General features: G+C 65.9%; 54 protein-coding genes (1 of these 54 cut by a window edge). 22 read left to right on the plus strand and 32 right to left on the minus strand.

Going from position 1 to position 57,038, the window contains the following annotated elements; all coding sequences use genetic code 11:
• Positions 1-9 precede the first annotated feature (9 nt).
• On the plus strand, positions 10-1,425 hold the full coding sequence (locus V6X63_RS09470; protein WP_367967972.1) for an FAD-binding oxidoreductase: 1,416 nt from the start codon (positions 10-12) through the stop codon (positions 1,423-1,425).
• A 3-nt stretch (positions 1,426-1,428) separates the two neighbouring features.
• Here V6X63_RS09470 and V6X63_RS09475 read toward each other — a convergent pair whose 3' ends face one another.
• Genes V6X63_RS09475 through V6X63_RS09485 form a run of 3 tightly spaced genes read right to left on the minus strand, consistent with a single transcriptional unit; the run spans position 1,429 to position 3,066 of the window.
• Positions 1,429-1,665: a hypothetical protein gene (locus V6X63_RS09475; RefSeq protein ID WP_367967973.1), complete on the minus strand. Its 237-nt coding sequence runs from the start codon at positions 1,663-1,665 to the stop codon at positions 1,429-1,431.
• Positions 1,662-2,156, minus strand: a complete 495-nt coding sequence (locus tag V6X63_RS09480) for an MOSC domain-containing protein (RefSeq protein ID WP_367978733.1) — start codon at positions 2,154-2,156, stop codon at positions 1,662-1,664. The genes V6X63_RS09475 and V6X63_RS09480 overlap by 4 nt, the downstream gene beginning before the upstream one ends.
• Positions 2,157-2,163: 7 nt before the next feature.
• Positions 2,164-3,066, minus strand: coding sequence for a methylenetetrahydrofolate reductase (locus V6X63_RS09485; RefSeq protein WP_367978734.1), 903 nt, complete (start codon positions 3,064-3,066; stop codon positions 2,164-2,166).
• Positions 3,067-3,203: 137 nt separating this feature from the next.
• Between V6X63_RS09485 and V6X63_RS09490 the strand changes: the two genes are divergently transcribed.
• The 5 genes from V6X63_RS09490 to dinB are packed head-to-tail and all read left to right on the plus strand — an operon-like array spanning position 3,204 to position 8,774.
• Complete coding sequence (locus V6X63_RS09490; protein ID WP_367978735.1) at positions 3,204-3,785, plus strand: YajG family lipoprotein; 582 nt, start codon at positions 3,204-3,206, stop codon at positions 3,783-3,785.
• 10 nt (positions 3,786-3,795) lie between these two features.
• Positions 3,796-4,569 carry a trehalose-phosphatase gene (otsB, locus tag V6X63_RS09495; RefSeq protein WP_367967980.1) on the plus strand — a complete coding sequence of 258 codons (774 nt, stop codon included), beginning with the start codon at positions 3,796-3,798 and terminating at the stop codon, positions 4,567-4,569.
• Positions 4,527-6,338, plus strand: a complete 1,812-nt coding sequence (locus V6X63_RS09500; RefSeq protein WP_367978736.1) for a glycoside hydrolase family 15 protein — start codon at positions 4,527-4,529, stop codon at positions 6,336-6,338. The genes otsB and V6X63_RS09500 overlap by 43 nt, the downstream gene beginning before the upstream one ends.
• A complete protein-coding gene (locus V6X63_RS09505; RefSeq protein WP_367967982.1) occupies positions 6,335-7,711 on the plus strand; it encodes an alpha,alpha-trehalose-phosphate synthase (UDP-forming) in 1,377 nt (458 codons plus the stop codon). Before V6X63_RS09500 ends, V6X63_RS09505 begins: the two co-directional genes overlap by 4 nt.
• 19 nt (positions 7,712-7,730) lie before the next feature.
• Complete coding sequence (dinB, locus tag V6X63_RS09510; protein WP_367978737.1) at positions 7,731-8,774, plus strand: DNA polymerase IV; 1,044 nt, start codon at positions 7,731-7,733, stop codon at positions 8,772-8,774.
• Between the two features lie 8 nt (positions 8,775-8,782).
• Here dinB and choX read toward each other — a convergent pair whose 3' ends face one another.
• Positions 8,783-9,733 (minus strand): choline ABC transporter substrate-binding protein, encoded by a 951-nt coding sequence (gene choX, locus V6X63_RS09515; protein WP_367978738.1) that lies wholly within the window; start codon positions 9,731-9,733, stop codon positions 8,783-8,785.
• 115 nt (positions 9,734-9,848) lie between these two features.
• Here choX and betI point away from each other — a divergent pair, with 115 nt between their 5' ends.
• The 4 genes from betI to V6X63_RS09535 all read left to right on the plus strand — a co-directional run bounded on the left by betI (position 9,849) and on the right by V6X63_RS09535 (position 16,410).
• Complete coding sequence (gene betI / locus V6X63_RS09520) at positions 9,849-10,457, plus strand: transcriptional regulator BetI (protein WP_367978739.1); 609 nt, start codon at positions 9,849-9,851, stop codon at positions 10,455-10,457.
• Positions 10,441-11,904 carry a betaine-aldehyde dehydrogenase gene (betB, locus tag V6X63_RS09525; protein WP_367978740.1) on the plus strand — a complete coding sequence of 488 codons (1,464 nt, stop codon included), beginning with the start codon at positions 10,441-10,443 and terminating at the stop codon, positions 11,902-11,904. The genes betI and betB overlap by 17 nt, the downstream gene beginning before the upstream one ends.
• A gap of 12 nt (positions 11,905-11,916) precedes the next feature.
• Positions 11,917-13,578 carry a choline dehydrogenase gene (gene betA, locus V6X63_RS09530; protein ID WP_367967990.1) on the plus strand — a complete coding sequence of 554 codons (1,662 nt, stop codon included), beginning with the start codon at positions 11,917-11,919 and terminating at the stop codon, positions 13,576-13,578.
• 114 nt (positions 13,579-13,692) lie between these two features.
• On the plus strand, positions 13,693-16,410 hold the full coding sequence (locus V6X63_RS09535) for a bifunctional acetate--CoA ligase family protein/GNAT family N-acetyltransferase (RefSeq protein WP_367967991.1): 2,718 nt from the start codon (positions 13,693-13,695) through the stop codon (positions 16,408-16,410).
• Between the two features lie 21 nt (positions 16,411-16,431).
• Here the strand turns inward: V6X63_RS09535 and V6X63_RS09540 are convergent, their stop codons facing one another.
• From V6X63_RS09540 to V6X63_RS09585, 10 genes are all read right to left on the minus strand, one after another.
• Positions 16,432-16,728: a metal-sensitive transcriptional regulator gene (locus tag V6X63_RS09540; RefSeq protein ID WP_367967993.1), complete on the minus strand. Its 297-nt coding sequence runs from the start codon at positions 16,726-16,728 to the stop codon at positions 16,432-16,434.
• A complete protein-coding gene (locus V6X63_RS09545; RefSeq protein WP_367967995.1) occupies positions 16,691-19,204 on the minus strand; it encodes a heavy metal translocating P-type ATPase in 2,514 nt (837 codons plus the stop codon). Before V6X63_RS09545 ends, V6X63_RS09540 begins: the two co-directional genes overlap by 38 nt.
• 142 nt (positions 19,205-19,346) lie before the next feature.
• Positions 19,347-21,092: an ABC transporter substrate-binding protein gene (locus V6X63_RS09550; RefSeq protein ID WP_367978741.1), complete on the minus strand. Its 1,746-nt coding sequence runs from the start codon at positions 21,090-21,092 to the stop codon at positions 19,347-19,349.
• A gap of 116 nt (positions 21,093-21,208) precedes the next feature.
• The gene (locus V6X63_RS09555) at positions 21,209-21,505 is read right to left on the minus strand and encodes a DUF2160 domain-containing protein (RefSeq protein ID WP_367967998.1); all 297 of its coding nucleotides are present in this window, start codon (positions 21,503-21,505) and stop codon (positions 21,209-21,211) included.
• Between the two features lie 16 nt (positions 21,506-21,521).
• Entirely contained in the window at positions 21,522-22,325 is an 804-nt protein-coding gene (locus tag V6X63_RS09560) for a carbohydrate ABC transporter permease (RefSeq protein ID WP_456154539.1), read from the minus strand.
• 3 nt (positions 22,326-22,328) lie between these two features.
• Entirely contained in the window at positions 22,329-23,195 is an 867-nt protein-coding gene (locus tag V6X63_RS09565; RefSeq protein ID WP_367968000.1) for a carbohydrate ABC transporter permease, read from the minus strand.
• Between the two features lie 11 nt (positions 23,196-23,206).
• Entirely contained in the window at positions 23,207-24,277 is a 1,071-nt protein-coding gene (locus V6X63_RS09570; protein WP_367968001.1) for an ABC transporter ATP-binding protein, read from the minus strand.
• Positions 24,278-24,290: 13 nt separating this feature from the next.
• Positions 24,291-25,364, minus strand: a complete 1,074-nt coding sequence (locus V6X63_RS09575) for an ABC transporter ATP-binding protein (protein ID WP_367968002.1) — start codon at positions 25,362-25,364, stop codon at positions 24,291-24,293.
• Positions 25,364-26,902 (minus strand): glycerol-3-phosphate dehydrogenase, encoded by a 1,539-nt coding sequence (gene glpD, locus V6X63_RS09580; protein ID WP_367968003.1) that lies wholly within the window; start codon positions 26,900-26,902, stop codon positions 25,364-25,366. Before glpD ends, V6X63_RS09575 begins: the two co-directional genes overlap by 1 nt.
• Before the next feature lie 110 nt (positions 26,903-27,012).
• Positions 27,013-27,801 carry a DeoR/GlpR family DNA-binding transcription regulator gene (locus V6X63_RS09585; RefSeq protein WP_456154540.1) on the minus strand — a complete coding sequence of 263 codons (789 nt, stop codon included), beginning with the start codon at positions 27,799-27,801 and terminating at the stop codon, positions 27,013-27,015.
• A gap of 110 nt (positions 27,802-27,911) precedes the next feature.
• Between V6X63_RS09585 and glpK the strand changes: the two genes are divergently transcribed.
• The 3 genes from glpK to V6X63_RS09600 are packed head-to-tail and all read left to right on the plus strand — an operon-like array spanning position 27,912 to position 30,394.
• Positions 27,912-29,405: a glycerol kinase GlpK gene (gene glpK / locus V6X63_RS09590; RefSeq protein ID WP_367968004.1), complete on the plus strand. Its 1,494-nt coding sequence runs from the start codon at positions 27,912-27,914 to the stop codon at positions 29,403-29,405.
• Positions 29,406-29,438: 33 nt separating this feature from the next.
• Complete coding sequence (locus V6X63_RS09595) at positions 29,439-29,882, plus strand: VOC family protein (protein ID WP_367968006.1); 444 nt, start codon at positions 29,439-29,441, stop codon at positions 29,880-29,882.
• Positions 29,882-30,394, plus strand: a complete 513-nt coding sequence (locus V6X63_RS09600; RefSeq protein WP_367968007.1) for a TspO/MBR family protein — start codon at positions 29,882-29,884, stop codon at positions 30,392-30,394. The genes V6X63_RS09595 and V6X63_RS09600 overlap by 1 nt, the downstream gene beginning before the upstream one ends.
• 30 nt (positions 30,395-30,424) lie before the next feature.
• On the opposite strand, the gene V6X63_RS09605 is transcribed toward V6X63_RS09600, so the two are convergent.
• From V6X63_RS09605 to V6X63_RS09655, 11 genes are all read right to left on the minus strand, one after another.
• Positions 30,425-31,384 (minus strand): LysR family transcriptional regulator, encoded by a 960-nt coding sequence (locus V6X63_RS09605; protein WP_367968008.1) that lies wholly within the window; start codon positions 31,382-31,384, stop codon positions 30,425-30,427.
• Between the two features lie 85 nt (positions 31,385-31,469).
• Positions 31,470-31,796 (minus strand): AzlD domain-containing protein, encoded by a 327-nt coding sequence (locus V6X63_RS09610; RefSeq protein ID WP_367968009.1) that lies wholly within the window; start codon positions 31,794-31,796, stop codon positions 31,470-31,472.
• A complete protein-coding gene (locus V6X63_RS09615; protein WP_367968010.1) occupies positions 31,783-32,475 on the minus strand; it encodes an AzlC family ABC transporter permease in 693 nt (230 codons plus the stop codon). The genes V6X63_RS09610 and V6X63_RS09615 overlap by 14 nt, the downstream gene beginning before the upstream one ends.
• A 13-nt stretch (positions 32,476-32,488) precedes the next feature.
• Positions 32,489-33,088, minus strand: coding sequence for a glutathione S-transferase family protein (locus V6X63_RS09620; protein ID WP_367968011.1), 600 nt, complete (start codon positions 33,086-33,088; stop codon positions 32,489-32,491).
• A 9-nt stretch (positions 33,089-33,097) separates the two neighbouring features.
• Positions 33,098-36,238 (minus strand): efflux RND transporter permease subunit, encoded by a 3,141-nt coding sequence (locus V6X63_RS09625; protein ID WP_367968012.1) that lies wholly within the window; start codon positions 36,236-36,238, stop codon positions 33,098-33,100.
• Positions 36,239-36,243: 5 nt separating this feature from the next.
• Positions 36,244-37,365 carry an efflux RND transporter periplasmic adaptor subunit gene (locus tag V6X63_RS09630; RefSeq protein WP_367968014.1) on the minus strand — a complete coding sequence of 374 codons (1,122 nt, stop codon included), beginning with the start codon at positions 37,363-37,365 and terminating at the stop codon, positions 36,244-36,246.
• A gap of 88 nt (positions 37,366-37,453) precedes the next feature.
• Positions 37,454-38,107: a GTP cyclohydrolase II gene (gene ribA, locus V6X63_RS09635; protein ID WP_367978742.1), complete on the minus strand. Its 654-nt coding sequence runs from the start codon at positions 38,105-38,107 to the stop codon at positions 37,454-37,456.
• 12 nt (positions 38,108-38,119) lie between these two features.
• On the minus strand, positions 38,120-39,079 hold the full coding sequence (locus tag V6X63_RS09640; protein WP_367968017.1) for a glutathione S-transferase family protein: 960 nt from the start codon (positions 39,077-39,079) through the stop codon (positions 38,120-38,122).
• A 4-nt stretch (positions 39,080-39,083) separates the two neighbouring features.
• Positions 39,084-39,692 carry an NAD(P)H:quinone oxidoreductase gene (wrbA, locus tag V6X63_RS09645; protein ID WP_367968019.1) on the minus strand — a complete coding sequence of 203 codons (609 nt, stop codon included), beginning with the start codon at positions 39,690-39,692 and terminating at the stop codon, positions 39,084-39,086.
• Between the two features lie 55 nt (positions 39,693-39,747).
• The gene (locus tag V6X63_RS09650) at positions 39,748-41,043 is read right to left on the minus strand and encodes a glycosyltransferase (RefSeq protein WP_367978743.1); all 1,296 of its coding nucleotides are present in this window, start codon (positions 41,041-41,043) and stop codon (positions 39,748-39,750) included.
• The gene (locus V6X63_RS09655; protein WP_367968021.1) at positions 41,040-43,361 is read right to left on the minus strand and encodes a glycoside hydrolase family 15 protein; all 2,322 of its coding nucleotides are present in this window, start codon (positions 43,359-43,361) and stop codon (positions 41,040-41,042) included. Before V6X63_RS09655 ends, V6X63_RS09650 begins: the two co-directional genes overlap by 4 nt.
• Positions 43,362-43,469: 108 nt before the next feature.
• Here V6X63_RS09655 and folE point away from each other — a divergent pair, with 108 nt between their 5' ends.
• From folE to V6X63_RS09670, 3 genes are read left to right on the plus strand one after another with little or no spacing between them, the layout of a single operon-like run.
• Positions 43,470-44,033, plus strand: coding sequence for a GTP cyclohydrolase I FolE (gene folE, locus V6X63_RS09660; RefSeq protein ID WP_367968104.1), 564 nt, complete (start codon positions 43,470-43,472; stop codon positions 44,031-44,033).
• Entirely contained in the window at positions 44,030-44,407 is a 378-nt protein-coding gene (folX, locus tag V6X63_RS09665) for a dihydroneopterin triphosphate 2'-epimerase (protein WP_367978744.1), read from the plus strand. Before folE ends, folX begins: the two co-directional genes overlap by 4 nt.
• Positions 44,408-44,437: 30 nt before the next feature.
• Complete coding sequence (locus V6X63_RS09670; RefSeq protein ID WP_367978745.1) at positions 44,438-45,082, plus strand: LysE family translocator; 645 nt, start codon at positions 44,438-44,440, stop codon at positions 45,080-45,082.
• Between the two features lie 22 nt (positions 45,083-45,104).
• Here the strand turns inward: V6X63_RS09670 and V6X63_RS09675 are convergent, their stop codons facing one another.
• Positions 45,105-45,947 carry a universal stress protein gene (locus V6X63_RS09675; protein WP_367978746.1) on the minus strand — a complete coding sequence of 281 codons (843 nt, stop codon included), beginning with the start codon at positions 45,945-45,947 and terminating at the stop codon, positions 45,105-45,107.
• A 184-nt stretch (positions 45,948-46,131) separates the two neighbouring features.
• Between V6X63_RS09675 and V6X63_RS09680 the strand changes: the two genes are divergently transcribed.
• Genes V6X63_RS09680 through V6X63_RS09695 form a run of 4 tightly spaced genes read left to right on the plus strand, consistent with a single transcriptional unit; the run spans position 46,132 to position 52,164 of the window.
• Positions 46,132-47,229, plus strand: a complete 1,098-nt coding sequence (locus V6X63_RS09680) for an efflux RND transporter periplasmic adaptor subunit (protein WP_367978747.1) — start codon at positions 46,132-46,134, stop codon at positions 47,227-47,229.
• The gene (locus tag V6X63_RS09685; protein WP_367978748.1) at positions 47,226-50,279 is read left to right on the plus strand and encodes an efflux RND transporter permease subunit; all 3,054 of its coding nucleotides are present in this window, start codon (positions 47,226-47,228) and stop codon (positions 50,277-50,279) included. The genes V6X63_RS09680 and V6X63_RS09685 overlap by 4 nt, the downstream gene beginning before the upstream one ends.
• 2 nt (positions 50,280-50,281) lie before the next feature.
• Positions 50,282-51,373 carry an ATP-binding cassette domain-containing protein gene (locus V6X63_RS09690; RefSeq protein WP_367978749.1) on the plus strand — a complete coding sequence of 364 codons (1,092 nt, stop codon included), beginning with the start codon at positions 50,282-50,284 and terminating at the stop codon, positions 51,371-51,373.
• Positions 51,373-52,164 (plus strand): ABC transporter permease, encoded by a 792-nt coding sequence (locus V6X63_RS09695; RefSeq protein ID WP_367978750.1) that lies wholly within the window; start codon positions 51,373-51,375, stop codon positions 52,162-52,164. Before V6X63_RS09690 ends, V6X63_RS09695 begins: the two co-directional genes overlap by 1 nt.
• A gap of 7 nt (positions 52,165-52,171) precedes the next feature.
• Here V6X63_RS09695 and V6X63_RS09700 read toward each other — a convergent pair whose 3' ends face one another.
• Positions 52,172-52,720 (minus strand): adenine phosphoribosyltransferase, encoded by a 549-nt coding sequence (locus V6X63_RS09700; protein WP_367978751.1) that lies wholly within the window; start codon positions 52,718-52,720, stop codon positions 52,172-52,174.
• Between the two features lie 88 nt (positions 52,721-52,808).
• Here V6X63_RS09700 and V6X63_RS09705 point away from each other — a divergent pair, with 88 nt between their 5' ends.
• Positions 52,809-53,108 (plus strand): hypothetical protein, encoded by a 300-nt coding sequence (locus V6X63_RS09705; RefSeq protein ID WP_367978752.1) that lies wholly within the window; start codon positions 52,809-52,811, stop codon positions 53,106-53,108.
• 16 nt (positions 53,109-53,124) lie between these two features.
• On the opposite strand, the gene V6X63_RS09710 is transcribed toward V6X63_RS09705, so the two are convergent.
• The 4 genes from V6X63_RS09710 to V6X63_RS09725 are packed head-to-tail and all read right to left on the minus strand — an operon-like array spanning position 53,125 to position 54,583.
• A complete protein-coding gene (locus V6X63_RS09710; protein WP_367978753.1) occupies positions 53,125-53,529 on the minus strand; it encodes a cysteine-rich CWC family protein in 405 nt (134 codons plus the stop codon).
• Positions 53,522-53,794, minus strand: a complete 273-nt coding sequence (locus tag V6X63_RS09715; protein WP_367978754.1) for a DUF1289 domain-containing protein — start codon at positions 53,792-53,794, stop codon at positions 53,522-53,524. Before V6X63_RS09715 ends, V6X63_RS09710 begins: the two co-directional genes overlap by 8 nt.
• A 58-nt stretch (positions 53,795-53,852) precedes the next feature.
• Positions 53,853-54,248 carry a HigA family addiction module antitoxin gene (locus V6X63_RS09720; RefSeq protein ID WP_367978755.1) on the minus strand — a complete coding sequence of 132 codons (396 nt, stop codon included), beginning with the start codon at positions 54,246-54,248 and terminating at the stop codon, positions 53,853-53,855.
• Complete coding sequence (locus V6X63_RS09725) at positions 54,245-54,583, minus strand: hypothetical protein (protein ID WP_367978756.1); 339 nt, start codon at positions 54,581-54,583, stop codon at positions 54,245-54,247. The genes V6X63_RS09720 and V6X63_RS09725 overlap by 4 nt, the downstream gene beginning before the upstream one ends.
• A 638-nt stretch (positions 54,584-55,221) precedes the next feature.
• On the opposite strand from V6X63_RS09725, the gene V6X63_RS09730 reads away from it, so the two are divergent.
• Positions 55,222-55,563, plus strand: a complete 342-nt coding sequence (locus V6X63_RS09730) for a TraR/DksA family transcriptional regulator (protein WP_367978757.1) — start codon at positions 55,222-55,224, stop codon at positions 55,561-55,563.
• A 67-nt stretch (positions 55,564-55,630) separates the two neighbouring features.
• Here the strand turns inward: V6X63_RS09730 and ilvA are convergent, their stop codons facing one another.
• Positions 55,631-57,038: the 3' portion of a threonine ammonia-lyase, biosynthetic gene (gene ilvA / locus V6X63_RS09735; protein WP_367978758.1), read on the minus strand. Its footprint extends 104 nt past the window's final position; the window shows 1,408 of its 1,512 coding nt (coding positions 105-1,512); the start codon falls outside the window, past its right edge — the gene reads right to left on this strand; the stop codon is at positions 55,631-55,633.

A 57,038-nucleotide genomic window follows, 5' to 3' on the forward strand; every position in this document is an offset into this window, starting at 1 on the left:
ATTGAGGGTATGGACTTTCTCGACGCACTGAGGCAACAGCTGGGCCCGGATGCGATCATTCCGCCCGGCGAGCCCATGGCTTCGTACCTCACGGAGCGGCGCGGGCTTTTCGCCGATCGCCCGGTCCTCGCGGTGGTGCGCCCCGCGGACAGTGCCGGCGTAGCCGCTGCGGTTCGAAGCAGCGCGGAGCACGGCATTGCCGTGATCCCGCAGGGCGGTAATACCGGCCTCTGCGGCGGAGCCGCGGCGGGCACCGGTGACAGGGCCATCATCCTGTCGCTGGAACGCCTCAACCGGATCCGGGCCGTGGATGCAGACAACTTCAGCGTCACCGCCGAAGCCGGATGCCGGCTGAGTGCCGTCCAGGCGGCCGCCGCCGCAGTGGACAGACTCTTCCCGCTGAGTTACGCGGCCGAGGGCGAGTGCCAGATCGGCGGCAACCTGGCCACCAACGCCGGGGGCATGAATGTGCTGCGCTATGGCAACGCCCGCGACCTGACCCTGGGCCTTGAGGTGGTCCTGGCCGACGGGCGCATCTGGAACGGTCTGCGCGCCCTGCGCAAGGACAACAGTGGGTACGACCTGAAGGACCTGTTCATCGGCGCGGAGGGTACCCTCGGCATCATCACCGCCGCGACCCTCAAGCTCTTTCCAGCGGTCCGCGAGCGGGCCACCGCCATTGTCGGCCTCGAGAGCGCCGAGTCGGCGGTCGCGCTGTTCGGCATGCTACGGGCCGAGAGCGGCGACAGTGTCACCAGCTGCGAACTCATGGGCCGGCAACCGCTCGCCTTCGCGATCGACTATGCCGACGGCTGTGCTGAACCGCTGCCCGCCAGATACCCCTGGTACCTGCTCATCGAGCTGACCAGTAGCGCCCGGGAAGCCGGGCTGGGGCGCCGGCTGGAGCGGGCACTGTCTGCTGCCCCGGCGGGGACCGGAGACTACCGGATCGCCGATGACGCTGATGAGGCGGCGGCATTCTGGCGCCTGCGCAACGGCATTCCCGCCGCCCAGAAGGGTGCCGGCGCCAGCATCAAGAACGATATCTCGGTACCGGTGGCGGACATGCCGGCCTTCATGGATGCCGCCGCCAGGATCGTCCGGGCCGCCTGCCCGGGTGTCCGGGTCTGCGCCTTCGGTCACATCGGCGATGGCAATATCCATTTCAACCTGACCCGGCCCGAGACGATGACCGACGCGGACTTCCTCGCCGAATGGGACCCGCTCACGGCAAAGGTCCACGACACGGTCATGGCGTACAACGGGTCGTTCGCCGCGGAGCACGGGGTGGGTCAGCTCAAGCCCGGCGAGGTATCGCGGCTCAAGGACCCGGTGGAGCAGGATCTGATGCGGCGACTGAAATCGGCGCTGGATCCGACCAACCACCTCAACCCCAACAAGGTGGTGCCGCCGGCCGGGGACTAAGGCTCAGGCGCCGGACTGGCGGCGGCGGAACAGCCGCGCGGCATAGAAGCTGCCGATCGCCGGGGCGAAGGTAAGCGCCGTCGTCAGCCAGATCACGGCGTTGCCCGGGTCGAGCAGGACGCCGATCGCGGCCGGCCCGATTTTCATCCAGAGCGCGCCGACACCAATCAGCACGATATTCAGGGCCACGGCCAGAAACACCCAGCCCAGCCGGCGGAAGAAACGCGGGAGATCACTCATGCTGATGCATCCTCCAGCTCGGCGGCGACGGCATCGCCCAGGGCAATCCGCCCGGGGTCGACGACCCGCGCCGTAATGCCGCCATGGCCACGCATGGCATTGTATCCGCCCGGCCCGAGCGATTCCTCCATGAACGAGCAGGGATCGCAGACGCCGGTTCCCTCGAGCAGCACCTCTCCGACCCGGAAGCGCTCGCCGCGCAGGGCATACAGGTTGATGCCACTGACCAGCAGATTGCGGCGCATGACCGCCGGATCCAGCCCGGCCCGCCCCAGCAGGGCCGCCACCGCCGGCAGATGCTCGGCCTGGATGAGCGTCACCGCCCGCTTGCCGCTGCGGCCGGCATAGCGATCGCCCACCAGTCCGGTCGCGTTCAGCTCGGCCTGATCCGGCGTCTCCAGTGCCGCGCGACGTGCCGGTCGCAGGCCGATCCACTCCAGACGGCCGGCGCGTGGATACTGGCTCATGAGCATTCTGAGCGTGGTCGTCATGCCGGCATCATACCGCGCGCTGATCGGCGCCGTGCAGTGCAGCCAGGTCAGCGGCCAGATCAATGGTGGTCTCGGCGGCGATCGGACCGATCGGGGCGAGATTGACACCCAGACGCGGCTCCGCCCGGCCATGAGCGCGCTGATGCCCGATGATTTCGGTCCAGGCCCGACGGATCTGGGCCAGCGATCGTTCCGGTACGGCATCATCGATGGCGGTAAGCCACTGCTCCAGCGCATCGGAGAGGCTGACGCCCAGCCAGAGCAGGAATCGCAGGTTGCGTACCGATCTGATCGGGCAGAAAGCGAGCAGGATTTCCGCGGGCGCACCGCCCTCCCCGGCCAGCGCATCCAGCATCCCCGTGAACCCCTCGGGTTCATAGAGGATCTGGGTGGTGAAGAAATCCGCGCCAGCTCCGACCTTGGCGGCCACTCGCCGCGCCTCGTCCTCACGGGAGGGGATGCAGATGTTGCCGATCCGCAGCGCCGGTATCCCGGCACGGTCGCGCATGAGCCGGTTGGCCTCAGGAACTGACGGCCCCGGATAACGCGCCGAGTGGCGACCGCCGCCCACCAGCACGAACTGCCGGATGCCGCAGGTCTCCCACGTCTCGCGTGCCCAGTCGATCAACGCCTGATCGCTGTCATGATGGACGACGACATGGTTGATCATGCACTCCAGGCCGAGCCGCTCATGGATGATCCGGGCGAGATCGCGCGGCGCCATGCGCGGTGCGAAGGGTTTGCGCCGCTCACCCTTGCTGCTGCGGGATGGCTCCTCATGGATTTCGGGGATATTGACGGCATCCAGCGGCGTACCCGCCTGGACGGCCGCCACCTTTTCCACCACGGCATCCACCGCCGCCTCTCCCTTGTGCAGCTCCGGCGGAACGGCCTCCAGAACGGTTTTCACGGTTGTCTTTCCCTGATCAAAGCGACTCGCAAACGGTTCGGCAGTCTCCGGCGCCCCCTTACCGCCGTCAAGTGCCGATGCGCCCGCCGAGGGTCCGGGGATGTTAATCTTCTGCCATTCCAATCGAGGACTGAACCATGAAAAGACTCCAGCAGATCCTGTTGCTGACCGGACTGACGTTTCTACTCGCCGCCTGCAGCCAGGGAACGCAGAACCTGCGACTGGCACCGCAACCGGCGGAGACCGGTGAGGTCACCGGTGGCGGCCTGCCGGTCTCCCTGCAGGTGGTGGACATGCGCACCGACCGCGACCTCGGCATGCTCGAGAATCCCGATGGCAGCATCGTGCGCCTGCTGCCTGCTGATGACGTCAACTACGCCATCCAGCTGGCCGCCGCCGAGACACTGCGTGACTACGGCTTCGAGCCCGCTCTGTGGGACGGACAGGCGGAGCCGCGGCTGGAGATCCGCATTCAGGTGCTGATCCACGACGTCACCGCCGGCGTGCCCTACAAGCTCGATACGGAAATCGCCCTGCAGGGCGTCGCCTGGATGAACGGCGAGCGGTTCACGGGCCGGGCGCAGACCACACTGACGCGGCAGCGGGCGCTGCCACCGGGCGAGAAGGCCAACGCCGAGGCCATCGATACGGCCATCACCCGAGCGCTTGGTCAGCTCCTCAACGAGGAGATGGCCAACTTCCTGGCCGGGCGCGGCTGACCGGGGTGGCATGAGCGGAACGAGCGCGGCAAGCATGCGGGGCCTGCCGACCCCCGATGTCGGTTGGGCCCTCTTCCTCGATTTCGACGGCACCCTGGTGGAGATCGCCGAGCATCCGGATGCCGTCACGGTACCGGATGCCCTGCCGGGCCTGCTGACGGCGCTGGTCGAGCGGCTGAGTGGTGCGGTGGCGATCGTCTCCGGCCGTGATCTGGCCGGCCTCGACGCCCTGCTCGACGGCGCATTGCCCGCCATGGCGGGTATCCATGGCCTGGAGCGCCGTGATGGTCAGGGCCGGCTCTATCGGCCTGTGGATCACAGCGAACGCTTCAGCGAGGTGCGGGCCGCGCTGCGCCATTTCGTCGAGACGCATCCGGGCACTTCCATGGAGGACAAGGGCAACGCGCTGACCCTGCACTACCGAGGCGCGCCAGCAGTGGCCGAAGAGGCCGCCGCGGTGATGCACAGACACTGTGAAGCCCTCGGCGACGAGTTCCGGGTCCAGCCCGGCAAACGGGTTCTCGAGCTGCGCCCCTCCAGCCATCACAAAGGCACCGTCGTCCAGGCCTTCATGGCCGAGCCACCGTTCCGGGGACGCACACCGGTGTTCATCGGCGATGACGTGACCGATGAAGACGCTTTTCGGGCCGTCAACGATCTGGGCGGCCATTCCATACGCGTCGGCACCGACCGCCCGACGGCGGCGCAATACGAGATCGAGTCTGTCAACGAGGCATTACAATGGCTGACCGGCCTGGCGAGGCGACTGACACCCCCGAGCTGAACCTGGAACTGGGCGTGATCGGCAATTGCCAGATCGCGGCACTGATCGATGCGGGCGGGGCGCTGGTCTGGTCCTGCCTGCCCCGCTTCGACGCCCAACCGGCCTTCTCCCGGCTGGTGGACACCGAAGACCGGGGCCATTTCAGCATTGAACTGATCGACCACTGCGACACGCGCCAGTACTACCGGCACAATACCGCGATCCTCTGCACGGAGCTCAGCGACCTGCATGGCGCGGTGCTCCGGATTACCGACTTCTGCCCGCGCTTTCGACAGTATGGCCGCTACTACCGGCCGGTCATGATGATCCGCCGCCTCGAGGTGCTGCGTGGCAATCCGGTCATCCGCACCCGACTGCGGCCCACCAGCGGCTGGGATGGCCAGCAGCCGGCCACCACCCGCGGCAGCAACCACGTCCGTTTCATCCGCGAGGAGCAGGTGCTGCGGGTGACCACCGATGCACCGCTGACCCATGTCCTGGAGGAAACGCCGTTCGTCGTGGATGGCACGATGACCTTCGTGCTGGGTCCGGATGAGAGCGTCAAGGAATCCGTCGATGCCATGGGCCGGCGCTTTCTCGAGAATACCGAGACCCACTGGCGGGAGTGGGCGCGCTCCCTGGCGATTCCCTTCGAATGGCAGCGTGAGGTGATCCGGGCGGCGATCACCCTCAAGCTCTCCGCATACGAAGACACCGGCGCGGTAATCGCGGCCTTCACCACCTCCATCCCGGAAGCCGCCGACAGCGGGCGCAACTGGGACTACCGCTACTGCTGGCTGCGGGATGCGTATTTCACCGTCCACGCCCTCAATCGGCTGGGCGCGACGCGCACCATGGAAGGTTTCCTGCGATACATCATCAACCTGGTGGCGGCGAGCGGCGATCATCGTCTGCAGCCGCTCTACGGCATCGGCGGCGAGCGCCGCATTGACGAGACCCGGGCCGATGCCTTCAACGGCTACCGCGGCATGGGGCCGGTGCGGGTGGGGAACGCCGCCTATCACCAGGATCAGCACGATGTCTACGGTACCGTGGTGCTGGCCGCCACCCAGGCGTTCTTTGACGAGCGCCTCGAGCGGCCGGGCGACAAGGCGCTCTACCATCGGCTCTGCGCACTGGGCGAAGAAGCCGCGCGGCTCTATGACCAGCCGGATGCCGGGATCTGGGAGTATCGAGGCCGGGCGCGGGTCCACACCTACTCGGCGATGATGTGCTGGGCGGCCTGCGACCGACTGCGGCGCATCGCCGAGCGGCTCGGCCTGGATGCCGATGCGGCACGCTGGCAGGGCGAGGCCGACCGCATGCACGAAACCATCTGTCGAGAGGCCTGGTGCGAGCGACATGGCGCCTTCGCGGAGACCTTCGGCGGTGACACGCTGGATGCGAGCCTGCTGTTGATGCATGAACTCGGCTTCATCGCCCCCGACGACCCGCGCTTCATTGGCACCGTCGAGGCCATCGAGGATCAGCTGCGTCGCGGCGACCACCTGTTCCGCTATGCCGCCGAGGATGACTTCGGTCTGCCGGAGAACGCCTTCAACATCTGCACCTTCTGGTTCATCGACGCGCTGCAGGCCATCGGCCGCGGCGAGGAGGCGCGGCGGCTTTTCTGCAATATGCTCGGACACCGCACGAAACTCGGGCTGCTGTCCGAGGATCTGAATACGGAGAACGGTGAACTGTGGGGTAATTTCCCGCAGACCTACAGCATGGTCGGGCTGATCCACTCGGCCATGCGGCTGAGCCGCAGCTGGGAGGAGAGCCTTTGAGCCGGCTGGTGGTGGCCTCCAATCGGGTCCCGACCCCCAGGGCGGGACAGCCCCAGGCGGGCGGCCTGGCCGTGGCGCTATCCGATGCGCTGACCCGGCGTGGCGGGCTCTGGTTCGGCTGGAACGGGCAACTGAGCGCCGGTCCGGTGACGCGCCCGCGCGTGGTCCGGCACGAGGGCATCGACTACGCCACCCTGCCCCTGGCCAAGGAAGACTACGATGACTTCTACCTCGGCTATGCCAATGCCGTGATCTGGCCGGTGTTCCACTTCAACCTGGGCGCCATGGACTACCAGCGTCGCTACTCCGAGAGCTACGCCCGGGTCAACGCGCTGTTCGCCGATGCGCTGGCCCCGCTGCTCGAGCATGACGATATTCTCTGGATCCATGACTACCACCTCATGCCACTCGCCCGGGAGTTGCGCGACCGGGGCGTGCGCAACCGCATCGGCTTTTTCCTGCATATCCCGTTCCCGGATTACGACGTCCTGCGGGCGATGCCGGGCCATCGCCGGCTGCTCGAGGATCTGTGCCGGTTCGATCTGCTGGGCTTCCAGACCGAGAACGACCGGCACGCCTTCGAGGAGTCGGCCAGCCGCGCCATCGGCGCGCTGGTGTTCTCGCCGGGCCATCTCCGCCACCGGAGCCGGCATTTCCGCACCGGCGTCTACCCGGTGGGCGTGGCGGTGGACGAGCTGGCGGGCCTCAGTCGCCGCACCATGACGACGCCAAGGGTGCGCCGGCTGCTGGACGGCCTCGGTGAGCGCGACCTGATGATCGGTGTCGACCGGCTGGACTACTCCAAGGGCCTGGAACAGCGCTTCCGGGCCTTCGAGACACTGCTCGACGACTACCCGCACCGACGCGGTCATACCGTGCTGATGCAGATCGCCAGCCCCTCGCGGGGAGACATCGCCGAATATGCCGAGCTGCGACAGCGCCTCGAGGGGTTGAGCGGGCATATCAACGGAACCTATGCCGATCTGGACTGGGCCCCCATCCACTATCTGAACAAGACCTTCGCCCGGGGCTCCATCGTGGGGCTCTACCGGGCCGCGCGGGTGGGCCTGGTGACGCCGCTGCGCGACGGCATGAACCTGGTGGCGAAGGAATTCGTCGCCAGCCAGGATCCCGACAACCCGGGCGTACTGGTGCTCTCCGAGCTGGCCGGCGCGGCGGCCGAGCTCACCGACGCCGTACTGGTCAATCCCTACGACATCGACGCCATCGCCGATGGTCTCAATCAGGCCCTGGCCATGCCGCTGCCCGAGCGACGTCGGCGCCACCATCGAATGATGGCCACGCTGCGGGACCGGGATATCGGGGCGTGGGAGCAGCGCTTCCTGGACGATCTCGGCGCAGCCCCCGGCTGAGGTCGTCGTCGGCACCGCCATGCGGATCATCATGCATGTCGACATGGACGCATTCTTCGCGTCCGTGGAACTCAAGCGACGTCCCGATCTGGCCGGTCGTCCGGTCATCGTCGGCGGGCGGGGCGACCCCACCCGGCGCGGCGTTGTCTCCACCGCGACCTATGAAGCGCGGGTCTTCGGCATTCACTCCGGCATGCCGCTGCGCACGGCAGCCAGGCTCTGTCCCGATGCGGTCTTCCTGCCGGTGGATTTCGCCGCCTACCGCGAGGCCTCCGCTCAGGTCTTCGAGCACCTGGCGGCGGTGACTGGACGACTGCAGCCCGTGGGGCTGGACGAGGCCTATCTGGATATCAGTGATCGGCGCGAGGATGCGCTGGACATCGGCCGACGGCTGAAGGCCGACATCCTCGCCGCGACCGACCTGGTGGCCTCGGTGGGGATCGGTCCGAATCGGCTGCTGGCCAAGATCGCCTCCGATCTGGAAAAGCCCGACGGGCTGACATGGCTTCGAATGGCCGATGTCGCCGATCGCGTCTGGCCGCTGCCGGTGCGCACCCTGCATGGCGTGGGACCGCGGACCGGTGAGCGCCTCGCGATGCTCGGCGTGGAGACGGTGGGCGACCTGGCGGCCCTGCCGGCGGATCGACTGCAGGGGGCATTCAGCGAACGCCATGCCCGGTCACTGCAGCGGGCCGCCCATGGCGAGGATGACCGCCCCGTGCAGACCGAGCGGGTGCGCAAGTCCATCGGCCGCGAACGCACCTTCCAGCAGGACTGCCGCAGCAGCGGTCGACTGGCCTACGAAGCCCGCCAGATGCTGGACGGAGTCCATGCCAGGCTCACGGAACGCGGCCTCGCCGCCCGGACGGTGACCGTCAAGCTCCGCTACCGCGACTTCACCACCCATACACGCTCCCGGAGCCTTCCGGCGCCCACGGATCGCATCGCGACCCTGGCCGACGCCGTACAGGAATGCCTGTTCGCGCACCGGCTGCACCGCGCCGTGCGCCTGCTCGGCGTACAGCTCTCGGGGCTGGCCCCGACCGCCGCGGCCGGGGCCTGAGGCGGAGCTCAGAGCCCCAGGTCGTTGCGCACCGCCGTCAGTGCATCACCGTCGCCATCCGCCATGGTCACCCCGTCGAGCCAGCGCGACAGCAGGGCCGGCTGCTCCTCGATCAGCGCCTGACCGGCCTCGAGCGGAGTCATGTCGTCGTTGATGACGTAACCCCCAGCCTGGCTCTGTTCCTCGACGCTGTAGGCATACTGATCGAGCAGGCGGCCGACGTTGGTGCAGCGCTCGGTATAGCCCTCGGTGGCGACGGTGTAGACCGTGGCGCCGCCCTGGTTGGGGCCGAAATAGTCATCGCCGCCGGTGAGGTAACGCATGTCGATGTTGATGTTCATCGGGTGCGGCGCCCAGCCCAGGAACACCACCCAGTCCTCGCGGGGGACCGAGCGCTGGACCTGCGTGAGCATGCCGGCCTCGGAGGATTCCATGAGTTCCCAGTCGTCGAGGCTGAAGGCGCCATCGTCAATCATCGCCTGAATCGCGGCGTTGCCGTCATTGCCGGCCTCGATTCCGTAGATGCGGCTGTCGAACTCGTCGCTGTACTCATCCAGGTTGGCAAAGTCGCGCACGCCCGCCTGCCAGACATACTCCGGCACCGCCAGCGTGTACTTGGCCCCCTCCAGATTGGCCGTGACCCGCTCGATCTCGTCATCATCGAGATAGGGCCGGATCATGCTCTCCTGCGTGGGCAGCCAGAGGCCGAGGAAGAGATCCCGCTGGCCTTCGGCCACCGACTGGAAGGCGATCGGCACCGAGGCGGTGGTGAGCTCGGTCTCGTAGCCCATGGTATCGAGCAGGTACTGCATGACTTCGGACTTGATGGTCACGCCGGTCCAGTTGACGTTGGCGAGGCCCACCGACTGGCAGCTCTCGGGCTCGCTCGCCATGGCGGTCATGCCGGTGAGCGAGAGGAGGGCCGCGCCAGCGGCCGTGCTCATAGTGCGGATGTTCATGCATCCTCCAAAGGTTGCTTACACAATGCTGTGCAGAATCACCTCAGCATGATTTTGATTGAGCAGTCAATTAATAAAAACTAGACTGGGCCTCACCAGATCGGGAGACAGGGCCATGCCAAAGAAAGGAATGGAGGCCATCCGACAGCGCCAGCTCATCGAGGCAACGCTGCAGGTCATCCACGACCAGGGCCTGCAGGCCACGACCCTGAGCCGGGTCGGCCAGCGCGCCGGCATCTCGCCCGGGCTGGTGGCCCATTATTTCGGCGACAAGGGCCACCTGCTCGCGGCCACCTACCTCCACCTGGTGCGCTCGCTCGAGGAGGAATACCGCAAGGCCCGTCGGGGTACCGCGCCGGGTCTGCCCCGGGTCCGGGCCATCATCGACGCCAACTTCGCCGCCAGTCAGTCCGATGAGGTCACGGTCAGCAGCTGGCTGTCGTTCTATGCCCAGGTCAACCACGTCCCGGCCCTCGCCCGCATCCAGCGGGTGGTCACACGGCGCCTGCGCAGCAACCTGACCCACGCCTTATCGACCCTGATGCCCCGGGGCAATGCCCTGCATGTCGCCGAGGGGCTGGGCGTGATGATCGACGGGCTCTGGCTCCGCGCGAGCCTGCGCACGGGGGGGCTCGATGTGGATGCCGCGCGGGCGATGGCCCATGACTACCTGGACTCGCAACTGCAGATGCTGACCGGAGGCCGCTATGACCAATCCGCCTGAGCGCCTGCTGTGGATCGACAACACCGAAGTCGACAGCAGCACGCGGCAGCGATTCAGCACCGTCAATCCGGCCACCGGCGAGACACTCGCCCGGGTGGCCGAGGCCGAGGCCGCGGATGTCGACCGGGCGGTCCGCAGCGCCCGGGCGGCACAGCCGGGCTGGGCGGCACTGTCGGGCGTGGAGCGGGGCCGCCTCCTTGCCCGGGCCGCCACCGCGGTGCGCGGTCACCGCGACGAGCTGGCCCGTCTGGAATGCCTGGACGGCGGCAAGCCCATCGCCGAGACGCCTGAGGCCGACGTGGATTCCGCGGCGGACTGCCTGGAATACTTCGCCGGACAGGCGGCGTCGCTGCAGGGCGAGTACCAGGAGGTGGCCGGCGGCTTTTTCTACACCCGGCCGGAGCCGCTGGGCGTCTGCGGCGGGATCGGCGCCTGGAATTACCCACTCCAGATCGCCGCGTGGAAGGCGGCGCCGGCGCTGGCCGCCGGCAATACCATGGTTTTCAAGCCCGCCGAGCTGACACCCCTGTCGGGACTGCGGCTGGCGGAGATTTTCGCCGAAGCGGGGTTGCCCGCGGGGGTCTTCAACGTGATCCAGGGCGCGGCGGAGACCGGACAGGCCCTGACCGGACACCCGGACGTGGACAAGATCTCGCTCACCGGCGAGGTGGGCACCGGCAAGGCCGTGATGCGGGCCGCCGCGGACAGCCTCAAGGCCGTGACCATGGAGCTCGGTGGCAAGTCGCCGCTCATCGTCTTCGACGACGCCTCGCTGGAGGATGCCGTCTCCGGCGCCCTGCTCGGGAATTTCTACACCCAGGGCGAGATCTGCACCAACGGCACCCGGGTCTACGTCCATGAGCACATCATGGATGCATTCATCGAACGGGTGATCGACCGCACCCGCCGGCTGCGCATGGGGGATCCGGCCGATCCCGCCACCGACGTGGGGGCGCTCATCTCCGCGGCCCATCGCGACCGCGTGCTCGATTTCATCGCCCGTGGCGAGGCTGAGGGGGCCGAGCGGTTGATTGGTGGCGAACCCGTGTCGGTGCCGGGCTGCGACGGCGGGACGTTCATCTCGCCGGCGGTTTTCCGGGTGGCCGATGAGCGCTGCGTGATCGCCCGCGAGGAGATCTTCGGGCCGGTGATGAGCATCCTGTCATTCGCCGACGAAGCCGATGTCATCGCCCGCGCCAACAATACGCCCTACGGGCTTGCCGGGGGGGTCTTCACCACCGACCTGCAGCGGGCACACCGGGTGGCGGCGGCCTTGAAGGCGGGGGTGGTATGGATCAACCATTACAACCTGACTCCCATCGAAATGCCCTTCGGCGGGGTCGGCCAGTCAGGGATCGGCCGCGAGAACAGCCGCCGGGCGCTGGATCACTACACCCAGCTGAAAAGCGTGTTCGTCGCCAGCGGCGGCGTTGATGCCCCCTATTGAACGGACGCCGCCATGACCCGCGAGAGCTTTGACTACATCATCATCGGTGCCGGTTCGGCCGGCGCCGTGCTCGCCAACCGCCTGACCGAGGACCCGGACTGTCGCGTGCTGCTCCTGGAGGCCGGCCCCATGGACTACAGCCTCTGGATCCACATGCCCTCGGCGTTCGACAAGCCCATGGGCAGTCGCCGCTACAACTGGGGCTATGCGACCGACCCCGAACCCTTCATGGACAACCGCCGCATGGACTGTCCTCGGGGTCATGTCCTGGGTGGATCATCGTCGATCAACGGCATGGCCTATGTCCGCGGCAATGCTCTGGACTACGAGGGCTGGGCGGAGGATTTCGGCCTCGAGGACTGGCGCTATGCCGACGTCCTGCCCTACTTCCGCCGCGCCGAGGACTTCGACCAGGGGGCGAATGCCTACCATGGGAGCGGAGGGCCCCTCCACGTCACCACGGGGGCGATGCGCAACCCGTTGTATCGGGCCTTCGTGGAAGCGGGGATGGCCGCGGGCTACCCGGAGACCGAGGATATGAACGGCTACCAGCAGGAGGGGTTCGGGCCGATGTTCATGACCACGCGGGACGGCATCCGCTGGTCAACGGCCAATGCCTACCTCCGGCCTGTCATGCGCCGTGCCAATCTGACCATCCGCACCCGGGCGCTCACCGAGACGCTGACCTTCGAGACCGACCGCGCCAGTGGCGTGCGCTATCGGCATCGCGGCCGCGTTCAGCAGGCGCAGGCCGAGCGGGAGGTCCTGCTCTGTGCCGGGGCGATCAACTCGCCGCAGATCCTCATGCGATCCGGTGTGGGGCCCGCGGATCAGCTGCGCGGACATGGCATTGATGTGCGCCATGACCTGCCGGGTGTGGGCGGGAACCTGCAGGATCACCTCGAGGTGTATGTCCAGTATGCCTGTCGCGAACCGATCACCCTGTTCAGTGCCCTCAAGCCCTGGAACCAGGCGCGCATCGGGCTGCAGTGGCTGACCACCCGGCGCGGGCTCGGCGCCAGCAATCACTTCGAGTCCGGCGGGTTCATCCGCAGTGAGGCGGGTGTGCGCTATCCCAACCTGCAGTACCACTTCATGCCCATCGCGGTGACCTACGACGGCAGCGTGTCGGCCGACTGCCATGGCTTCCAGGCCCATGTCGGCCCGATGCGTCCGGAAAGCCGGGGCCGCGTCAGCCTGGGTGGCAGCGATCCCGAAGACGCACCGCGGATTGTCTTCAACTACATGGGCACCGAGCGTGATCGACGGGAGATGCGCGATGCCGTGCGCCTTACCCGCGAGGTGATCGAGCAGGCGCCCATGGACCGCTTCCGTGACCGCCCCCTGTCACCCGATGTCAACGTACAGAGTGACGCCGAGATCGATGCCTGGGTCCGGATACATGGCGAGAGTGCCTATCATCCCAGCGGCACCTGCCGCATGGGCCGGCCGGACGACGCCGAGACCGTGGTGGATGGCCAGGGACGGGTCCGCGGCATCGCGGGGCTGCGCGTGGTGGATGCCTCGATCATGCCGCGGATCACCACCGGCAATCTCAACGCACCGACCATCATGATGGCCGAGAAGCTCGCCGATGCCATTCGCGGCGCGACGCCGGCGCGTGACCCCCAGCCCTGGTACGAGGCGGTCGACTGGCAGGAACGGCAACGCTAGGCCGGCACTGCCCATGCTTTTCAGACAAGGCGGGTAGTCCAGCGGGTCACAAGTCTGAAGCCTTCCTGCGTTACAATGTTGCTCTGCAACATACACCGGCCCGGAGGACTGCCCATGACGGTCCGCAATATCGACGCGCTGCTCAAGCCCCGTTCCATCGCGATCATCGGTGCCAGCCGCCGCGCAGGCTCGGTCGGCGCCGTCCTCGCCCGCAACCTGTTCAACGGGGGTTTCGACGGGCCCATCATGCCCGTCAACCCGAAGCATGAGGCCATTGAAGGCGTTCTCTGCTACCGCGACATCAGCGAACTGCCCGTCACGCCGGACCTTGCCGTTGTCTGCACGCCACCCAAGACCGTGCCGGACATCGTCCGGCAGCTGGCCGAGCGCGGCACCCGCGGCGTCGTCGTGATCACCGCAGGGTTCGGCGAGGGGAATGACGAGGAAGGCATGGCACTCCGCCAGGCCACGCTGGATGCCGCGCGGCCGCATCTCACGCGCATTATCGGGCCGAACTGCCTGGGTATCCTGGTCCCTGGCATGGGCCTCAACGCGAGCTTCGCCCATCTGGCGCCGCCCAAGGGACGGATCGCCTTTGTGACCCAGTCGGGCGCCATCGTCACTTCGGTACTGGACTGGGCGGAGCGCCGGAATATCGGCTTCTCGCACATGATATCGCTGGGCGACATGGCGGATGTCGACTTCGGCGACACCATCGACTACCTGGCCAACGATCCCAACACCCGCGCCATCCTGTTGTATGTCGAGGCCATCACCGATGCCCGCAAGTTCATGTCGGCGGCGCGGGCCGCGGCCCGCATGAAGCCGGTGATCGTGGTCAAGGCCGGCCGTCATGCCGCCAGTGCGCAGGCCGCCGCCTCCCATACAGGCGCACTGGCTGGCTCCGATGCAGTGTATGACGCCGCCTTCCGGCGCGCCGGCATGCTCCGGGTGGATACGCTCGGTGAGCTCTTCGCAGCGGTGGAGACCCTGGCCTCGACGGAGCCGCCGGCGGGTGACCGGCTCGCCATCCTGACCAACGGGGGGGGTATCGGCGTGCTGGCCACCGACGCATTGATTGGCCATGGAGGCCAACTGGCCGAACTCCCGCCGGAGACCATCGATTCACTGAATGAGGTGCTGCCGCCAACCTGGTCGCATGGCAACCCGGTGGACATCATCGGCGATGCCCCCGGCAAGCGGTACGCAGACTCCCTGTCCATCCTTGCCGACACGCAGGACGCCGATGCCATACTCGTGCTGAACTGCCCCACGGCGGTTGCCGACAGCATGGATGCCGCCGAGGCAGTCATCGCCGAGCAGGGCCGGCAGCGCAGCGGGCGCGGCCATCGGCCGACCCTCCTGACCTGCTGGGTCGGTGAACACACCGCCCAGAACGCCCGCCGTCGTTTTGCCGAGGCCGGCATACCGAGTTACACCACGCCCGAGGGCGCGGTGCGGGCGTTCATGCACATGGTCGACTACCGCCGCAACCAGGAGCAGCTGCTGGAGACGCCGCCTTCGGTGCCGGAGCTGTTCACGCCGGATTACGAGACCGCCAATCAGTTGGTCGAGAAGGCAGCCGCCGAGGGTCGCGAGATCCTCAGCGAGCCGGAGGCCAAGCAGCTACTGGCGGCCTACGGCGTCGAAGTCGTGCCCACCGAGGTGGCCACCGACGCCGATCGCGCCGCTGAGGCGGCCGATCGCCTGGGCTATCCGGCGGCGATCAAGATCCTCTCCAAGGATATTACCCACAAGAGTGACGTGGGCGGTGTCGTGCTCGACCTGGAAGACGCCGATGCCGTCCGTCATGCCGCGGAGGGGATGCAGCGCCGCGTGTCGGAGACCTATCCCGACGCCGAGCTGCAGGGTTTCAGCGTGCAGCCGATGGTCAAGCGGGCTGGCGCCTGGGAGCTCATCGCCGGCTTCACCGAAGATGAACAGTTCGGACCGGTGGTGCTCTTCGGCCAGGGTGGCACCGCTGTCGAGGTGATCAAGGATCAGTCCCTGGCGCTGCCACCCCTTAACCTGAAACTGGCCGGCGACATGATCTCGAGGACGCGGATCTACCGTCAGCTGCAGGGCTACCGCGATCGCAGGCCCGCCGACATGGAGGCCATCGAGCTGACACTGACGCGGATCGCCCAGATCGCGGCTGACCTCTCGCGGGTCAAGGAACTGGACATCAATCCGCTGCTGGCCTCCGCCGACGGCGTAGTGGCACTGGATGCCCGGATTCGGATCGGTGAGAACGGCCAGGGCACCCGGCGCCTCGCGATCCGCCCCTACCCCAGAGGCCTCGAGAAGACTGTCACCGCCGACGATGGCCAGCATTATCTGCTGCGGCCGATCCTGCCGGAGGACGAACCCGCGCTGCACCGCGCATTCGCCCATCTGACACCGGAGCAGATCCGGCTGCGCTTCTTCGCGCCGATGAAGCAGCTCAGCCACATGGCCGCGGCCCGCTTCACGCAGATCGACTACAACCGGGAAATGGCGCTGATCATCACCGATCCGGACAAGGTGCCCGGTGAGGCGGAGCTCTACGGGGCAGTCCACATCCATGCCGACCCGGATGGCGAGAAGGCGGAGTACTCGATCATCGTGCGCAACGACCTGACCCGCCAGGGCCTGGGCCGGCTGCTGATGGAGCATGTCATCGACTATGCACGTCATCGCGGCATCGGTGAGATCGACGGCGATGTGCTGCGCGAGAACCAGCCCATGCTCGCCCTCTGCCGCCAGCTGGGCTTTGAAGAGCACGTCGACCCCGAGGAGCGCGACGTCATCCGCGTGACCCTGCCGCTGGCGACCGACACCGGCGGTGGCTGAACACCGCCGGCCGGCCGCCGGCTAGCGGTATTTCATGATCTCCATGAGTTCGTCGACGATGACGTCGGCGTCCCCGCGCTCGCGGGCGCTGGTCACGTGGTGGTGCAGGTGGCTGCGAAGGACCGCGTCGCCGACCTTGGCGAGCGCCCCGTCCACCGCCTTGAGCTGGCGCAGCACGTCCACACAGTAGACATCATCACGCTCAAGCATGCGGACGATGCCCTCGACATGGCCGCGGATGGAAGCCAGCCGTTGCCGGGCGGCATCCCGGACCGTCGGATCAAGAGCGAGCTGGCAGTGCTTGGTGGTCTCGGCCATGGTCAGCTTCCTGGCGGTGCGCGGCCGGACGGAACCGACGCAGGCGCAGCGAATTACTAAGGACGAACAGGCTGGACAGGCTCATCGCTGCCGCAGCAGCCATCGGGTTGAGCAACCAGCCGGTCAACGGATACAGCAGCCCCGCTGCGACCGGGATCAACAGCACATTGTATCCGTAGGCCCAGACGAAGTTGCCCTGGATGGTGCGGTGAGTGCGTCGGGCCAGGTCCACGGCATCCAGCAGGCCATTCAGATCGGCACGCATGAGCACCGCATCGCCCGCCTCGATGGCCACGTCCGTTCCGGTGCCAATGGCCACACCGACATCGGCACGGGCGAGCGCCGGTGCGTCGTTGATGCCGTCACCAACGAACGCCACGCGACGGCCTTCGGCCTGCAGACGCTGGACTTCCCGCGCCTTGCCATCCGGCAGGACACCAGCCATCACCTCATCGATGCCGAGTCGCTCGGCGAGGGCATTGGCGGTGGCCTGCTGGTCGCCGGTGACCATGGCGACGTTCAGACCTCGATCGCGAAGTTCGGCGATGACATGGCTACTCTCGGCCCGCGGCGGATCGGCCACGGCGGCCACACCGAGCAATTGGCCGTCCACGGCCGCATAGAGCGGTGTTTTGGCCTGCATCATCAACGCCTCGGCGCTGGACTGCACGCTGCGGACATCCACGCCGAGCCATTCCATGTAATGGGCGGCGCCGATGTGGACGTAACGCCCATCCACCCGCGCCTCGACACCAAAGCCCGTGACCGCATCAAAATCGGTCGCGACCGGTATGGAGAGACCGCGCCGGCGGGCAGCGTCGACGATGGCCTGACCCAGCGGATGCTCGCTGTGGGATTCCACCGCGGCCATCATCGCGAGGGCGTCGTCCTCGCTGCCGGCGGCCACCTCAAGATCAGTCAGTTGCGGTTCACCCAGGGTCAACGTCCCGGTCTTGTCGAGCACCACGGTATCGGCCCGGGCCAGTGACTCCAGTGCGGCACCCCGGCGCAGCAGCATCCCGTTCTCGGCACCCTTGCCGGTGGCGACCATCACGGCCGTCGGCGTCGCCAGCCCCATGGCGCAGGGGCAGGCGATGAGCAGGACGCTGACCGTGGCCACGAACGCATAGGAGAGCACCGGATCGGGCCCGATCGCGAGCCAGATCGCGCCGGTGGCAAGGGCCACCAGCAGGACGATGGGCACGAATACCCCGGCGATGCGATCGGCGAGCTGCTGGATGGGGGGTTTCTCGGCCTGCGCCTGTTCCACCATATCGATAATCTGGGCCAGCACAGTCTCGGAACCCACCTCGGTGACCCTCGCCGTGAGCGATCCCTGACCGTTGACGGTGCCGGCCACCAGCCGGTCGCCGGCGTTCTTGGCCACCGGTACGGGCTCGCCGGTGATCATCGACTCGTCGACCCGCGATTGTCCTTCGCTGATCTCGCCATCCACCGGGATACGCTCTCCCGGGCGGACCAGGACGGTGTCGCCGGTGGCGACCTCATCAATCGGCACCTCGACGGTATCGCCATCGCGCACCACTCGGGCCGTATGGGACTGCATCCCCAGCAGGCGTTTGATGGCCATGGAGGTCCGACCGCGGGCGATCTGTTCGAGGTAGCGACCCACCAGAATCAGGGTGATGATGACGCCGGACGCCTCGAAATAGCTGCCCGCGGTTCCCTCGGGGAAGATCGCCGGCAGGGTCAGTGCCAGCAATGAGTAAACGTAAGCCGCACCGGCTCCGATCATGACCAGACTGCTCATGGCGGGCGCGCGGTGGCGCATTTCCGAAAAGCCCTTGATGAAGAAATCGCGGCCCGCCCAGAACACCACGGGGGTGGCGAGGAGCCACTCAATGGCGATCCAGCCCCGATCAGGCAGCCATTGCGTGAACCAGTCGTGGCCCGCGGGGATGTGGCGGCCCATGGCAATGATCACCAGCGGCAACGTAAAGGCCGCGGCAATGGCCACCCGCTGACGCAGCCGCTGCTGCTCGCGCTGACCGGCGTCAGCCTCGTCTCCGTCGGCGGAGTCCCCGCCGGTGGCCCGGGCACCATAACCCGCCGCCTCCACGGCGCCGGTCATGGCCGGCATGCTGGCGGCTGCCGGCAGATACTCGACGCGCGCGGTACTCATTCCGAGGTTGGCGCTGGCATCGAGCACGCCGGGGACGCTCTCGAGGGCAGCCTCGACGCGGCTCACGCAGCCACCGCAGGTGACACCAGTGAGCGCCAGGGTTGCGCTGTCCGTCGCCGGCGGATAGCCGGCTTCCGTCAGGGCCTCGGCGGCCGCACGCAGGACGGTGGCCGGGTCGTGCCCGGAGTCGATCTCCAGGCGTGCCTTCGCCGTGGACAGATTGACGCTGACCGCGTTGATTCCAGAGACATTGCCCAGTGCGGTCTCCGCCCGCCGGACGCAACTCCCGCAGTTGAGGCCCGTGATTTGCAGATTGAAGGTTGATTCGGACATGGCAAACCATTCCCTGCCGTTACAACGGGATCACGATACCCCTCCCCAGGGGGGGTCGGTCAAACCGTCTATCCTGAAGGGCGGGAAAGAAAAAGGGGGCCCGAGGGCCCCCTAAAAGTCCGGATGAGGAGATAAGTCCGGATTACATGCTGGCGCGCCAGCCGGCTACGAGCTCGTTGTAGGGCACGGTCTTGCCCTGCGGCTTCTCGTTATCCAGCGGGGGCTTGGGTGCGCCGGGCTGGTCGAACCAGTACTCGGCACTCCGCTCCTCGTTCATGCGCGGTCCGCAGCGGTCCTGCACACCGGCACGCTCGAGGCGCTCCATGACGCGGTCCTGCTCCTGGGCCAGGTTGTCCATGGCGGCCTGCGGTGTCACCTCGCCGGTGACGGCCGCCGCCACGTTGGACCACCACAGCTGAGCCAGACGCGGATAGTCAGGCACGTTGGTGCCGGTATCCGTCCACAGGGCACGGTCGGGGCTGCGGTAGAACTCGACGAGACCACCCAGCTTCGGTGCCCGCTCGGTCATCGACTCGGACATGATGTCGGACTGGCGGATCGGCGTGAGGCCCTCGTGGAGCTTCTTCAGCGACACGACCTTGGAGGTCACGAACTGCGCATACAGCCAGGCCGCCTTACGACGATCCGGATCCGCATGCTCGAAGAAGGTCCAGGAACCGATGTCCTGATAACCGACCTTCATGCCCTCTTCCCAGTATGGGCCATGGGGTGACGGCGCCATACGCCACTTCGGCGTGCCATCGGCGTTCACCACCGGAGTCCCCTCAGCGGCCATCGGCGCGGTGAAGGCGGTGTACCAGAAGATCTGCTGGGCAATCTGACCCTGTGCCGGGACGGGACCCGCCTCGGAGAAGGTCATGCCGGCAGCCTCCGGCGGAGCGTACGCATCGAGCCAGTCGATGTACTTCGTCAGGGCGTAGACCGCAGCCGGGCCGTTCACGGCACCACCACGGGTCACGTCGGAGCCCACCGGATGGCAGTCCTCGACGCGGATGCCCCACTCGTCGACCGGATGACCGTTCGGCAGACCGGTGTCACCGGCACCCGCCATGGACAGCCAGGCATCAGTGAAGCGCCAGCCCAGGGACGGGTCCTTCTTGCCATAGTCCATGTGACCATAGACTGTCCGGCCGTCCAGCTCACCGACATGCTCGGTAAAGAACTCGGCGATGTCCTCATAGGCCGACCAGTTGGTGGGCACGCCCAGCTCGTAGCCGTAGATGTCCTCGAACTGTGCCTGCAGATCCTCGCGCTGGAACCAGTCATAGCGGAACCAGTACAGGTTCGCGAACTGCTGGTCGGGCAGCTGATACATCTTGCCGTCGGGCGCCGTCACGGCATCCAGACCGATGAAATCATCCAGATCCAGGTAGGGGGAGGTCACGTCGGCGCCCTCGCCCTCCATGTAGTCGGATAGCGGAATCACCTGGCCGTAGCGGTAATGCGTACCAATCAGGTCGGCATCGTTGACGTAGCCATCGTAGATGCTCTCCCCCGACTGCATCTCGGTCTGCAGCGCCTCAATGACGTCACCCTCGCCGATCAGATCATGGGTCACGTTGATCCCAGTGATCTCCGAGAAGGCCGGGGCCAGCACACTGGCCTCGTACTCGTGGGTCGGGATGGTCTCGGACACGACTGAGACGTCCATGCCGCGGAACTCTTCGGCCGCGTCAATGAACCACTCAAGCTGCTCCAGCTGTTCCTCGCGGGTCAGTGTCGATGGCTGGAACTCGTCGAGATACTGCTCGGCGACGGCCATCTGCGCATCGGTCGCGGCATGGGCACTGCCCAGACCGCCCACACCGAGTGCAGCGGCGACCGCAAGCGCGGTCCATGGCTGCATGGCGCTTTTATGCTGTTTCATTTCTTTCTCCTCCTGGAGGGGATCACCTTTGATCCCGTTACCAAAGGGCAGTGGCACCAGCCTATCCGATGCATGCCCGGTTCATGCCAAGCGGGTGCCAGGCACCCGCAAGCCAGTCAGCCCCAACGCAGCATCACCACCGCATAGACGATGGAAATGCCTGAGGCAATCAAAAGACTCGCGTCCGTAAACGCCAGCCAGATGAGATGGATATAAGCCGCTCCCAGCAGGCTCATGAACAGCCGGTCGCCGCGCGTGGTCGGCACCGGCAGGAAGCCCTTCCGCTCGTAGGTCGGGATGACGAACTGCAGCACACCAAAGACCACCAGCATGACCGCGATCGAGGCAAAGAAGATCGCCACCGGCTGCGTCCAGGCCATCCACGCGAGATTAAATCCAGCTTCTTGATTCATCGTGTCTTTACTCCGATCACACGCGGCCCAGCGCGAACCCGCGGGCGATGTGCTTGCGCACGAACCAGATCACCAGCGCCCCCGGCACCAGGGTCAGCACACCGGCGGTGGCGAGCAGGCCCCAGTCAAGCCCCGAGGCACCCACCGTCCGTGTCATCGTGACGGCAATCGGCTTGGCCTCGGTGGAGGTGATGGTCCGGGCAATCAGCAGCTCCACCCACGAGAACATGAAGCAGAAGAATGCCGTCACCCCCACGCCCGAGCGGATCAGGGGCAGGAAGATTGTGATGAAGAAACGCGGCCAGGAATATCCGTCGAGGTAGGCCGTCTCGTCGATCTCCTTGGGCACGCCGGACATGAACCCCTCGAGGATCCATACCGCCAGCGGCACGGTGAACAGCGTATGCGCCAGCGCGACGGCGATATGCGTGTCGTACAGGCCGACGCTCTGGTAGAGCTCGAAGAACGGCAGCAGGAACACCGCCGGCGGCGCCATGATATTGGTCAGCAGCCAGAAGAACAGATGCTTGTCGCCCAGGAAGTTGTACCGGGAGAAGGCATAGGCCGCCGGCAGCGCCACCGTCAGCGAGATCACCACGTTCATCAACACGTAAAGCGTGGAATTGATGTACCCCGGGTACCACGTGGGATCGGTGAAGATCTTCACGTAATTGGCCACCGTCAGATCATTCGGCCACAGCGTGAACGTCGAGAGAATCTCCTGATTCGTCTTCAGCGACATCATGATGAGCCAGTAGATCGGCAGCATCAGGAAGACGAGCCACAGGCCAAGGAAGATGTAACGTCGCTTGGAACCCACGGCTTAACCCTCCCGGTCCATGTTGAGAATGGTCAGATAGAACACGTAGCTGAACAGCAGGATGATCAGGAAGTAGATCAGCGAGAAGGCCGCCGCCGGACCCAGATCAAACTGCCCCACTGCCATCGTGGTCAGCCGCTGACTCAGGAAAGTGGTGGCGTTGCCCGGACCACCGCCCGTCAGCACGAACGGCTCGGCGTAGATCCGGAAACTGAAGATGAAGCGCAGGAGAATGGCGATCAGCAGCACACCCTTGAGCTTCGGCAGCTCGATGTACCGGAACACCGCCCAACGTGATGCGCCGTCGATGCGCGCGGCCTGATAAAAGGCATCGGGAATGGCCTGCAGCCCGGCGTAGCAGAGCAGGATCACCAGTGACGTCCAGTGCCAGACGTCCATGACGAGCACGGTGACCCAGGCATCCAGCGAATCCCCGGTGTAGTTATAGTCCAGACCGATGGAATTCAGGAAAACGCCGGCGAGCCCTACGTCCGGTCGGGCGAAGACCTGCCAGATCGTGCCGACCACGTTCCACGGCACCAGCAGGGGCAGCGCCAGGAGGACCAGCGAGACGGACACCCATGGGCCCTTCTTGGGCAGACACAGCGCGAGACCGATGCCCAGCGGGATCTGAATCAGGAGCACGGCGGCCGAGAAGATGATCTGGCGGATCAGCGCGCCGTGCAGCGCCGGATCCCGCAGCACCTCCTTGAACCACTCCGTGCCCACGAAGAACCGGGAATCGGGACCAAAAATGTCCTGCACCGAATAGTTGACGACGGTCATCAGCGGCATGATGGCGCTGAAGGCCACCACCAGCACCACTGGCAGCACCATCAGCCAGGCCCATTGGTATTCACGCTTTTCCACGTTCTCTCCCCCTAGCCGACCAGCTTGTCGTCGGCATACAGCAGTGCGTTCTCAGTGGGGAACACCACCCGCAGACCCTCACTGCCGATCTTCTCGGACTCTTCCAGGCGCACATGCACCTGATGCTGGCCAAGGTGGCCGGTCACCAGTTCGTAGTCGCCCAGATCCTCAACCTTGTCCACCTTGACGGTGAGCGCCGTTTCGTCGGCCGCCGCCGGACGGATCAGCCCGGGCCGGATGCCGAGCTGCAGCTTGCCACCGGCGCTGCGCGCGGCCTCGGCCATGGCGGGATCCACCGGAATATGCTCTCCGTCCACCACGGCGTGATGACCGTCGACCTGACAGTCGAAGAAATTCATGCCGGGGCTGCCGATGAAGTAGCCCACAAAGGTATGGGCCGGGCGCTCGAAGAGTTCTTGCGGTGTGCCAACCTGAAGCACCTGGCCGGCCAGCATGACCACCACCTTGTCGGCGAAGGTCAGCGCCTCGGTCTGGTCATGCGTGACATAGACCAGCGTGAGGTTGAGCTGCTCATGCACCTCCCGGAGCTTGCGCCGCAGCTGCCACTTCAGATGCGGGTCGATCACGGTGAGCGGTTCATCGAACAGCACCGCCGCCACGTCCTCACGAACCAGCCCGCGGCCCAGGGAGATCTTCTGCTTGGCGTCGGCGGTGAGGTTATTGGCACGGCGCTTGAGGACCTCTTCAAGGCCGAGCATGCCCGCGATGTGCTTCACGCGACGCTCGACATAGTCCTCGCCATGCTTGCGGTTGCGCAGCGGGAAGGCGAGGTTGTCGAACACGCTCATCGTGTCGTAGATGACCGGGAACTGGAAAACCTGGCCGATGTTGCGCTGCTCCGGAGCCAGCGTGGTGACGTCGCGGTCGCCGAACATCACCCGACCCTCCGAGGGCTGCACAAGCCCCGAGATGATGTTCAGCAGCGTGGTCTTGCCACAGCCGGACGGCCCGAGGAGGGCATAGGCACCCCCGTCTTCCCAGACATGCTGCATGGGCTGCAGGGCATAATCACCGCCAGGGGCGTACTGGTGCGCCAGATTATTGAGTTCTATTCGCGCCATTGTGTCATCCGCATTAGCTGTGCGGCGCGGCCGCCAACTGGTCCGCGCTGTCGAAGGCGTATGCCCGGGTCAGATCCATGAAAAGCTCGAAGCGCTCGCCGGGGTGCACCTGATGGACGCCGCGCTCCTCGATCACCCAGTCCCGGCCGTTGACCTCGAGATGGACGTAGGTCACGGATCCGGCGATTTCGGCGACCTCGACCGTGCCATGGAGCCCGATACGCCCCTCGCCGGCGCTCACGAACAGGTGATGCGGCCGGATACCGACGGTGTAGTGGCCCGGGGCCAGATCCTTCATATGCGCCGGCAGCGGCGCGCTCAGCAGGCCTTCCACCTTGACCTGGCCGTCTCCCACCTCCACCGGCATGAGATTCATGGGCGGGTCAGCGAACACCTGGGTCACCGTGGTATTCGCCGGATGGCGGTAGCACTGGGCCGTCACGCCGTTCTGAATGACCCGACCTTCATGCAATACCGTTGTCTTACCGCCCAGCACGAGCGCTTCTTCGGGCTCCGTGGTGGCATAGACCACCACCGTGTCGCGATCGGCAAAGAGCGAACGGAGCTCCGATCGAAGGCCCTCACGCAGTTTGTAGTCCAGGTTGACCAGCGGCTCGTCCAGAAGCACCAGCTTGGCATCGCGCACCAGCGCCCGGGCCATGGCGCAGCGCTGCTGCTGACCACCGGAAAGTTCTGACGGGAGCCGGTCGATCAGGTGATCAATGCCGAGGCGCTCGGCCTCGGTGCGCACCAGGCGATCGATCTCCGACCTGGAGATCCCCGCCAGCTTGAGCGGCGACGCGATGTTGTCGTAGACGCTCAGCGACGGGTAGTTGATGAACTGCTGGTAGACCATACCGACCGACCGCTTGCGGACCGGAACGCGGGTCACGTCCTGGCCATCCTCGACCACGCGGCCGCGGTTCGGCGGCTCCAGGCCGGCCATGATCCGCATCATGGTGGTCTTGCCGGCCTCGGTCAGGCCCAGCAGCACATTGAACTCACCGCGCTCGAAGGTGAGGTTGATATCTTTCAGGTAAACCTCACCACCGACGGTGCGGTCGACCCCCTCAAGGACCAGACTCATTACGCAGTTGCCCTCTTCTTGTTCTGGCCGGTGAACCAGGCGTCCACCCGCTCACGCTGCGAGGCATCGAGCATCAGGCCGAGCTTGGTGCGCCGCCAGATGGCATCCTCGCAGGTCATCGCCCATTCCCGCTCGGCAAGATATCGCAGCTCGGCCTCGTAGAGGTCGGCACCGAAATGTTCGCCAAGATCCTCCAGGGAGCTGGCGTCACCCAGCATCTGCTCCACGCAGGTGCCGTAGTTGCGGGCCAGGCGCCACGCCATACTCTCCGGCAGCCACGGCCGCGACTTGCGCAGCGCGGCGAGGTAGGCGTCGAAGTCACCATCGGGGATGTCGCCTCCGGGAAGCGCCGAACGACCGGTCCAGTCGGTGATGCTGGCGCCGAGCAGGGGCGCGATGCGGTCCACCGCCTGACGCGCCAGCGTGCGATAGGTGGTGATCTTGCCCCCGAACACCGAGAGGAGCGGTGCGTCCCTGTCGTCAAGCTCAAGGCTGTAGTCGCGGCTCACCGCCGAGACGTCCTCCTCCTCGGACTCGTCATACAGGGCGCGGACGCCAGAATAGGTCCAGACCACGTCCTTCGGCCCGATGCCATGCTTGAAATAGCGATTGACGGCGTCGCAGAGATACTGGATCTCCTCGTCGCTCGCCGTTGCGTCCGCCGGGTTGCCCTCGTAGGCCACGTCGGTGGTGCCGATGAGCGTGAAATGCTGCTCGTAGGGAATCGCGAAGATCACGCGGCCGTCGTCGTTCTGGAAGAGGTAGGAGTCCTCGTGATCGAACATCTTGGGCACGACGATGTGACTGCCCTTGACCAGGTGGACATCCTTTTCGGCCTTTTCGTCTTCCTGGTGCATGGCGCTACCGAGGAATCGGGCGACCCAGGGGCCCGCGGCGTTCACAATCGAACGAGAACGAACATCATGCACCGCCCCGCTGACCGTGTCGGTGAGCTGTACGCGCCATTCGTCGCCACTGCGCTCGGCGCCCGTGCAGCGCGTACGGGGCAGCACCCTGCCGCCACGGGCCTCGACATCCATGCAGTTGAGCACGACCAGCCGGGAATCCTGCACCCAGCAGTCGGAGTAGATGAAGCCCTTGCGGAGGCTGTCCTTGAGCGGCGCCCCGGCGAAATGCGTCTGCAGGTTGATGCCCTTCGACCCCGGCAGCTTCTTGCGGCCGCCCAGGTGGTCGTACAGGAACAGGCCCATGCGGATCATCCACGCCGGCCGCAGCTCCTTGACATGCGGCATGACGAAACGAAGCGGCCAGATGATGTGCGGCGCGATGCCCATGAGGACTTCCCGCTCTTTCAGCGCCTTCTGAACGAGTCGGAATTCATAGTATTCGAGATAGCGCAGACCGCCGTGTACCAGCTTGGTACTGGCGGAGGAGGTGTAATTGGCGAGATCGCCCTGCTCGACGAGCAGGACCCGGAGCCCGCGGCCCGCCGCGTCGCGTGCGATGCCCGCACCGTTGATGCCGCCACCGACGACAACAACGTCGTAGAAGTCCGTCTGCTGACCCTCGGAAGACACGAGTGCCTCTCCTCCGTTTCGAATGACGGCGGCTATATTGCCGCTTCGTAATGTTCGATTTCAAACATATCATCCCCAAACGGGGTGTCAAGCGAACATTTCCGCGCTATTCAGGGGTCCGTGACGACCAGGCGACCGCCGTTCTCGGCCAGGATCCGACGGATGGGCGCCGGCGGCTCGGCATCGGTGTAGAGCTCGGTCACGCGACTGAGATCGCCCACGCGCACCAGCGCATTCCGGCCGAACTTGCTGTGGTCGGCGCCAAGGAGGATGGAGCGGGCGTTGCCCATGATCACCTGGAGCACCCGCACCTCGCGGTAGTCGAAATCGAGCAGGGTTCCGTCCGACTCAATGCCGGAGATTCCCATAACCGCATAATCGACCTTGAACTGATTCATGAAATCAATGGTTGCCTCACCAGTGATCCCGCGATCGCGGTGGCGCACCACCCCGCCGGCGACAATGACCTCGCAGCCCGGGTTGTCCGCGAGGATGCTGGCGACATTGAGGTTATTCGTTATGACCCGCAGGCCGCGGTGGTCCCGCAGTGCGGCCGCCACCGCCTCGGTGGTCGTTCCAAGGGTGATGTAAAGCGATGCCTGGTTGGGAATGCGTGCCGCGATCGCTGCCCCGATGCGCTCCTTCGCCTCGGGATAGAGGATCTGACGCGCCTGGTAGGCGACGTTCTCGACACTCGATGGCAGACCCGCCCCACCATGGTAACGACGCAGCAGTCCGGCGCTGCACAGGGCATTGATGTCCCGCCGGATCGTCTGTGAAGTCACGGAGAAATGCTGGGCGAGCTCCTCGACGGAGACAAAGCCCTGTTCCTGCACCAGGCTGAGCATCGCCTGCTGACGGCGATTCAATTCAACGGCATCATCGTCTACCGCGATCACCGTTCTCCCCCTTGTTTTCGCTTGCGAACACCAAGCTTGACATTTTTTGCTCGGATTCGATCATACCGGTTTGGACAAACGGCGCAAATTCTATGGAGGAGGGCAGCGGAATGGCTGAAAACAGCGGCATCCTGGCCATCGATCAGGGCACGACCAGTTCACGGGCGATTGTCTTCAACCTCGAAGGTCGGATCATTGCCACGGCCCAGGAGGAATTCACCCAGCATTATCCGCACAGCGGCTGGGTGGAGCACGATCCCCAGGATCTGCTGAACACCACCGTCGACACCTGCCGCCGCGCCCTGAAAGCCGCAAAGGCCGCCGGCGTCCATGCCCGCACCATCGGCATCACCAACCAGCGGGAAACCACCATCCTCTGGGACCGCACCACGGGCGAGCCCGTCCACAATGCCATCGTCTGGCAGGACCGCCGCACCGCCGAGCGCTGCGCCGCCCTGAAGTCGGCCGGCCATGAGCCGCTGGTGGCCGAGCGTACCGGCCTGCTGCTCGACCCGTACTTCGCCGCGACCAAGATCGCCTGGATACTGGAGAACGTGAAGGGCGTCCGGGAACGTGCCCGAAACGGCGAACTCGCTTTCGGCACCGTGGACACCTGGCTGCTGTGGAAACTGACCGGTGGCCGCAGCCATGCCACCGATGCCACCAACGCCAGCCGCACGCTACTCTTCGACATCCACCGTCAGGCCTGGGACGAAGACCTGCTGGCGCTGTTCGACATCCCCGCGGCCATCCTGCCCGAGGTGCTCGACAGTGCCGCCGACTTCGGGGTGACCGATCCGGCGCTTCTGGGCGCGGAACTGCCGATCGAGGGCATCGCCGGCGATCAGCACGCCGCCGTGGTCGGTCAGTGCTGCTTCCAGCCCGGCATGATCAAGAGCACCTACGGCACGGGCTGCTTCGCCCTGATGAACACCGGCGACCAGGCGGTGCCATCCAGCAACCGCTTGCTGACCACCACGGCCTACCGCATCAACGGTCGCCCGACCTATGCCCTTGAGGGCGCCATCTTTATCGCTGGTGCCGCCATCCAATGGCTGCGTGACGAGCTCGGCATCATCGCACATGCCTCGCAGAGCGAGGGTCTCGCCAATGATGCGGAGGCGGAAGGGCTGTATCTGGTCCCGGCCTTCACGGGCCTGGGCGCACCGTGGTGGGATCCGAACGCGCGCGGGGCCATTTTCGGCCTCAACCGCAACACCGGTGTCGCCGAGTTCGTCCATGCGGCGCTGGATTCGGTGTGCCTGCAGACAGGCGACCTTCTGGAAGCCATGGCAGGTGACTCCGGCACAGCCCAGGAGACCCTGCGCGTGGATGGCGGAATGGTCGCCAACAACTGGCTGCTGCAGCGGCTGGCCGACCTCACCGGGCTCGCGGTGGAACGACCGGAGATCATCGAGACCACCGCCCTGGGCGCCGCCTACCTGGCGGGGCTCCAGCACGGGCTGTACGATTCGCTGGAGAGCCTGGAGTCGCGGTGGGCCCTGGACCGGCGCTTTGAGCCGGCGATCTCCCGGGGTGCGCGGGAGCACGTTGTGGAGGGCTGGCACGATGCCGTGCGCCGGACGCTGACCACCGGCAATTGAGACGCTATCATGGCGTTTTGAGTGGAGGGGATCATGCAGTACCTGCATACGATGGTGCGCATCAGCGATATCGACGAGTCACTGGCGTTCTACTGCGGACTGCTCGGCATGGAGGAAGTCAGCCGACGCGAGAGTGACCGGGGCCGGTTCACGCTGATATTCCTCGCCGCCCCGGCGGACGTGGATCGGGCCCGTTCGGATGATCGGGCGCCCATGCTGGAGCTGACCTACAACTGGGATCCGGAGGCGTACGCTGGCGGGCGCAACTTCGGCCATCTGGCCTATCGAGTGAATGACATCTACGGGCTCTGCCAGCGGCTCATGGACAACGGCGTCACCATCAACCGGCCGCCCCGCGATGGTCATATGGCCTTCGTGAAGTCCCCCGACGGCATCTCCATCGAGCTGCTGCAGAAGGGTGATGCACTGCCGCCCCAGGAGCCCTGGGTCTCCATGCCCAATACGGGGAGCTGGTAATGGCAGCCGTCGGCCAGCGCCCGATGGACGATCGGCGGCGCGATCTGATCGGCCTCGGGGGCTGGACACTGCTGGTGATCATTACCGCGATGGGCGGTATTCTCAGCCCGCCCGGAGAGTGGTATGCCAGCCTCGACAAACCACCACTCACGCCGCCGGATCTGCTCTTTCCGGTGGCATGGACCATCCTCTACGGACTGATGATCGCGGCCGCGTGGCAGGTCTGGCGGCGCACGGGCCTGATCGCGGGCCTCGCGGTGCTGCTGCCATTCGTCGCCCAGCTGGGTGCCAACGGGCTCTGGAGCATCCTGTTCTTCCAGTGGCATCGCCCGGATCTGGCCCTGGTGAACCTGGTCGTGCTCTGGGTTCTGATCGCCCTGACCATGCTGCGTTTCCGGCGCGTGCATGCACCGGCAGCGTGGCTGCTCGCGCCCTATCTGGCATGGGTGAGTTTCGCGGCCTACCTCAATATCGGCGTCATCCTGCTCAACGGACCGGCACCGCCCGCCTGACGCCCCGACTCCCCGCAGAGATCATGGGCGTCATCCGCGCTCAATGCGTTCCTGCCATTCCGCCTCGGTAAACTCCAGGCCCTCGCGCTCCCAGGGCGGGACCGGCGTGAAGACCTCCACGAGGAAATCGACGAACGCCCGGACCTTCCGTGACAGGTGTCGGCGATGCGGGTAGAGCAGGAAGTAGGCCGAGCTCTCGTGGGGATACTGCGGCAGCACCGGCACGAGGTCGCCCCGACGGATCGCCGGCATGACCAGCCAGGTGGAAAGCCGGGCGAGGCCAACCCCGGCAAGGGCGGCCTCATAGAGGGCATCGGCCGTGTTCGCGCGGAAGTTGCCATTGACGTGCAGAACGCGATGCCCGTGCTCAGCGTCCTCGAAGGCCCAGTCGTTGAACTGCGAGACTTCGTAGAGTGTGAGGCAGTTGTGATCCAGCAGCGCCTCAGGCGTGCGGGGCTTGCCGTGGCGCTCAATGTAGTCGGGTGAGGCGCAGATGATCCGGCGATTGACGCACAGGCGTCGGGCGATGAGCGAGGGATCCTCCATCTGCTCCCGCCACTGGATCGCAACGTCGATACCCTCCTCGATCAGGTCAACCTGGCGATCAGTGAGCTCGAACTCGACGTTGAGCTCGGGATACCTCTCCAGGAAATGCTGGATACGAGGGAGCACCTCAACGCGGCCGAAGGCCACCGTCGCCGCCACACGCAGGGTCCCGCGCGGGTTTTCATTGAGGGCGGTGACCGCCTCCTCGGCCTCCTCGATTTCCTGGATGATGCGCGCGCAGCGATCGTAATAGGCGTGGCCGACCTCGGTGAGGCTGACCCGGCGTGTCGTGCGGTTGAAAAGCCGAACGCCAAGCCGGTCCTCAAGCCGGCGGATCTGCTTGCTCACCGCCGAGGGAGTGAGATCGAGATCCCGGGCGGCGGCGGAAAAGCTGCCCTTGTCCACCGCACGCACGAACATGTGCATCTCCGCCGCTCGATCCATGGTTCACCTTTTCCAATAATTCATTAATTGCGTGCCAATGAGCCGGATTATCTCATCTTGGGCACAGAATACAATTCTTGAATCGTTAGACTGGCATCAGGGCGCGAAGACTCCACAGCATGACCATGCCGGCGATCAGCGTAGGGATCGTCCCGCGGGTCCACCAGGCCACCGCGCCCGCCACGGCCCCGGCAATGAGCCGGGGCATGTCCAGGGTCCCATCCGCCTGCCACTGCATGAGCCCCGGCAGGACCAGCGCGGCGAAAACCGCCGGCGGCACATAGTTGAGCCCGCGCCGAACCAGATCGGGCATCCGCAGGCCGCGCCCGAAGACCAGAAAAGCGCCGCGCCAGGCGAACGTACCCAGACCGATCAGCCCGACCACCCACCAGAGCGGATCAATCGCCGCCACGACGGCCCTCCGCGATCACGCCCGCGGCAATGCCGGCGAGCGCCGCCAGCGTCAGCCCGAGACCGGCGGGCAGCCCCCGCCCGAGAACCGACAGGCTGCCGGCCACCACGGCGGCAATGACACCGGCCCGGCTGTTGATGGACATCATCAGCAGGGCCAGAAAGATCAGCGGCACGATGAAGCCGAGCTCCCAGTCCGGCGGCATGGCAGTGCCGGCCCAGTAACCGAATGCCGTGGACAGCTGCCAGACCACCCAGAGCGGGATTCCCACCCCGAGGAAGAACCAATGATTGAACCGGTTGGAGTCCTCGGTCATCACCCGTGAGATGGTCAGGGCATAGGCCTGATCAGTGAGGACATAGGCCATCAGCGAGCGCCAGCCCAGGGGCAGATGATGGAAGTGAGGGGCAAGATGGGCGCTGTACATCAGCATGCGCAGGTTGATGATCAGCGCCGTAAGCACCACCAGCGGCACCGCCGCACCGGCATCGATCAGCTGGATGCTGGCGAGCTGCGAGGCACCGGCGAAAACGATCATCGACATGCCCATGGTCAGGGCCGGCCCCAGACCCGCATCGAGGCCCGCCACACCAGCCGTGACACCGAATGGCGTAATCGCGGCCACCATGGGTGCGACGGCCTTCAGACCGGCAGCCAGTGCCTGACGACGTGGCGACATCGAGACCGCTTCCTCAGGTGGTCGGCGGCGTGGTTACGCTGAAGGAGCGGCGCTCCCGGATACGCTCCAGCCAGGCCTGCACGGCCGGGAAACGGGCCTGCCAATGCACTTCCTCGGCAAAACGGAATGCCACCCAGTCGAGGGCCACGGCGGCGGCCAGGTCACCCAGATCGGGATCACCGCTGCGTTCCGACTCGACGGTGGCGGCAACGCCTTCCACGGCCCGCTGCAATGCATCGGCACGGCGCCGGGCCAGTGCCGTGCCGGGATCACCATAGCGCCGCTCGCCAATGACGCCGGCGCCACAGTCGAGGCAACCCAGTGCCTGACCCAGACGCGCATGCACCGGCTCCACGGCGTCCCGCGGAATCAGCCGCGGCTCCGGATAGCGACGCTCCACGAACAGCACGATGACACTGGCCTCGGTCAGAACATGCCCACTGGTGGTCACGAGCGTGGGGACACGACAGGTCGGATTGACGGCCATCAGTTCCGGCGGCGACGCCCACGGATCGACAAAGCGATAGGTCACCCGCTCATCCAGCTGCTTCTCGGCAAGCGTAACGCGCACGAGACGGGCATATGGCGATGTGGGTGACGTATACAACTCCATGTGGCCCCCTCAGGCGGGTTTCAGGCGTCGGCGCCAGCGCGACGCGGACTGGCGGACGTTGTATCCCAGCATCAGCAGGCAGGGAGTGAGAATGAGCGTGAGCACGGTCGCAAAACTCAGTCCTCCGGCAATGGTAGCCGAGAGCTGGGCCCACCACTGGGTCGAGGGCGCATTGAACTCAATGCTCCGGTTGACCAGGTCGACATTGAGCTTGAGCACCATGGGCATCAGGCCGAGGACGGTGGTGACCGAGGTCAGCAGCACCGGCCGCAGACGTTGCGCCGCGGTTCGCAGGATGGCCTCGGGGACCGGCATGCCCTCATCGCGCAGGGCGTTGTAGGTGTCGATCAGCACGATATTGTTGTTCACCACGATCCCCGCCAGCGCGATCATGCCCACGCCCCCCATGACAATACTGAACGGCCGCTGGGTCAGCATGAGCCCGAGCAGCACGCCGGCACTCGAGAGCACGATCGCCGAGAGGACGAGCAGCGTCTGATAGAGACTGTTGAACTGTGTGACCAGAATGATGCCCATCAGGGCGATCGCCACGACGAACGCCGTGGACAGGAACGACTGGGCCTCGCGCTGATCCTCGTCCTCACCCTTGAACTGAACCATGACGCCATCCGGCAGCGGCCGGTCGGCGAGGGACGCCCGCAGGGCCTGAATGCGTTCGTCCACCAGACGGCCCGACTCGACATCGGCATTGATGGTCAGGACCCGCTCGCCGTTGATGCGCTCCAACGTACCGGTTTTGGGAGCGGGCACGAATTCGACGAAGTTGCTGATCGGCACCTGGCCATAACGCGTCGGCACCCGTAGCTGCCCGAGACTGTCGAGACTGCGGTCCTCCACCGGAAAGCGCACCCGGATGTCGACCTCGTCATCGGCATCGTCCGGCCGGTAATCCGCGATCTGCACGCCATTCGTGACCAGTTGCACGGCATTGCCCACCAGCTGGACATCGGCGCCATAGCGTGCCGCCTTTTCCCGGTCCACACGCAGCGACCACTCGATGCCGGGGAGCGGCCGGTTGTCCTCAACGTCGGCAAAGCCGCCGAGCTCGTTCATGCGGCCCCGAAGCGCTTCAACACCTGCTTCCAGCCGATCCGGGAGTCCAGACACCTGCAGCTCCACGGGCTTGGCCTGGCCCGGCCCCTGCTGCTGCTCGGTGATCTGCACCCGGATCCCCGGAATATCCGCCACGGCAGCGCGGATATCCTCGATGATTTCCGCGGCGGGTCGACGCTGCGTCCAGTCGACAAAGTCCAGCTGTACGACGCCAATGGCATCGCGGGCCAGCGACTGGCCGCCGGTGCGGGTGGGGTCGGCGAAGGTCCGTGCATAGGCGTAGCCGACCTCGTCGAAGCCGGCGAGGCGCGATTCCACCTCGCGCACGAGCTCATCCTTCTCGTGGACGGAGAGATCGCCGCGGGCCTGGACCTGGATCCGGGCATAGTCCGGTTCGGTGGACGGGAAGAACTCCACGCCCACACCGAACCGGCCGTAGGCGATATAGGTGGCCACCACCACCGCGAGCATGAGCAGCAGGACGGTTCCGGGCATCTGCAGCGCGCGCTGCAGAAAGCGGACATAGCCACCGCTGAAGCCGTCGAGCTCGCCGAGGTCACCGCTCTCCGCGATGCGGATGCGCCGATGATGACTGCCCTGGGTCCCGTCGCCCCGGGCGAACCAGGCACCGAGCACCGGGATGAAGATCAGCGCCATGGCCAGCGACGCGGCCAGGGTGACGATCACGGTGATGGGCAGGTACTTCATGAACTGACCCACGATGCCGCCCCAGAACAGCAGCGGCACGAACACCGCGAGGGTAGTCACGGTGGCGGCGATGATCGGCCAGCTCATCCGCTGGGCGCCGTAGCGGTAGGCCTCCACCGGCGACCAGCCCTCGGTCATGCGCCGCTCGGCCAGCTCCACCACGACGATGGCGGCGTCCACCAGCATGCCCACGACCAGGATGAGGCTGAACAACACCACGATATTCATCGTGTAGCCCATGGCATGCACGGCGAGGATGCCGGTGAGAAAGGCCCCCGGAATCGCCAGACCCACCAGCAGCGCCGGGCGCCAGCCCATGGCCGCCACCACCACGATCATGACGAGGACGACCGCGGTGAGCACGTTGTTCTGGAGATCCCGCAGCATGGTGCGGATGTCCTCCGAGCGATCCTGGAGGTAGGTCACCTCCATGGCCTCGGGCCACTCCGCCTGCATGCCTTCGACAATACCCCGGATCTGGTCGTTGACCTCGATGATATTGGCACCGACGCGCTTGGAGACCTCCAGTGTGATCGCCGGTTCGCCATTAATGCGGGCGAATTCGTCCGGGTCCTTGAAAGTCCGCCGGACGCTGGCCACGTCCTGGAAGGTCACCACCCGGTCACCGGCCACTTTCACCGGCAGACTCAGGATGTCTTCCATGTTTTCAATGACGCCCGGGACCTTGATGGACAGACGCCCAGCCCCGGTGTCCAGCGCACCCGCGGCGATCAGGCGGTTGTTGCGACTCACCAGGTTGAACAGATCGGCATAGGAGACGTCGTAGGTCTGCATGACCCGGTCATCCACCGCCACCTCGAGGAGTTCCTCGCGATTGCCGCCGATGTCGGCCTCCAGCACGCCGGACAGGGTTTCGATCCGATCCTGCAGGCCTTCAGCGGCATCGATGAGGGCGCGCTCCGGGACGGGACCTGACAGGGCGACCGTCAGCACCGGAAAGAGGGCGACATTGACCTCATTGACACGGGGTTCCTCGGCGCCCTGGGGCAGCTCGGAGCGGGCGATGTCCACGCCCTCGCGAACATCGTCAAGGGCGCGGTCGGCATCGAAGCCGGCGTCGAACTCCAGCAGCACCGAGGCGAATCCCTCAGTCGCCGTCCCCTTGATCTCGTTAATGCCCTCAATGCTGGAGAGCTCTCGCTCCATCGGGCGCACCAGCAGGCGCTCGGCATCCTCCGGCGAGATGCCCTCATAGGCCATGGAGACGTAGATGACCGGGATGTTGACGTCGGGCTCGGCCTCCTTGGGGATGTTCTGGTAGGCGACGACGCCCATGCCGATCACGAGCAGCAGGATCAGCGTCACCGATCGGCTACGGCTGAATGCGGCGTCGATCAGCGCACGCATGTCGGTCAGCCTCCGCTGACGGTTGGCATGCCGGCACCTCCGGGCGGTTCGGTGGCCAGACCCGGCGAGCCCTCCGCTTCCACCGGATTGACCGTCTCACCGGCACGAACGAAGCCCTGGCCCACGGTGATCAGTCGGATTCGGTCCGGCAGCCCACTCACCCAGACGCCATCACGCTCGGCCCGGACGATATCCACCGGACGGAAGACCACGCGGTTCTGGTCGTCCACCGTCTTCACGCCGACCTCGCCGGTGTCCTCCAGCGACAGCCACGCCGGGCTCAGGAAATGCGCCCTGACCGGATCGAGCGGGATGCGGATGGTGGCGCTGACGCCGGCGGGCAACCGGTCGGGATTGGGGGCGCGCACCTCCACACGGAAGGTTCGCGAGCCACTCTCTGCAGCATTGCTGATATAGGTGATCTCGCCGCTCAGCTCATCGCCGGTCGCCAGGGAGACCTGCGCCTCACGTCCGGTCTGCACCTTGCGGATATCCTGCTGAGCGACATGGGCGACGGCGATCAGCGGATCGGTGTCGACCAGTCGGGCGACCGTCTCGCCGGCGCGCAGATAATCGCCCACCTGGACGGGGCGCGACTCCACCGCTCCATCAATCGGCGATGCGATGCGGGTGTCGCGGATCTCCTTTTCGATCTCGGCCAGACGTGCCCGGGCCGAGTGCAACGCAGCGCGGGCCTCCTGCACGGCAATGTCCGACTGAAAACCGTTGCCCTGCAGGCGTTGAGCCGCCTCGAAATCCGCCTCGCGCTGGACCACTCGGGCCCGGGCCTCCTCGCGACGGGCATCGCGGTCACCCATCGCGAGTCGCACCAGCGTATCGCCGGCGGCCACCGTGCTGCCCTCTTCGATAAGCACCTCGGCGATCTGGCCGTCGGTCTCCGCCCGGAGATCGACGTCCTGATCGGCGCGCGTCTCGCCCTGGTTCTCGAGATACCGCTGGACCTGGCGCGCCTCGAAGCTCGCCACCTGCACATCCATGACCACCGCGCCGCGGGAGGCCGGCGCGGTCTGGGCGACGGACTCATCCGTCCCGAGCTGGCCGCTCAGCATCCACGCCGCCAGAACCAGTGCGACGGCGAGGGCGATCAAATAGGATTTGAGATTCACGACGCCTCCACCCGGGCGGCCTCCATACCGCGAATCGAAATGCTACAGGTAATCGACAGCGCTGGGGCTGTTCCGTTTGTGACGCAAATCAACTCCCCCCGGAAGAGGGCGAATCCGTTGGCTCGTCGAAGTGATGCCCGAATTTCGCGGCCTTGGTTTCGAGATAGGCATGATTGTGAGGGTTGCGGCCGGCCAGAATGGGCAATCGCTCGACCACGGTGACCCCGGCGGACTCGAGGCCGGCCACCTTGCGGGGATTGTTGGTCATCAGACGGAGGCGACCGACACCCAGCGCGCCGAGCATGGCCGCCGCGACGCCGTAGTCGCGGGCATCCGGCGCAAAGCCAAGCGCCTCGTTGGCCTCCACGGTATCCGCGCCTTCGCGGTCCTGCACGCCGTAGGCGCGGATCTTGTTCAATAGACCAATGCCGCGCCCCTCCTGCCGGAGGTAGATGATGATGCCCTCGCCGGCCTCGCCGATGCGCCGCATGGCCGCTTCCAGCTGGGGCCCGCAGTCGCAGCGCTGGCTGAAAAGCGCGTCGCCGGTCAGGCATTCGGAATGGACACGGACGAGGGGAGCAGTCGAGCGGCCCGGGTCGCCCATCACCAGAGCGACATGCTCACTGCCATTGGCGGCCTCGAAGCCATGAATGCGGAACTCGCCCCAACGCGTTGGCAGGCGGGCCTCTCCGGTCTCATGGGCCTTGGATCGTTCAGCGGTGCGCGCAGGTTCGTGCGTCATCGTCTAACGATATCACGCGCCCCGGGCATGCGGTGCGTCGAGGTCGAGGAGTGGCCCGACGGGGATGACCCCGGTGGGATTGATCATCGGGTGACTCGTATAATAGTGCCGCTTGATGTGATCAAGACTGACCGTCCCGGCGATGCCGGGCTGCTGGTAGAGATCGCGCAGGTATCCGGACAGATGGGGATAGTCGTCGATGCGCCGCAGGTTGCACTTGAAGTGCCCCACATACACCGCGTCGAACCGCACGAGCGTCGTGAACAGCCGCCAGTCGGCCTCGGTAATGCCCGCGCCCGTCAGATACCGCTGCTCGCCGAGCACGGCCTCCAGCTCGTCAAGCGCGGCGAAGAGCTCGGTGACCGCTTCCTCGTAGGCGCCCTGGGCCGTGGCGAAACCCGCCTTGTAAACGCCGTTGTTGACCGCGTGGTAGATGCGCTCGTTGAGGGCATCGATTTCGCCCGCCCGATCTGCCGGGTAGAGATCCAGTTCGGCATCCACGCCGGGCAGCGCGTCGAAAGCGCGATTGAACATGCGCACCAGATCGGCGGACTCGTTACTGACCAGGGTTCCCCGCTCGCGATCCCACAGCGCGGGCACGGTCACCCGCCCGGTGTAGTGCGGGTCGGCCTTCTGATAGAGCTCATGCAGATGATCGAACCCGAACAGTGCGTCATCGGTGGCGCCCGGATAGCGGCCGTCGAAATGCCAGCCGCCGCTGCCCATGTAGGGATGCACCACCGAGACGCCGATATGGGGCTCGAGGCCCTTGAGCCGCCGGACGATCAGCGTGCGGTGAGCCCAGGGGCATGCCAGGGACACATAGAGGTGGTATCGCCCGGAGGCCGGCGGATGATCGCCGTCCGGGTCGATCCAGTTCCGGAAAACGGTTTCCGGGCGCTCGAAGCGCCCCCCGGTGGATTCGGTGTCGTACCACTGGTCATGCCAGACACCATCAACGAGCAATCCCACGGCGCTACTCCCCGCCCGTCAGTCTGGCGGTGATGTCGGCGACATGAGCGCCCTGGAAACGGGCGATTTCCAGCTCGTTGGCGCTGGGCTGGCGGCTGCCGTCGCCATCCGAGAGCGTGGTCGCGCCATAGGGCGTCCCACCGGTGACCTCATCCATGCGGGTGAGTGCCTTGCAGGAGTAGGGCACGCCGACCACCACCATGCCGTGGTGGAAGAGGGTTGTCTGGAAAGAGGTCAGGGTGGTCTCCTGACCGCCGTGCTGACTGCCGGTGCTGGCGAACACGCTGCCCACCTTGCCGATCAGCTTGCCGCCGGCCCAGAGCGCACCGGTCTGGTCGAGGAAATTCCGCATCTGGGCGGCCATGTTCCCGAACCGGGTCGGCGTGCCGAAGATGATCCCGTCGTAGTCCGCGAGTTCACCGGGCTCCGCCACCGGCGCGGCCTGATCAAGCTTGGCCCCGGCGCTTCTAGCGACATCGTCGGGCATGAGCTCCGGGACCCGTTTGACATCCACTTCCACGCCGTCGACGCTGCGCGCGCCCTCGGCGACGGCCTCGGCCATGGTCTCCACATGTCCCCAGGTGCTGTAGTACAGAACGAGCAGTCGGCTCATGAGATTCTCCTTGTTGTTCAGGCGTTAAAGGCAGACAAGCCGTACCGGCAGAGGTTCACGCTTCACCGTCTGGCCCGCGCTCGCCGGTGAGGGCGCGACCGGCGGCCCGGGCCATGCCCCGGATCACGGACCATTCGGCCTGCACGCGCCGCAGACTGCCATGCCAGGCCTCGCGGGCGTGATCCCGGGCGCGCTCGCGGGCCTGGGTATCGGCAAGGCTCCGGCGGTAGAGTTCAAGGGCGCGATCCACACACCGGGAGAGCGAATAGGCATCCGCCGTTTCCGCCAGCGCCGTCTGCATTGGCCCGCGCGCCGCCCCGTCCATGGCCAGCAGGCTCCGCAGCGCATCGGCGAATGTCCCGGCTGCCGCATCGCTGGCCAGCAGCCAACCATTATGGGCGTTGACGACCTCCCTTGCACCCGGTGCATCGAGGGCGACCACGGGCACCCCGGCCGCCATGGCCTCGGCGAGGACCAGCCCCTGGGTTTCCGTGTGGGAAGCGAAGGCAAAGACATCCATGGCGCTGTAGGCATCGGCCAGCGCCGGCAGGGCCAGGGCCCCAGGCCGGTGCAGGCGCCCGGCAATGCCGGCCTCGGCAAACCGCGCATCCAGCCCGTCGCCGGCCGGTCCCTCGCCCACGACGAGACAGTGGACGCTCGGATCCTGGAGGGCGGCCTCGACCATGGCGGCCCCCAGGTAGTCGAGGTTTTTTTCCTCGGCAAGCCGCCCCACATGACCAATGACACGGGCATCCGTATCGATCCCGACGCGCTCCCGGAACGCCTGACCGTTACCGGCACCGAAGGCGTCACGGTCGATGCCCGTGGGCACCACCTCGACCGGTGACTCGACGCCTCGCCGCTGGAGCACCCCGGCAACGCTCCGGCTGGGTGCGATCACCCAGTCGGCACTATTGGCATAGCTGGTGGAGAGCTCGACCACGAAGCGCTTGAGCGCCGGCGAGTCACCCGGCACGTAGTGGGTGTAGGCCTCGTACATGGTGTGATGGGTGAAAATGAGCGGGCAGCGCCGCTCAGTGGCCACCCGCATGGCGGTGGACCCGATCAGGAAAGGATGATGGGCGTGGATGACATCGGGCTCGAACGCGTCCAGCGCCTCATCAAGTCGCCCGGGTACCGGCAGGACCACCGAGAAGTCGCTGCCATTGAAATTCTGCAGCGCGGGGATGCGCACCACATCGGGCTCATCCGCCGGCATATCCGGGAAGACCGGCGCCACGACAAGCACCCGGTGACCCTGATCACGGTAACCCTCGGTAAAGGCGGACACCGATCGGGCCACCCCGCCCACGTGGGGCAGATAGGTGTTGGTCATCATGACGATGTTCATACACGCGCGTCCGGCAGGTGAACCTCGCGGGCCTCAGCCGACAATGCAATGGCCGCCCGGCCGGGCAGTTCGATTCTGATCCATTCCGGCCCCTGTCCGTCAATTTCCCAGTGAAGGCGGTGGCCACCGGCCTCCAGTGGCTCGGCATGCACCGATACGCGGCCCATCGCGGTGGGCGTCGGACCAAAACCGAATGGCACCCGGGCGGCCAGCCAGCGGGGCTGGATACCGGCGCCCAGCACCAGGCCATCGCCTTCCTCCCGACAGAACGCGTTGCGCATCATGGTCACCCACTCCGCCGCCGCCCAGACATGCTGACCGTCGCCCATACAGCCACCGCCGGTTCGCGGATGGATCGCCTCCGGCCACTGACCGGTCGAGCTGGCCAGCGAGGCCACCGCATCGATGAGGGTCAGGCCCTCCGGATCACCGGCGCGCAGCAGGATCTGCGCCAGATGCAGGGTGAGATAGGCGTTGACCCCCGAGTGGATCATCTCCTGGAAGAAGCCGCCATTCACCCGATGGGCCCTGAGCAGATAGCGCACGGTACCCAGCAGGCGCTCATCATCGGGGGGCAGAATCTGCAGCGGGTAGCCGGCCGCCAGTGAACCAATGGCACCGGCGTCCATACGCCGGCGCGGCGAGGCCGGCAGCATCGGCGCGCCAAGCCGCTCCTCGTCGGCGTCCTGGGCGCGGCGCAGACTGGCGGCCAGATCATCGGCCTCGCGGTCGATCCAGTCGGCAAAGTCGTTTTCACCCCCGGCGCGCATCAGCCCGGCCGCGGCCCGCAGCCCACCCAGTGCCCACTGGTCATCCCAGTAGTAGTAGTCATTCGGGCCGAGATGCTCGGCGCTGAAACCCGCCGGCAGCAATCCCGCCTCGGGACGCCCGGTATCCGCAGGCAATCGCTTACGGGCAATCCATTGCACACCCCGGCGGATCACCCGGCGCCATTCCTCGGCGTCGGCCCCGGGTGGCCACTCCCCGGTGAGCTCGTGGTAACGCGCCACGATCCAGAGCGCCTGGCCATTGGAATCCCACTCGCCCTCCTGACTGTGGAAATACCCGGTGGCACGGGTCTGGCGCGACGGGAAGTGGGCCAGGGCCCGTCGGCCGCGATCGATCAGACCGGCACTGAAAAGCCCATGGATGATGAACGCGGCATCCCGGAACCAGAACCGCCGATAGGTGTAGGGCCCGGGGTAGATGTCTTCGACGGAGTGGAGCAGCAACGTCCGCAGCGCCGTGTCGTAGAGCCTCTGGAAGGCCGGATCAGGCACATCCAGTCGCGCGGCCGGCGCCAGCGCCTCGGCCCATGTCTCTGCCTGGGCGGTCACGTTCTCATCCGGGAGCGGGAGCGGAATCGATGCATTGAGTTCCGCCACTTCTCCCGACGGGATCTCGAACTGCGCCGCTGCCGTGACGAGGCCCGTGTCGCAGTCAATGCGCGTGGCCTCGGGTAAGCCGTCGGGTCGCTCCAGAGCCAGCGCCAGGGCGACATCACCCGTCTCATAGTCGGATTGGTCGATGCGCTCGGGGCGCCGGCTGAACGCCACGGTCGCCGGCGCCGTTCCCGGTTCACCGTTGCGAACACGCCACTGCCAGACAGGGCCGTCAGCGCGATCATCGAGCGGTTGCTGATCAAGCCGGTGGATAAAGCTGATCCCCTCCGGGTTGTAAGGCCGCAGGGCGATGGCGAGTCGCCCGCCCGACTCGGCGGCTGCCCGGTAGCGGCATTCCAGGCGGAAAGCGTCCCCGTGGCGCACGACGTGCGCACGGCTCTCCAGCCACAGTCCGTTCTGCCGGGCGCGGGTCACCACGCAAAGGTCGTCGTCGCCGATCTCCAGCCACTGATCGACGTCATCCAGACGCGAGGGGTACAGGGTCTCGCCGCGACTGCCGAGCACCCAGGCGTCCAGGGACCAGCCGTCATCCAGCGGCGTCACCAGGCCTCTCGGGTCGACGATGGGCAGCGCTGCGCAGTCCGGGCGGCCCACCGCCGTCCAGTTGCGATGGGTCAGATTGACATGGGTGATGCTGAACGCCCGCGGCAGGAAGGCGGCGCTGGTCGGGTCGAACTGCTGCTCGATCCAGTAGGGCCAGACCCAGTCCAGATTGTGCTGGATGACGCGCGTATTAATCAGCCCGCGCGCGTGAAAGATCATGCCGGCCCGAAGCAGCTCAATGGGCTCGGCCACCTCGGCGGGCTGCCCGAACCGGCGCAGCCGCGCCATCACGGCGAGCGGGTCGAGGAACCCCTGGGAGCGGGCCGCCCGTCGCAGCAGCCATCGCCACGGCAGCCATCGCATAATCGCCATCAATCGCATCAATCGACACCTTGTCGGTCGAATTTATGACACACCCGTGTAAGATCCGAGTCTCAACGCCGTCACACCGGCATTCTTCCAATCGAACGGAGATCGATGATGAATCCCGACCTGGACCATCATTTCGAGCAGATCATCCGCGGCCTCGGCGAGGACGTCGAGCGCGACGGCCTCGCGAAAACACCCTATCGTGCCGCCCGGGCGATGGAATACCTCACCCAGGGTTATCAGCAGTCCCTGGATGATCTGGTGAATGAGGCCATGTTTGAATCGGACAATGACGAGATGGTCATTGTTCGCGACATCGAGTTCTACTCACTCTGCGAACACCATGTACTGCCGTTCTTCGGCCACGCTCAGGTGGGCTACATCCCGGACGGCCGTGTGATCGGCCTGTCGAAGATCGCACGGATTGTCGACATGTATGCCCGGCGCCTGCAGATCCAGGAGAACCTCGCCCGCGAGGTCGCCGAGGCCCTGCAGCGGGTCACCGGCGCGAAGGGCGTCGCGGTGCAGATGGACGCCCAGCACATGTGCATGATGATGCGCGGTGTGAGCAAGCAGAACGCGGAGATGAGTTCCTCCGTGATGCTCGGCACCTTCCGCGAATCGGTATCGACCCGCAACGAGTTCCTCCAGCTCATCCGTCGGCGGCCGGCATGAGCGAGGGACTCTCCCGTCCCCTGTCGCAGATCCGTATCAAGGACCTGCGCCTGCGCACCTTCATCGGCTTCAATGAGGAGGAACAGCGTAAACGCCAGGACGTGGTGGTCAACATCCGCATCGATTACGATGCGCTGCCGGCGGCGCGGGGTGACGAAGTGGCCGAAGCGCTCGACTACAAGACCATCACCAAGCAGGTGATCGCGCATGTCGAGGAAAACCGCTTCCTGTTGCTGGAGAAGCTGGTCAATGATCTCGTGGAGATCGCCATGGACCACAACGCGGCGCGCCGGGTCGAAGTGGAGGTGGACAAGCCGCATGCCCTTCGCTTCTCCGATTCGGTTTCACTGACCATGGCGGCGAGCCGCGACTGAGACCGCCATGCAGCGGCCGGACGGGGGCGCATGACGTTCGCGGCATGGCTGTCACTGCTAGCGATCTGCATCCTCGGGGCCATGTCCCCAGGTCCGAGCCTTGCCGTCGTCATCCGCAATACCGTCAACCGCGGGCGCGGCGCCGGCGTCATCACGGCACTGAGCCACGGCCTGGGCGTCGGCGGCTACGCCCTGGCCACTTCACTGGGTCTCGCCGCGGTGATCGCCACCCGACAGACCCTCTTCAACGTCATCACCCTGACCGGATCAGCCTATCTGCTATGGCTGGGGGCGAGTGCCATGCGGGGTGGTAATGCCGCGGTATCCGGTCATCCGGCCGCGCACGACGCAGAGCAGGCGGCGAGCGGGCGCCCTGGAGCCCTGATGGCCGCGGCCCGCGACGGTTTCACCATCGCTTTTCTCAACCCCAAGATCGCGCTCTTCTTCCTCGCGCTGTTCAGTCAGTTCGTATCCGCCGACGCCGGCGTCGTCGCGGTCGTCACCCTCGCCGGCACGGCGACGGTGGTGGATGCGGGCTGGTATGCGCTGGTGGCGATTGGCCTCACGGCCACCGGAACGACCACCTGGCTGAGACGCCATGGCGCGTGGATCGAGCGCATCACCGGCGCGGCGCTGGTCTTTCTGGCCCTTTCCACCGCCGCCAGCACGCTCTAGGCGCAGGCATAATGTGCGGCGATCAATGCGCCATCAGCACCGGCAGGGTCATCTCGCCGAGGATCCGGCGGGTGGTGCCACCAAGCACCATTTCGCGGAAGCGGGAGCGGCCGTAGGCGCCCATGACCAGCAGATCGGCATCGCTGTCCGCGGCAGCGGACAGCAGTGCGTCGGCGACCGGAATCTCGGTGATACCCTGGCTGGAGGCCTCCACCGGCACGCCGTGACGGGCGAGATGGGCGGCGATGTCGGCCCCCGGCAGATCACCATGACGGTCACGCGGCCCGTGCTGGCTGCCAACCACCACCACCTGTACATGATCGGCACGTCGCAGCAGTGGCAGTGCATCGCTGACCGCACGGGCCGACTCGCGCTCACCATCCCAGCCGATGATCACCCGCCGTCCGATCGGGCGTCTCTCCCAGGCATAAGGGAGCGCCAGGATGGGCCGACCGGCCATGACGGCGGCCTGGCCGGGCAGGTCGGCGGGGATCAGATCGGCCGGCCGGTCGGGATCCACCTGGCCGAGCACCAGCAGATCGGCATAACGCGCCTGCATGGCGATGACATCCACCGTACTGCGATCGACACGAAGATCCTCCACCGAGCGCCACTCGGTGCTGAGGCCGTGATGTCCGCTGACCTCGCGAAACACCTGCTCCAGCCGACGGTTGCGCGTCTGCCAGGCCTCCCGATAGCGCTCCAGCGCCTCCGGCGGGAGGTATTCGGCATGGGCCGCGAGCGGTTCCGCCACGGCGAGGCCGATGAGATGGGCCTCATGGGCGGCGGCCAGGTCCGCCGCCGAGGCCACGTGATCGGCCTCGTGGCCGTCGTCACTCAGATACACCAGGATGTCCCGAATCATGGGCCTCTCTCCCCTTGCTCAATCCAACCGCCGATCCAGCCTAACGCCGCAGTCGGCGAGGCTCCATCCCACCCCGGTGAAATCCTCCTCCGCACTGATACACTTGCAACCTTGTAACCGCACCAGTGTCGGAGGGCGCAAGTCAGGCGCACCGGCCGGTCATTCAATTCACGGGGCCCGATCCATGAAAGTCTTCATCCGCTTCCTTGTCGCCCTGCTGCTACTGGGCGGAATCTTCGGGGGCATATTCGGCTACAAATACTTCGTGCAGATGCAGGCCGGCGGGCCTGGCGGGCCGCAGGCGGCCAATGTCGTCGCCACCGAGGTGCATAGCGAGAAATGGCAGGGCCAGCAGAGCGCCGTCGGCAGCCTCACCGCGGTGGACAGCGTGGCGGTGAGCACGGAGGTGGCCGGCATCATCCAGTCGCTCAACTTCGACTCGGGTGAACGCGTCGCCACCGGCGATATCCTGCTGGAGCTGGACAAGGCCGTGGACCGGGCGGAGCTGGAAGGCCTGGAGAGTGAGGCGGAGCTCGCCCGCATCCAGTTCGAGCGCGCTGAGGATCTGTTGCCGCAGCGGGCGATCTCGCAGTCGGAATTCGACGAGGCGCGGGCCCGACTCGACAGTGCCAACGCCGCGGTAGAGAGCCAGCAGGCCAGGATCCGGCAGAAGACCATTCGTGCGCCCTTCGACGGCGTGCTGGGACTGCGCCGGGTCAGCGTCGGTCAGTTCCTCGCCCCGGGCAGCGATATCGTCGAGCTGCGGCGCCTCGATCCGATCTATGCCGACTTCAACATGCCGGAGCGGTTCCTCCCGGATCTGTCCATGGGACAGTCGATTCAGGTGCGCACCAGCGCCTTCGATCAGGTCTTCACCGGCAAGATCACCGCGATCGACACCGGTATCAATGACCAGACCCGGGCGATACCGGTCCGGGCGACGCTGGACAACGCCGACGGCGATCTGCGGCCGGGCATGTTCGCGCGGGTGACGCTGCTCGAACCCACCGAGCGCGATGTGCTGACCATTCCGCGCACCGCGGTGAGCTTCAACACCTACGGCGATTTCGTGCTTCGGATCAAGGAACAGGACCAGGGCATGGTCACCGAGCGGATACAGATCCAGACCGGCGAGATTCGTGACGGCCGCGTGGCGGTGACCAAAGGGCTGGACGAGGGCGATCGGATCGTCGCCGCAGGCCTGATCAAGGTACGGCCTGGCCAGCCGGTGACCATCGACAAGACGGTGGAAATGAACCCCGCCGAGGTGACCGGGCGATGAAGTTTACCGACATATTCATCCAGCGACCCGTACTGGCGACGGTGATCAGCCTGCTGATCCTGCTCGCCGGCGTCCGGTCGCTGGAGATGCTCGAGGTGCGCGAATACCCCTCCACCGAGAAAACCGTGGTCACCGTGTCCACGAGCTATCCGGGCGCGGACAGCCAGCTCATCCAGGGCTTCATCACGCAGCCGCTGCAGCAGGCCATTGCCGAGGCCAATGGCATCGACTACATCACCTCGGAAAGCCGTCAGGGCCTGTCCACCATTGAAGTCAACATGGAGCTCAACTACGACGCCAACGCGGCCGTCTCGGAGATCCAGGCCAAGGTGGCCAGTCAGCGCAACGTGCTGCCGGCGGCGTCGCAGGATCCGGTGATCGAGTCCAGCACCGGTGACCAGACCGCGCTGATGTACCTCGCCATCTACAGCGAGGACGTGCCGGTCCCGGAGATCACCGACTTCGTCAACCGCGTGCTGCAGCCGCAGGTCCAGGCCCTCCCCGGCGTGGCCAAGGCGCGGGTGTTCGGCCGCTCGCCGGCCATGCGCATATGGCTTGACCCCGACCGGATGGCGGCGCTCAACGTCACCGCCACCGAGGTGCGCGAGGTCCTGCAGCAGAACAACTACCAGGCCGGTATCGGCAACACCAAGGGCCCGTATACCCGCATCAATCTCTCGGCGACCACAGATATCGCCGATCCGGACCAGTTCAGGCAGCTCGTCGTGCGCGAGGAGAATGGCACGATCATCAGGCTGGATGACGTGGCGGCAACCGAGTTCGGCTCCGAGACCTATTCATCGGCGGCCTGGTATCGGGGCCAGCCTTCGGTGTTCATTGCGGTGGAGCAGGCGCCGGGCGCGAACCCGCTGACCGTCGCCGGCCGGGTGAGCGATGAGCTGCCCAACCTGCGCCGACAGTTGCCGGAAGGCATCCAGCTCGCACTGCCCTACGATGCCAGCGAGTTCATCCAGGATTCCATCAATGAGGTGCTCACCACCATTCTGGAGGCGGTGCTCATCGTCCTGGTGGTCATCTTCCTGACCATCGGTTCGATCCGGGCGGCCATCGTCCCCTCCATCGCGGTCCCGCTCTCGCTCATCGGCGCCGCCGCCATCATGCTGGCGCTGGGCTATTCGCTGAACCTGCTCACGCTGCTCTCAATGGTGCTGGCCATCGGCCTGGTGGTGGATGACGCCATCATCGTGGTGGAGAACGTCCACCGGCATATCGAGGAAGGTCACAGCCGATACGATGCGGCGATCATGGGGGCGCGTGAGCTCGCCGTGCCGATCATCGCCATGACCACGACCCTGCTGGCGGTCTATGCGCCGATCGGCTTCATGGGCGGGCTCGTCGGTACGCTGTTCAGCGAATTCGCCTTCACGCTGGCGGGCGCGGTGCTGATCTCCGGCATCGTGGCATTGACCTTCTCTCCGATGGTCTCCTCCAAGGTGCTCAAGCCCGGCGGCAACCAGGGCCGCTTCGAGAAGATGGTGGAGAACTTCTTCGAGGGCCTGGCGGGCGGATACAAGCGGGTCCTGAACGGCCTGCTCGATACCAAGAGCGTGCTGGTGTTCTTCGGCATCGTGGTCCTCGCGTCCAACTACTTCATGTTCACGATGAGCCAGAGCGAACTGGCCCCCACCGAGGATCAGGGCATCCTCTTCTTCCAGGGCTCGGCGCCGCGGACGGCCAACTTCGACTACCTGTCGAAATTCGCTGAGCTCTATCAGGACGAGGCCGAGACCATCCCGGAGTACAGCGAGACGTTCATGATCATCGGCGGCCTCTCGCCGGATACCGTCTTCGGTGGCTTCAAGATGGTGCCCAACAAGGATCGTGAACGGGGCCTCGGGGCGATTCAGCAGGAGGTGAACGCCAAGTTCACGCCGAACCCCGGCTTCGACACCGCCGTGTTCCCGCCGCCCAGCCTGCCCGGCTCCGGCGGCGGTCTGCCGGTCCAGTTCGTGCTGACGACGTCCGCGAGCTACGAGGCGCTCGACACCCGGGCGACAGAGCTCATCGGCCAGGCCATGCAGAGCGGCAACTTCCTGTTCCTGAAAAAATCCACGGAATTCGACCGGCCGATGACCACCATCGAGGTCGACCGGGACAAGGCGGCGGATCTGGGCATCACCATGGCCGAGATCGGCGGCAACCTCTCCAGCATGCTGGGTGGCGGTTATGTGAACCGCTTCAACCTGGATGGCCGCAGCTACAAGGTCATCCCCCAGGTGGACCGGCCCTATCGGCTCAACGCCGAAATGCTCGAGGACTACTACATCGAGACGCCCGCAGGCGAGAAAGTGCCGCTATCGAGTCTCGTGTCGCTCAGTCATTCCGTGGTGCCCAGCTCACGCAACCAGTTCCAGCAGTTGAACTCGGTGACACTGGAGGGAATACCGCGCCCCGGCGTGCCGCTGGGTGATGCCCTGGGATATCTGGAGGGACTGGCCGGCCAGAACCTGCCGGCGAGTTACAACGTCGACTACACCGGCCAGTCGCGGCAGTTCGTCAACCAGGGCAGCGCGCTGGTGGTGACCTTCTTCCTGTCCATTGTGGTCATCTACCTGGTCCTCGCCGCCCAGTTCGAGAGCTGGCGTGATCCGCTGATCATCCTGGTGTCGGTGCCCCTGAGTATCGCCGGGGCGCTGGCGTTCATCACCCTCGGCTTCGCCACGGTGAACATCTACACCCAGGTGGGGCTGATCACGCTCATTGGCGTGGTGGCGAAGAACGGCATCCTGATCGTGGAGTTCGCCAACAACCTGCAGCTCAAAAAGGGCTTCGACAAGCGTAAGGCGGTGGAGGAGGCGGCAGCGATCCGACTGCGTCCGATCATCATGACCTCTCTGGCGCTGATCATGGCCATGGTGCCGCTGCTGATCGCCACCGGCGCCGGTGCGGTCAGCCGCTTCGACATCGGCCTGACCATCGCCACGGGTCTTGGCATCGGCACGGTGTTCACGCTGTTCGTGCTGCCGGCGTTCTACGTGCTCCTGGCGCGGGATCACAATGCCCACAAGCGGGATGTGGCAGCCACCTGAGCATGGGGCAGACGGACCTGACGGAGTTGACGGACGATCGTGTCGATGACCCGGCCGGGGACGCGGTGACCGGGGTTGCCGGCACGGCGGCCGGCGGGACGGCCGCGGTCACCGCCCGCGGTCTGACCCGTCGCTACGGCGCGGTCAATGTGGTGGACGGGATCGACCTCTACATCGAGGCCGGCGAGTGTTTCGCCCTGCTCGGCCCCAACGGCGCGGGCAAAACCACCACGCTGCGCATGCTCCTCGGCCTCACTCCGCCCAGCGCGGGCGAGATCACGGTACTGGGCGAGCCGATCCCGCAGCGGGCCCGGGCCATGCGCGAGCGGGCCGGCATCGTGCCGCAGTTCGATAATCTCGATCCGGATTTCAGCGTGCGGGAGAACCTCGTCACCTACGGCGCCTATTACGGCGCCAGTCGCCGACAGGTCGAGGCCCGTATGGAGGACCTGCTGCGGTTCGCCGAGCTGACCGAGCGCGCCGATGCGCCGATCCAGGGCCTCTCCGGGGGCATGAAGCGGCGCCTGACACTGGCCCGTGCCCTGGTCAATGATCCGGAACTGCTCGCGCTGGACGAGCCAAGCACCGGCCTCGATCCGCAGGCGCGACAGCATATCTGGGAACGTCTCCAGACCCTTCGCCGGCAGGGCCGGACCCTGCTGCTGACCACGCACTACATGGAAGAGGCGGAGCGCCTCTGCGATCGCGCCGCCATCATCGACCACGGCCGCATCGTTGCCTGCGACAGCCCGACGCGGCTGATCCACGAGCATATCGAGCCGCATGTGGTGGAGCTGCGCGGCGATCTCGCCCTCCACTGGAGTGGCGGCGAGCGCGACGAAGCGGACAGGGGTGGCGCGGGCAGCAATGCTGGCGACAGTGGTGGGGTAGGGGCTGGTAACCAGCCCCTCGCACCGCTCGTCGCCGCCGGCCTGCGCGTCGAGCCCGTCGGCGAGACGGTGCTCATCTACGGGAGCGAGCGCGACACCCTGCTTGATCAGGTCGAGGCGCTGGTGGGGCCGGAGTATCTGTACCGCCCGGCAAGCCTTGAGGATGTTTTCCTGCGCCTCACCGGCCGGGAGCTGCGGGACTGATGGGCGTACTCGAGCACCTGCGCGAGCCGCCCGAGCTCAGCCTGCGCTTCATCGCCGTGTGGCTGCGCAACCTGCGGGTCTGGCGCAAGCTGATGCTGCCCTCGATACTCGGCAACTTCGGCGAGCCCCTGCTCTATCTACTCGCCCTCGGTTACGGACTCGGTCAGTTCGTCGGCGAAGTCGAATCCATGCCCTATATGGTGTTTCTGGCGAGCGGCATCGTCTGCTCGGCGGCGATGACCGGCGCCACTTTCGAGGCGCTCTACTCCGCCTACACACGGCTCACCCAGCAGCAGACCTGGGCGGCCATGCTGGCCGCGCCGATGAACGTGGATGATGTGGTGCTTGGCGAGATCGTCTGGGCCGCCACCAAGGCACTGATCAACGCCAGTGCCATCGTCCTGGTCGCCGCCCTGCTGGGTCTGGTGGCCGGCCCCGAGGCCCTGCTGGTACTACCGGTGATCCTGTTGGCGGGCCTCGCCTTTGCCGGTATCGCCATGATCGTGACGGCGCTGTCGCCCAGCTATGACTTCTTTCTGTACTACTTCACCCTGGTCATGACGCCCATGCTGCTGCTCTCGGGCGTCTTTTTCCCGCTCTCGAGCCTGCCCGAGGCGGTGCAGATCGGCGCGCAGTTTCTGCCACTGGCCCATGTCGTCATGCTGGTCCGCCCGCTCATGACCGGCGGCAGCATCGATGCGCCGCTGCTGCATCTGGGCGTGATCCTCGTCTATATCGTCGCCACTTACTGGATCAGCGCCGCCCTGGCGCGCCGGCGGCTGATCCGCTAGCGTCCGCTCAGTACTGAACCAGCGAGTGCACCGGTGCGTCGGTCATGTGCTCGCGGGCGGCGAGGAAGGTCAGCTCGATCACGAAGCTGTAGCCCAGCATCTCGGCACCCAGACGCCGCAGCAGATCACCCGTGGCGCGAGCCGTCCCGCCAGTGGCGAGCAGGTCATCGACGATCAGGGTCCTGGCGCCCTGATGCAGGGCATCGCGATGTACTTCCAGCGCATCGGTGCCATATTCGAGCTGGTATTCGCAGGCATGCACTTCCGAGGGGAGCTTGCCGGGCTTGCGCACGGGGATGAAGCCGGCGCCCAGCTTATACGCCAGAGCCGCGCCGAAAATGAACCCACGTGACTCGGTGCCGACGATGTACTCCGGGGTCGGCCCCTCGATGGAATCGGCCAGCAGATCAACCGCGAGGTGAAAACCCTCGGCGTCCCCCAGCAACGGCGTAATATCCTTGAAGATGATGCCCGGCTTGGGGAAGTCAGGGATGTCGCGGATCAGGCCCTGCACTTGTGCGACGGCGGCCTCTCGATCCTTGATCACGGTGTTCATTGGCGGTGTCTCCCGAGTCCTTGAGTGCAACCAGGGCGCATGATAGCCAGAAAACCCGGTCGCCCGCGACGGCTGCTAGAATCGGGCCATGACTGAACAGGAAAATGCCTACGAAAGGGGGGCACGCGAGACGGTTGAGCTTGGCAACCGCCTGGCGGATGCCGATCCAGACGCCGAGCTCGGGGAAATCGCCGACGGCCTGCTCGCCGGTGCCATTCAGTACTGGCTCTATGCCAATCAGCCCTGCGGCGATCCGGACTGCGAGGAATGCAAGCCCCTGTGTACGGCGGAACTGCGCTTGCAGGCAATGCGCAACGCGCTGGAGGAGTTCGCCCGCAGCAGCGAGTACTTCCACACACCGACGGATTTTGATGCCGGGCGGGCGTGATGACCTCTACCAGCGACTAACGATGGCCGGGCAGGCCGTTAAGCGCCGCGAGAACTTCTTCGGGACGTACGGATCGGGCGCGCGCCGCATCCCGTGCCTGGCGTCGGCGCTCGCGGACCAATTGGGAGGGCATCAGCGGGGACGGGTTTGAAGCCGTTGTCGGTGATGGGCCCTTTGCCAGGCCAGTGGCCACGGGGTTGGCAGCGCCGGCAGCGTCGGCGACCGAATCGCCGACTGAATCCGCCGCGGCAAGGGCCTGCAGGCAATCGCGACAAAGGCAGTCATCGTAGGTGTGGGCGATGGTCTCCCGCACCTCGTCGGTCAGCATCACATCCACGCACTGGCAGCGGTGAATGCTCCCCTGCCGGCATTCGAAACCATTGCCGCAGCGCGGGCAGCGCTTGGGCTCATGCTCAGGCATTCGTTGTCCCAGGGCGGTTCGATTGAACCTTCGCCGGAGTTGACGCAGGCGCGGCGTCGCCGGTCGCGCTGGCAGCCTGCGCAAAGGCACCGGCATCGATCCAGCCGCCGTTAGTGGCCTCCTCATCCAGTCGATCCATGATCGCCAGGCGTTTTTCCTCGGGATAATCGCGCCACTCGGCGATCTCCGTTTCGGTTCGGCCACAGCCGATGCAGCGGCCGTTATCGACTTCACAGATACTGATGCAGGGTGACGAAGCGCTCATGCGTCCTCCACTAGATGTAGTGGGGCAGTTCTAACAGAAACCCAACGGAGAGGACAAATCAGCGAAGACGTCTGGCGGACTGGATGGCCTGGAGATGCGTTCGGATCCGCCCACGGCGGCGCGCGCATCGCAGATCGTACTCCATTTGCAGCCGAAGCCAGAACTCCGGCGATGTGTCGAAATAAGTGGCCAGCAGCAATGCCGTTTGCGCCGTGATACGGCGTTTGCCGCTGAGGATATCGGTAATGCGGTTCACCGGAACGCGCAGCGCACGCGCCAGGGGCGTTGGCAGCAGGCCCCGCGGCAGCATGAAGCTGGCTCCGAGGATCTCACCGGGAGGCACCGGCGCCTCGGCGTCGTCGACGAGCCCCGGATCAGGCACAAGCGGGTCATCTTCGTCCAGTGCATCCGGCGTCGGGTCGGTCATCGGATCGGTCATCGGGTCGATGGTCATCTCGAATGCTCCTCGAGCCGGACGCCGTGGGCCTCCCCATCATGAAACTGAAAATGCAGCCGCCACCCATAGCCCACATCAAGGCTATACATCCCGGTCTCGCCAGCCGCATGCTCAGCCGCATCAACGCCGGCGGGATCATCGAAAGGGATGGATTCGTCGGCCAGTGGCTCGAGCCGGTCGCCACACGCAAGGGCAAGATCATCGATTGATACCGCCGCATGGATAATCGACAGATCCCGCCGCAGCGCAAGCAGCAGCCGCGAGTGCATCCGTCGAGGCTGTCGTCCCAGCCATATTGCCCTCAGGCTCGGCGTTGCGACGGTTTTGAGCATGGCATGATCACTCCATCGGTTGGGGTTCATCGACGACCGGCGCCCGGTGAGTGGTGACAGGGTCGATTTTTTGGCGGGATTCAGGAAAGCATGATCTGGCGTGCTCGGGTGGGCCATTCGTCGGCCCATACGCCATTTCCCGATCGGCGGCGGTGGGCATCAGATAAACGGTGAAAAATTAAGAGAAGACCAGGGAGGGGCAAAGAAAGCCAGGGAGGCGGGGGAAGGCGGGGCAGGCCAGGGAGCGCCAAGGAGCGAGGGATCGTATGCCCTTCCGGGCCCTTGTTAACGTTGGACAGAGTGACGCAGGACGTCATACGTCTCTGGCAAACGCGGTTTACGCGGCGCATCCGCTTGACCGGGGCCAGAGGCCCGACGGACGCGTGGCAATCGCATGGATCCGTCGGCCGATAGGGAAACGGGTCGATACGCGTTACGTAATGCGTCCACCGGTTTTATGTCCAACGTTAACAAGGGGGCGGAAAGGGGGTAGCACCCTCTCCCACGGGCCGATGGAAGTGAGCCTATAGGCCTGGTCCTGGTCCTGGTCCTGGTCCTGGGCCTGGGCCTGAGGCTATGCATCTGAGCCGGTTGCCTTCCCTTCGTCTGGACAAACGACCGCGTGATAATCTCAAGCCATGTTCGATCAACCGGATATCCCCCACTTCCGGCAACGTCTGCAACAGATGCGCTCGGAGATCGAGGCGTTGGAGCAGGCGCGGGACGCCTCGCGAGCGACGGTGGAGCTTGACCAGACCCGCGTCGGGCGTCTCTCGCGCATGGACGCGTTACAGCAGCAGGCCATGGCGGAGGCAACCAACGAACGCGCCCGGGTCACGCTCAAGCGCATCGCCTCGGCCCTTCAACGCTGCGACGATGGCAGTTACGGCGAGTGTCTGCGATGCGGGGAATTCATCAACCCCCAGCGCCTCGAGATCGATCCGGCCGCCACACTGTGTATTCACTGCGCAGAACAATGACCGACTAGCAGCGCGCATCCCGGCAAATCTGCGCCAGGCTCGAGACAAGTGCCGGTCTGAAAACCCGTCAGCTCAGAAAAAGCGCGTAGGCCGGGTTATCCGACTCGTTCCGGTAAGGATAGCCGAGCTTGTCGAGACTCGCCTCGAACTTCCCGCGCTGATCCGGCGGCACCTGGATGCCCACCAGCACCCGCCCGTAATCCGCACCGTGGTTACGGTAGTGGAACAACGAGATGTTCCAGCGCCGCCCCAGACGCTTGAGAAAGTTGAGCAATGCCCCGGGGCGCTCCGGGAAGCGCACGTGATAGAGCACCTCATGGTCGACGTTGTGGCCCCGGCCGCCGACCATATGCCGGACGTGCACCTTCGACATTTCGTCCTCGGTGAGATCCAGCACCGGATAACCCCGGGACTCCAGCGCCGCCACCACCTCGTCACGCTCGGCGAGGCCGTCATTCAGGCCGATACCCGCGAAGACATGCGCCTCATCGGCATGGGCATAGCGGTAGTTGAACTCCGTGATCGCGCGGTTGCCGATGGTCTCGCAGAATTCCCGAAAACTGCCGGGGCGCTCGGGGATGGTGACCGCCAGCACCGCCTCTCGATGCTCACCGAGCTCGGCGCGCTCGGCCACATGAGCGAGGCGCGAGAAGTTCATGTTGGCGCCGCAGTTGATGCCGATCAGCGTCTCGCCCGTCACGCCCCGCTGCTCGACATACTTCTTGATCCCCGCCACGGCAAGGGCGCCGGCCGGCTCCATGACCGTCCGGGTGTCTTCGAATATGTCCTTGATACCGGCACAGATCTCGTCGGTGCTGACCAGCATGCACTCGTCCACGAGCTCCCGACAGATACGGAACGTCTCCTCACCGATCTGCCGGACGGCGACACCATCGGCAAAAATCCCCACCTCATCGAGCGTCACCCGCCGCCCGGTGGCCATGGCGCGTTCGAGCGTGGGCGCGTCCTCGGGCTCCACCGCGATGATGCGGATATCCGGCCGGAGCTGCTTGATGTAGGCCGCGATCCCGGCGATCAGGCCGCCCCCGCCGACAGGAACGAAGACCGCATCGATCGGACGCGGGTGCTGGCTGAGGATCTCCATGCCCACGGTGCCCTGGCCGGCGATGACATCCGGATCGTCGTAGGGCGGAATGTAGGTGAGCCCCCGTTCCTCCACCAGTTTCTCGGCATGGGCCTTCGCCGCATCGTAGTTGTCGCCGTGCAGGACCACGCGTCCACCAAAGTTGCGCACCGCATCCACCTTGATGCTCGGCGTCGTCCGGGGCATGACGATGGTGGCACGAATGCCCAGGTTCTTCGCCGAAAGCGCCACACCCTGGGCATGGTTGCCCGCCGACGAGCAGATCACGCCCTTCTCGCGCTGTGCCTCGGTCAGGCTCGCGATCTTGTTGTAGGCACCGCGGATCTTGAACGAAAACACCGGCTGCATGTCTTCCCGCTTGAGAAGCACG

This window comes from Spiribacter onubensis (assembly GCF_040838425.1).
GTDB lineage: Bacteria > Pseudomonadota > Gammaproteobacteria > Nitrococcales > Nitrococcaceae > Spiribacter > Spiribacter onubensis.

Excerpts from the sequence above, each read along its gene's own strand:
- V6X63_RS09470 (WP_367967972.1), top strand. The coding sequence starts at position 10 with ATGGACTTTCTCGACGCACTGAGGCAACAGCTGGGCCCGGATGCGATC.
- V6X63_RS09475 (WP_367967973.1), bottom strand. The coding sequence starts at position 1,665 with ATGAGTGATCTCCCGCGTTTCTTCCGCCGGCTGGGCTGGGTGTTTCTG.
- V6X63_RS09480 (WP_367978733.1), bottom strand. The coding sequence starts at position 2,156 with ATGACGACCACGCTCAGAATGCTCATGAGCCAGTATCCACGCGCCGGC.
- V6X63_RS09490 (WP_367978735.1), top strand. The coding sequence starts at position 3,204 with ATGAAAAGACTCCAGCAGATCCTGTTGCTGACCGGACTGACGTTTCTA.
- otsB (WP_367967980.1), top strand. The coding sequence starts at position 3,796 with ATGAGCGGAACGAGCGCGGCAAGCATGCGGGGCCTGCCGACCCCCGAT.
- V6X63_RS09500 (WP_367978736.1), top strand. The coding sequence starts at position 4,527 with ATGGCTGACCGGCCTGGCGAGGCGACTGACACCCCCGAGCTGAACCTG.
- dinB (WP_367978737.1), top strand. The coding sequence starts at position 7,731 with ATGCGGATCATCATGCATGTCGACATGGACGCATTCTTCGCGTCCGTG.
- choX (WP_367978738.1), bottom strand. The coding sequence starts at position 9,733 with ATGAACATCCGCACTATGAGCACGGCCGCTGGCGCGGCCCTCCTCTCG.
- betI (WP_367978739.1), top strand. The coding sequence starts at position 9,849 with ATGCCAAAGAAAGGAATGGAGGCCATCCGACAGCGCCAGCTCATCGAG.
- betB (WP_367978740.1), top strand. The coding sequence starts at position 10,441 with ATGACCAATCCGCCTGAGCGCCTGCTGTGGATCGACAACACCGAAGTC.
- betA (WP_367967990.1), top strand. The coding sequence starts at position 11,917 with ATGACCCGCGAGAGCTTTGACTACATCATCATCGGTGCCGGTTCGGCC.
- V6X63_RS09535 (WP_367967991.1), top strand. The coding sequence starts at position 13,693 with ATGACGGTCCGCAATATCGACGCGCTGCTCAAGCCCCGTTCCATCGCG.
- V6X63_RS09540 (WP_367967993.1), bottom strand. The coding sequence starts at position 16,728 with ATGGCCGAGACCACCAAGCACTGCCAGCTCGCTCTTGATCCGACGGTC.
- V6X63_RS09545 (WP_367967995.1), bottom strand. The coding sequence starts at position 19,204 with ATGTCCGAATCAACCTTCAATCTGCAAATCACGGGCCTCAACTGCGGG.
- V6X63_RS09550 (WP_367978741.1), bottom strand. The coding sequence starts at position 21,092 with ATGAAACAGCATAAAAGCGCCATGCAGCCATGGACCGCGCTTGCGGTC.
- V6X63_RS09555 (WP_367967998.1), bottom strand. The coding sequence starts at position 21,505 with ATGAATCAAGAAGCTGGATTTAATCTCGCGTGGATGGCCTGGACGCAG.
- V6X63_RS09570 (WP_367968001.1), bottom strand. The coding sequence starts at position 24,277 with ATGGCGCGAATAGAACTCAATAATCTGGCGCACCAGTACGCCCCTGGC.
- V6X63_RS09575 (WP_367968002.1), bottom strand. The coding sequence starts at position 25,364 with ATGAGTCTGGTCCTTGAGGGGGTCGACCGCACCGTCGGTGGTGAGGTT.
- glpK (WP_367968004.1), top strand. The coding sequence starts at position 27,912 with ATGGCTGAAAACAGCGGCATCCTGGCCATCGATCAGGGCACGACCAGT.
- V6X63_RS09595 (WP_367968006.1), top strand. The coding sequence starts at position 29,439 with ATGCAGTACCTGCATACGATGGTGCGCATCAGCGATATCGACGAGTCA.
- V6X63_RS09600 (WP_367968007.1), top strand. The coding sequence starts at position 29,882 with ATGGCAGCCGTCGGCCAGCGCCCGATGGACGATCGGCGGCGCGATCTG.
- V6X63_RS09605 (WP_367968008.1), bottom strand. The coding sequence starts at position 31,384 with ATGGATCGAGCGGCGGAGATGCACATGTTCGTGCGTGCGGTGGACAAG.
- V6X63_RS09615 (WP_367968010.1), bottom strand. The coding sequence starts at position 32,475 with ATGTCGCCACGTCGTCAGGCACTGGCTGCCGGTCTGAAGGCCGTCGCA.
- V6X63_RS09620 (WP_367968011.1), bottom strand. The coding sequence starts at position 33,088 with ATGGAGTTGTATACGTCACCCACATCGCCATATGCCCGTCTCGTGCGC.
- V6X63_RS09625 (WP_367968012.1), bottom strand. The coding sequence starts at position 36,238 with ATGCGTGCGCTGATCGACGCCGCATTCAGCCGTAGCCGATCGGTGACG.
- ribA (WP_367978742.1), bottom strand. The coding sequence starts at position 38,107 with ATGACGCACGAACCTGCGCGCACCGCTGAACGATCCAAGGCCCATGAG.
- wrbA (WP_367968019.1), bottom strand. The coding sequence starts at position 39,692 with ATGAGCCGACTGCTCGTTCTGTACTACAGCACCTGGGGACATGTGGAG.
- V6X63_RS09650 (WP_367978743.1), bottom strand. The coding sequence starts at position 41,043 with ATGAACATCGTCATGATGACCAACACCTATCTGCCCCACGTGGGCGGG.
- V6X63_RS09655 (WP_367968021.1), bottom strand. The coding sequence starts at position 43,361 with ATGGCGATTATGCGATGGCTGCCGTGGCGATGGCTGCTGCGACGGGCG.
- folE (WP_367968104.1), top strand. The coding sequence starts at position 43,470 with ATGAATCCCGACCTGGACCATCATTTCGAGCAGATCATCCGCGGCCTC.
- folX (WP_367978744.1), top strand. The coding sequence starts at position 44,030 with ATGAGCGAGGGACTCTCCCGTCCCCTGTCGCAGATCCGTATCAAGGAC.
- V6X63_RS09670 (WP_367978745.1), top strand. The coding sequence starts at position 44,438 with ATGACGTTCGCGGCATGGCTGTCACTGCTAGCGATCTGCATCCTCGGG.
- V6X63_RS09675 (WP_367978746.1), bottom strand. The coding sequence starts at position 45,947 with ATGATTCGGGACATCCTGGTGTATCTGAGTGACGACGGCCACGAGGCC.
- V6X63_RS09680 (WP_367978747.1), top strand. The coding sequence starts at position 46,132 with ATGAAAGTCTTCATCCGCTTCCTTGTCGCCCTGCTGCTACTGGGCGGA.
- V6X63_RS09685 (WP_367978748.1), top strand. The coding sequence starts at position 47,226 with ATGAAGTTTACCGACATATTCATCCAGCGACCCGTACTGGCGACGGTG.
- V6X63_RS09690 (WP_367978749.1), top strand. The coding sequence starts at position 50,282 with ATGGGGCAGACGGACCTGACGGAGTTGACGGACGATCGTGTCGATGAC.
- V6X63_RS09695 (WP_367978750.1), top strand. The coding sequence starts at position 51,373 with ATGGGCGTACTCGAGCACCTGCGCGAGCCGCCCGAGCTCAGCCTGCGC.
- V6X63_RS09700 (WP_367978751.1), bottom strand. The coding sequence starts at position 52,720 with ATGAACACCGTGATCAAGGATCGAGAGGCCGCCGTCGCACAAGTGCAG.
- V6X63_RS09705 (WP_367978752.1), top strand. The coding sequence starts at position 52,809 with ATGACTGAACAGGAAAATGCCTACGAAAGGGGGGCACGCGAGACGGTT.
- V6X63_RS09710 (WP_367978753.1), bottom strand. The coding sequence starts at position 53,529 with ATGCCTGAGCATGAGCCCAAGCGCTGCCCGCGCTGCGGCAATGGTTTC.
- V6X63_RS09715 (WP_367978754.1), bottom strand. The coding sequence starts at position 53,794 with ATGAGCGCTTCGTCACCCTGCATCAGTATCTGTGAAGTCGATAACGGC.
- V6X63_RS09720 (WP_367978755.1), bottom strand. The coding sequence starts at position 54,248 with ATGACCATCGACCCGATGACCGATCCGATGACCGACCCGACGCCGGAT.
- V6X63_RS09725 (WP_367978756.1), bottom strand. The coding sequence starts at position 54,583 with ATGCTCAAAACCGTCGCAACGCCGAGCCTGAGGGCAATATGGCTGGGA.
- V6X63_RS09730 (WP_367978757.1), top strand. The coding sequence starts at position 55,222 with ATGTTCGATCAACCGGATATCCCCCACTTCCGGCAACGTCTGCAACAG.